Below are 40,812 nucleotides of genomic sequence, written 5' to 3'. Positions count from 1 at the left end.
TCGCGACGAGCTGCGCCGCCTTGCCTCGCTCGCGGTGCAGCAGTACGCAGGCATGGAGCCCGGTCGCCCCGTCGGCGGCACGTACTACCTGTACCGCACGCTGCGGATGCTCGACCTCGACGATCTCGCCATGCGGATGATGGGCATGGCGCGCGACCAGGGGGACGCGCCGGAAACGCCGCTCGACGAGCGTCTCGCGCGCGAGGAGGTCGACACCCGGCTGAAGGAGCTGCGCGAGCTCGTCGAGGAGGAGATCCGTCGCCGGCTCGTGGCCGACCGCGGCGTGGAGGCGATGGCCCGCACGCTGCGGAAGCCGTTGCCGGAAGACATCGAGTTCATGCACGCGTCGCGCGACGAGATGCTCGCGCTCCAGCACTCGGTGTACCCGCTCACGCGCGCGCTCGCAGCACGGCTCGCGCAACGGCGCCGGCGTCGCAACCGCGGCCACCTCGACTTCCGCAAGACCGTGCGCGCGTCGCTGTCCTACGGCGGCGTGCCCGCGGAGCCGAAGTTCCGCAATCCGCACCCGTCGAAGCCCGAGGTGATGGTGGTCGCCGACATCTCGGGGTCGGTCGCCAGCTTCGCCCGGTTCACGCTGATGTTCGTGTACGCGATGGCCAGCCAGTTCTCCAAAGTGCGGTCGTGGGTGTTCATCGACGGCATCGACGAGGTCACCCGCTTCTTCAGCGAGTCCGACGACGTGCTCGAAGCCGTCCACCGCGTCAACACCGAAGCCGACGTGGTGTGGGTCGACGGCCACTCCGACTACGGCCACGCCTTCGAGGAGTTCTGGAACCGGTGGGGCCGGGAGATCGGGCCCAAGACCACCGTGATCCTCCTGGGTGACGCCCGGAACAACTACCACGCCTCCCAGTCCTGGGTGGTCAAGGAGATGCAGCACCGGGCCCGCCACGTCTACTGGCTGAACCCCGAGCCCCGGAACTACTGGGACACCGGCGACTCCATCGTGGGGGAGTACTCCACCCACTGCGACGGCGTGTTCGAGTGCCGGAACCTCCGCCAGCTCGAGCGCTTCATCGACCACCTGGCCTGACCGTCTCGTCGGTGCCGGGGACGAGGGCCCAGCCGCGGTGGGTGTGGAGGTCGTGATGGGTGTGGCAGAGCCGGTCGAGCTCGTCGAGACGGGTGTGGCGAGTGTCCTTGTACTCGGCTCCGTAGGGGTGGTCGTGCTCGAGGACGGTGCGGCGGGCCATGGTGACGGCGGCGTCGAAGGCCATGGTGTCGCGGGACTCGGTGGGACGCCCGGGGGGGAGGGCGCGGATGTGGTGGGTGAGGCAGCGGTCGAGCTCGGCCTTGATGACGGAGACGGCGTCGACGGGCCCTTGGAGGTGGAGGTGGCGAGCGCCGTCGCTGGCGGTGTGGCGGGTGAGGCGGCAGGCCCGATGCAGGCGCCGGTGGGTGGCGTCCGGGTCGGCGGCGGCGGCGGCCTTCACCCGGCCGGCCTCGGCCCGGAGCTGGATCATGTTGGCCGTCTTGGCCTTAGCGATCAGCCCCTCGGTGGCCGACGGGTCGAGCCGGGACGCATCGGCGATGACCGCGCCCTGGTCGGCTGAGAGGCGGCCCGTGGCCATAGCCGAGCGCAGCGTGGGGTTGTCGGCCGGGCCTGTCCCGTGGCCAGGGCGCCTTGGCCGCGGACAACGACGTGCCGGCCCGGGCGGCCAGGGCCTCTTCGGCGGACCGGTGCCCGCCTTGCTGCCACTCCCGCGACGCGGCCACCCGCGGGGCCAGCAGGGTCTTGGCCGACGGCCAGGGCCCGCACGGCCCGGTCGAGCCGGTCGTGGAGACGCCCGGCTTCGGAGAGGGGCACAGCATCGGGGTTGAGTTCGGAAGCCAGCTCGACGGGCCGCCGTTCGATCTCGGCCACGGCCCCGATGAGCCCGGAAGGGATCATGCGATCACCATGCGGAGGAGGTGAGACAGTGAGCCTGGCAGGCCAGGTCGGTCGGGTTGGCCACCAGATCGACCGGGCGGTAGTGGGTCAGTTTCAAACTGACCCACTACCGACCGGGCGGTCGATCCTCGATCACCAGTAGCCTGGCGGTCGGAGGAAGGAACGGCGATGACCGACAGCGGTGACGTCGCCGGCCGACGACCGGTGGTGCTGGGACCGGGTGAGGGCAGGGCATACCCCATGGGTCCCCTCTCGGCGGTCTTCAAGGCCGACGGCGCGGAGACCGGGGGCCGGTACTCGATCTCGGAGTGGTGGCTGGATCCGCGCACCAAGGGACCGGGCCCGCACTCGCACCCCGAGGACGACGTGTTCTACGTCCTGGCCGGCACCATGAGCGTGCTGGTGGGGACCGAGTGGGTCGAGGCGAGCGCCGGGTCCTTCGTGCTGGTGCCGGGCAACGTGACCCACGACTTCGAGAACCGCGGCTCGGAGCGGGCCGGCATGCTCAACGTCTCCGTCCCCGGCGACTTCGAGCCCCACATGACGAGCATCGCCCGGTGGTTCTTCGAGCGATCTGCCGAGGACTCCCGCACCTGATCTCGTCAGTGGCGACGCCGGGCCCCGCCCTGCTGTGAGAGCAGGAGGGCCGACTCCACCAGCCCGGTGTGGGAGAAGGCCTGGGGGAAGTTGCCCAGCATCCGGCCGGCGGTCGGGTCCCACTCCTCGGCCAGCAGGCCCACGTCGTTGCGCAGGCCGACCAGGCGGGTGAACAGGGCCTCGGCCTCGGCGGCGCGGCCCATCAGGTGCAGGGCATCGACCATCCAGAACGAGCACAGCAGGAACACCCCCTCGCCCCCGGGCAGGCCGTCGTCGGTGTGCTCGGGCCGGTAGCGCCGGACGAAGCCGTCCTCGGTGAGCTCCCGCTGGATGGCCTCCACGGTGGCCACCACCCGGGGGTCGGTGGGGGGCAGGAAGCCGACCAGGGGCACGATGAGCAGGCTGGCGTCCAGGGCCGTGGACCCGTAGGCCTGGACCAGCACGCCCCGGTCGTCGACCCCGTGGCGGAGCACGTCGGCCTGGATGTGGTCGCGCAGGCCCCGCCACCGGCCCTCGGGGGCGGCCAGGCCGTCGCGCCGGGCCCACCGCAGGGCCCGGTCCAGGGCCACCCAGGCCATCACCTTGGAGTGGGTGAAGTGCCGGCGGCCGCCCCGCACCTCCCAGATGCCGTCGTCGGGCTGGTCCCACACGCCGGCCAGGTGCTCGACCAGGGCGGTGGCCAAGGCCCAGGTGTCCCCGTCGGCATCGCCCACGCCGGCCATCGAGGCCTGGTCCAGGGAGTCGAGCACCTCCCCGAACACGTCCAGCTGGAGCTGGGCGTGGGCCGCGTTGCCCACCCGCACCGGGGAGGAGCCCTCGTACCCCGGCAGCCACGGCACCTCCCACTCCGGCAGCCGGCGCTCGCCCCGGGCGCCGTACATGATCTGCACCTGGTCGGGCCGACCGGCCACGGCGCGCAGCAGCCAGTCCCGCCAGGCCGCGGCCTCCTCGGTGAAGCCGGCCTCCAGCAGGGCCAGCAGCGTGTAGGTGGCGTCGCGCAGCCAGCAGAAGCGGTAGTCCCAGTTGCGCTGGCCGCCGACCAGCTCGGGCAGCGACGTGGTGGCCGCGGCCACCATGCCCCCGGTCGGGGCGTAGGTCAGGCCCTTCAGCACGGTGAGGGACGAGACCACGACGTCGGCCCACCGATCGGGGCGGCGGCAGCGCCCGCTCCAGGCCTCCCACCACTCCGTGGTGCGCTCGATGCTGCCGGCCACGTCCTGGGGCCGCGGCGACGGCGACGACGACGGGTGCCAGGCCAGCTCGAAGCCGTAGGAGCGGTCGGCGTCCACCGCGAAGTCGGCCACGTGGCGCCAGCCGTCGGCCACCACCTCCACCGGGGCGGAGAGCACCAGGGCGTCGGGGCCGGCCACGAAGCGCACCACGCCGTCGCCCCGCCGGACCCAGGGCACGATCGAGCCGTAGTCCAGCCGCACCACCAGCTCCATACGCATCGGCACGCGCCCGCTGACGCCCTCCACCAGGCGGGCCACCTGCAGCGTCCGGTCCCGCACGGGCATGGCATCCACCACCCGGACGGTGCCCTCGGCGGTGTGGAAGGTGGTCTCCAGCACCAGCGTCCCGGGCCGGTAGCGCCGCTCCACCCGCCGCACCTCGGTGGCCGGGGCCAGCAGCCAGCGGCCGTGCTCGGGCGAGCCCAGGAGGGCGGCGAAGCAGGCCGGGGAGTCGAAGCGGGGGAAGGTCAGCCAGTCGATGGAGCCGTCCCGGGCCACCAGGGCCGCCGACTCCGTGTCGGAGAGCAGGGCGTAGTCCTCGATGGGCGACGGCACCGCCCCTTCGTAGCCCCTTCCCGGCGGCGGCGCCGGTCGTCCCCGGCGGGCCCGCGTCTGGCAGGCTGGATCGGTGCTGACCCCCGGGCGCGCCGCCCGCCCGTCCCGCCACCCCCTGGGCCTGGTCCTGCTGGTGGTGGCCACCGCCCTGGCCGGCCTGGCCGTCCCCGCCGGCGCCGGGGCCGCGGCCGAGCCCCCGCCCCCCACCCCCGAGCCGACGCCCCGCGTCGTCGGGGGCTCCGTCGCCCCCCCCGGGGCCTGGCCGTCGCACGCCGGGGTGTACTCCAACGGCGGCTACCGGTGCGGGGCCACGGTCATCGACGCCTCGTGGGCCCTCACCGCCGCCCACTGCGTCTCGGGCCGGTCGGCCAGCACCATCCAGGTCCTCACCGGCACCCAGACCCGCAGTTCCGGCGGCACCCGGTACCAGGCCCAGGCCATTCGCATCGTCCCCGGCTACGACCCCAAGCCCGACCCCCACCGCGACATCGCGGTGATCCAGCTCCGGGACCCCACCAGCGCGCCGCACCAGTTCGTGGTCCCGCCCGGCGTGGAGGTGCCGGCGGGCACCCCGGCCACCCTCACCGGCTGGGGGTCGGTCAGCCCCGGGGGGCCCACCGTCGACACCCTGCGGGAGGTCACCGTCCCGGTCATCAGCGACCAGGAGTGCCGCGACGCCGGCTACGGCGACGACATCATCTCCTCGTCGATGCTGTGCGCCGGCGAGCGCTTCGGCGGCGAGGACACCTGCCAGGGCGACAGTGGCGGCCCGCTGGTGATCGACGCGGGCGGCTTCTTCGTCCAGGTCGGGGTGACCAGCTTCGGCATCGGCTGCGGCGAGTACCCCGGCGTGTACGCCAAGGTCTCGGCCTTCTCGTCGTGGATCTACCAGCAGGTCGTCGACGGCCCCCACCTCACCGACACCGCCCTGGTGAACGCCACCTACCGCGACCTGTACAACCGGGCCCCGACCAGCTCGGAGCGGTCGGCCGCCCTGTTCGCCCTGTCCGGCGGCCAGCTCCCGCCCGACTACGTGGCCGAGCGGCTCGGCGGTTCCTCCTACCAGTCCCGGGCCGGGGGCGTCGCCCGCCTGTACCGGGCCTTCTTCCTCCGCGACCCGGACACCCCGGGCATGCAGTACTGGTGGAGCAAGATCTACGGCGGCCGCCCCCTGAGCTGGGTGGCCGACTACATGGCCACCTCGCCGGAGTTCGTCGCCCGCTACGGCTCGCTGGACGACGCCGGGTTCGTCGACCGGGTGTACGAGAACGTGCTGGGCCGCCCGGCCGACCCCTCGGGCGCCGCGTACTGGACCAACGAGCTGGCCACCGGCCACCGGAGCCGGGGCCAGGTGATGATCGGCTTCTCGGAGTCGGCCGAGAACCGGGCCGCCACCCAGGACGAGGTGGACGTGATCATCACCACCTTCGCCCTGCTCCGCCGGGTGCCGTGCAGCTGCGAGGTCGATCTCTGGGCCGGGGCCCCGGTGAGCTTCCTGGTGGGGGCCCTGGTGGCCACGCCCGAGTACGCCGGGCGGTACTGACCCCGTTCAGGAGCGCGACCGGCTGCCGCCGAAGATGCTGCGGCTCCGGCGGGGCCCGTCGTCGCCGGCCGGTGGCGGGGCGCCGGTCCCCGTGCTCACCGGGGTGGGCGGGACCTCGGGCAGGCGGAGGGGCACGCCGGCCAGGGCGTCCAGCACCAGGTTCAGGGAGATGAACGGGTCGCGGGCCAGCTCGGCGGCGTCCACGGGGTCGGGATCGCTGACCCGGCCGGTGGCGTCGAAGGACACCGCCTCCCCGGCCCGGGCGGTGCGGGCCAGCTCGCCGTGGACGCTGATGTCCACCTCGCCCCGCAGGACGATCACCAGGCCGGCGCCGCCCTGGGCGTCGAAGAGCACCGTCCCCTCCCGCACCACGGCGTTGACGCTCCCGTGGCCCAGGTCGACGCCGGCCGAGCCGACCTCGGCCCGGGCCCACAGGGCGCCGTCGCCCGCCCCCACCAGGGGGGGACCGCCGTCGGCCCCGGGCCGGGCCGGCGCCTCGGTGGTCGGGGCCCGCCGGACCACGACGTCGGGGGCGAGGACGTCCTCGGACAGGTCGGGCATGGTGGTCTCCTGCGCGGTGCGAGGCCGGGCGGCGGTGGCGCCGGTGCGGGGTGCGCCCCGGAACCTATCGGCCGCCAGCGGCGGGGATGGACCCCCGGGACCGTCGGCCGGCCGGGTCGTCCCGGGTCAGACCTGCATGGCGGCCGGGATGCGGTAGTCGCCGCCCGGCTCCCGGGCCGGCGACCGGCGGGCCAGGGCGGCCTCGACGGCGGGGGCCAGCCGGTCCCGCTTGGCCGCCTCGGCCGCGTCGGCCCGCTCGGCGAAGCCGGGCAGGACCTCGGCCGCGAACAGCTCCAGGCTCTCGCAGATGTGCTCGTGGCGGTTGCGGCCGGCCTGGGCCACGAAGATGACCTGGTCGACGCCCACGTCCTCGTAGGCCCGGAGCAGGTCCCGGACCTGGTCCGGGGTGCCGATGGCCCCCCGCAGGGAGCCGATGCCGTTCTGCTCGATGGTGGCCCCCAGGTGCCCGCCGGTGCCCGAGGCGATGGTGCGGTCGAAGCCGAAGGCGGACCGCTTCTCCTGGAACTCGTCCCAGATGTTGGTGACCCCGGGTTGGTGCTGCCCGAAGGCGTAGTGGAGCAGGGAGAAGCCGAAGAAGTGGCCGCCGTCGAGGCCCCGGTCGATGGCGGTCTGCTCGTCGTCGTGGCACATGAAGGGCAGCACCACGGCCAGGTTGGCGTTGACGTCGAACCCGGCCGGCACGCAGGCCTCGGAGGCCAGGGTCGTGTAGTAGTCGTCGACCCAGTGCTTGGCCTCGTCGGGGTTGACGAAGCTGAACGACAGGGCGCCGATGCCCTTCTCGGCCGCCAGGTGGATGGTCTCCTTGCGGCTGCAGGCCACCCACAGCGGGGGGTGCGGCTTCTGCCGGGGCTTGGGCACCACGTTGCGGGGCGGCATCTGCAGGTAGGGGCCGTCGGCGCCCTGGAACGGCTCCTCGACCATCATCCGGGTCAGGGCGTCGAGGGCCTCGGCCCACTGGTCGCGCTTGGTGGCCCGGTCGACGCCGAAGCCGCCCAGCTCGGCCTCCGACGATGCCTCGCCCGTGCCCAGCTCGACCCGGCCGTTGGACAGCAGGTCGAGGGTGGCGGCCCGCTCGGCCACCCGGGCGGTGTGGTTGAAGGCCAGGGGCAGCTGGACGATGCCGTGGCCCAGGCGGATGCGTTGGGTCCGCTGGCTGGCCGCGGCCAGGAACACCTCGGGGGCGGAGGAGTGGCTGTACTCCTCCAGGAAGTGGTGCTCGACCTCCCACACGTGGTCGATGCCCAGCCGATCGGCCAGCTCGACCTGGTCGAGGGCGTCCTGCAGGAGCTGGTACTCGTCGTCGGGCCCCCAGGGCCGGGGCAGCTGGTGTTCGTAGAAGATGCCGAAGCGCATGGTCGCATTCTTGCACTCCCACTGCACACACCGTTCCGGCCCGCCTGGGCCGGGTCGGCGTATATCTTCCACCAGCTTTCGCATATATACTCGCCTGCGTGGGCAAGAGACTCGTCGACATCGACGACGACCTCCTCGCCGAGGCGTCGTCCATCCTGGGAACCTCGACCATGAAGGACGCCGTGAACCGCTCCCTCGCTTCCGTCATCGACGCCGACCGCCGCCGGCGCCACGCCGAGCGCCTGGCCACCATGGAGGGCCTGGACCTCGACGACCCCGACGTCATGTCGGGCGCGTGGCGCTGACCGCCGCCTACCTGGCCGACAAGAGCGCCCTCGCCCGCTTCCGCCTCCCCGCCGTCGCCCGGCGGCTCCGGCCCCTCCTGGAGGAGGGGTTGGTGGCGACGTGCGCCGTCGTCGACCTCGAGGTGCTCTACAGCAGCCGCTCCCTGGCCGACTACGAGACCGTGCGGGAGGAGCGCCGCAGCCTGGAGGTCGCCCCCGTCACCGCCGAGGTGGTGGAGCGGGCCGTCGACCTGCAGCACGCCCTGGCCCGCCGGGGCCAGCACCGCGTCCCGATCCCGGACCTGATGATCTCGGCCGCGGCCCAGGGGGCGGGCCTGACCGTGCTCCACTACGACGCAGACTTCGAGCGCATCGCTGCCGCCGGAGGCGCCCCCCACCAATGGGTGGTTCCCCGGGGCTCGCTCCCGAGCTGAGCCGCCGGCGGCATGGGAGCATGGCGTCATGAGCCCCCGGTCGTTCCTGCTCACCGACGCGCTGGCCGCCTACGTGGAGGGCCACAGCGCGCCCTTGGACCCGGTGGCCCGCCGGTTGGTGGAGCGGACCCGGGCCCTGGGCGACGCCGCCGGCATGCAGATCGCCGCCGATCAGTCGGCCCTCCTGGGCGTGCTGGCCCGGATCACCGGGGCCCGGCGGGCCGTCGAGGTCGGCACCTTCACCGGGCTCTCGGCCCTGGCCGTGGCCCGCAACCTGGCCCCCGGCGGGCGGATGGTGTGCTGCGACGTCAGCGAGGAGTGGACCACCATCGCCCGGGAGACGTGGGCCGAGGCCGGCGTGGCCGACCGCATCGACCTGCGCATCGCCCCGGCGGCCGAGACCCTGGCCGGCGACCTGTTCGGCGACGACGAGCCGATCGACCTGGCCTTCATCGATGCCGACAAGGGCGGCTACGTCGCCTACCACGACGCCCTGGTGCCCCGCCTCCGCCCCGGCGGCGTGCTGGCCGTCGACAACACCCTGTGGAGCGGTGACGTGCTGGAGCCCGACGGGGCCGATGCGAACCGCACCGCCATCCGGGCTTACAACGACCACGCCGCCGCCGACGCCCGGGTCATGACCGTCCTGCTCACCGTCGGAGACGGCCTCACCCTCAACGTGAAGCTCTGATCCGGGTAGCACCCCCGCCGGGACTCGAACCCGGGGCAACGGTTTTGGAGACCGCTATGTTAGCCACTACACCACAGGGGTGAGGGCAGCGTAGCGGGCCCTCCCGGGTGGTCCGAACCCGGTTCCCGGGCCTCCCACCAGGGCTCCGTCACATGACGTGGAGGCCGCACTCCGTCTTCTCGCTGCCCCGCCAGCGCCCGGCCCGGACGTCCTCGCCCTCGCCCACCGGCGAGGTGCAGGGCATGCAGCCGATGGACGGGTAGCCCCGCTGGGTCAGCGGGTTGACGGGCACGTCGTGGTCGTCGATGTAGCCCTGCACGTCGGCATCGGACCAGGTGGCGATGGGGTTCACCTTGACCAGGCCCCGCAGGTCCCGCACCACGATGGGAGCGGTGGCCCGCACGTCGGCCTCGGCCCGGCGCAGGCCGCTCATCCACGCCCCCTTGCCGGCCAGGGCCCGGTCGAGCTGGCCCACCTTCACCGCCGAGCAGCAGTTCTCGGGATCGGCGGCCCACAGCTCCTCCTCCTGGCGGGCCACGGTCATCATCCGCAGGTTGAGCCCGTAGCGGCGCCGCACCTGCTCCACCGTCTCCAGGGTCTCGGGGAAGTGGTAGCCGGTGTCGATGAACACCACCTCGATGCCGGGGTCGATGCGCACGGCCAGGTCGATGAGCACGGCGTCGGTGAACGACGCGGTCATGCACAGGTGGGGCGAGAACGTGTCCACCGCCCACTGGATGACCTTGGCCGCCGGCAGGTGCTCGAACTCGCGGTTCAGCTCGGCCAGCTCGGCGTCGGTGAAGTCGGGGATGGTCAGTGGCCCGATGCCGGGCCCGGTGATGGCGCTCATGGTGGAGCCTCAGGGGTTCGCGATGGGTGGGACGGAGGTCAGGAGGCGGCGCACTCGCCTTCGCCGACCTCGGCGACGTACGGGCCGGTCTCCCCGTAGTCGACGTAGAACTCGGGGGCGTCCTCCGGCGTGGGGAACACCCCGTACTCCTTCAGGCCCTCGGCCACGCCCTTGGCGCCGCCGGAGCGGTCGAGCCAGCTGCGGAAGCTCTCGCCCGCGGTCCGCTCGTCGTTGAAGCGGCGCACCACCGCGGTGGCGGCGGCCGGGGCGGCCTTGGCCGGGAGGCGCAGGGCCCGGGCCCCGAACTCGGCCCGCTCCTCGCCGACGTAGCCGCCCAGGAGCATCTGGTAGCCGGGAGCGGCGGTGCCGTGGGCCCGGCGCTCGGCCCCGTAGAAGCCGATGTCGGCGGTGTGGTGCTGGCCGCAGGAGTTGGTGCAGCCCGAGATGTTGATGCGCAGGCCGCCCACCGTGGCCAGGCCCTCCTCCTCCAGGGTCTCGCCGATGGCCGAGGCCAGGCCCCGGCTCTGGGTGACGGCCAGGTTGCAGGTGTCGGCCCCGGGGCAGGCCACCACGTCGCGCACCAGCTCGGCGCCGGGCTGGGCCATGCCGATGGCGGTGAGGCGCTCGAACAGGACCGGCAGCTGGGCCTCGGTCAGGCCCCGGTACACCAGGTTCTGGCGGTTGGTGAGGCGCACGTCGGCCCCCAGCTCCCGCTGGATGGCGGCCAGGGCCCGCCACTGCTCCGAGGTGACGTCGCCCAGGCGGCTCCAGGCGTAGGCCGAGACGGTGCCCTTGGCCTCGCCCCGGACCACGTTGGCGCTCTCCCAGGCCTCGTAGGCCCCGGAGCGGATGGCCACCGCCGTGCCGTGGCCCATGGGGGTCGGCTCGATGGTGGCCGAACGGCCGGCGGGGGCGTCGCCCGCCTTCTGCACGTGCTCGGGGATGCCGCCGGGCCAGGTGGCCGAGGCCACCAGCAGGTTGCGCTCCTTGAGCACCCGGGCCTGGAGCTCCTCCCAGCCCATGGTGTCGACCAGCCACTTCATGCGGGCCCGGATCTTGTTGTCCCGGTTGCCGTGGTTGTTGAACACCCGGAGGATGGCCTCCAGGGTGGCCATCAGCTCCTCACGGGGGGTGAAGGGCTCCAGGGCCAGGGCCGGGTGGGGGTTGGCGCCCAGGCCGCCGGCCACGAACACCCGGAAGCCGGCCTCGGTGGTGCCGTCGTCGCGGGTGCGGGTGACGCCGATGACCCCGGCGTCGTTGAACATGGCCTGGCCGCAGTCGGTGGAGCAGCCCGAGAAGTTGATCTTGAACTTGCGGGGCAGGCGCTGGCTGAGCGGGTTGCGGATGAAGTGCTCGGTGGCGGCCTCGGCCCAGGGGCTGATGTCGATGTGCTCGAACGGGCAGGCGCCGGCCAGGTGGCAGCCCTGCACGGTGCGGACGGTGTCGCCGCACGCCTCCCGGGTGGTCATGCCCACCGAGGCCAGCTTGCGCAGGACGGTGGGGATCTCCTCCAGGGCCACGAAGTGGAACTGCACGTTCTGGCGGGTGGTGATGTGGCCCCAGCCCCGGGAGTGCTCATCCGCGATCTCGGCCATCATCTCCAACTGGTGGGGGAGGATCGACCCGTAGGGGATCTTCACCCGCACCATCTGGTTGTGGCCGCCCTGGCGCTGGCCGTAGATGCCGTTGTTCAGGCGGAAGACCCGGAAGGCGTCCTCGTCGATGGTCCCCTCGAGGTGCTGGGCCAGCAGGGCCTCGAACTTCTCGATGTCGGCGAGCTGATCGGGGTCGATCTCGGTGGTGGGCATGACGGGCCTCTCGGAGACGTGGATCCGGGACCGAGGAGGGCCGGTCCGTCCTCAAAGAGTGACAAACCTGATCGTCTAGGTCAACATTCCCGAAACCGAGGAGGATCAGGCCCGGGCCCGCAGCTCCTCGGACACCCGGAAGGCCAGGTCCAGCGACTGGCGGCCGTTGAGGCGCGGATCGCACACCGTCTCGTACTTGAGGGACAGGTCGCTGTCGAGGATCTCCTGCGATCCGCCCAGGCACTCGGTCACGTCGTCGCTGGTCAGCTCCACGTGCACGCCCCCCGCCCAGGTGCCCTCGGCGGCGTGGGCCCGGAAGAAGCCGGCGATCTCGTCGAGGATGTCGTCCACTCGGCGGGTCTTGTGGCCGCTGTCGGAGGTGAAGGTGTTGCCGTGCATGGGGTCGCAGGCCCACACCACCGGGTGGCCGGCGTCGCGCACCGCGGCCAGGAGGGGCCGCAGCCCGTCCTCGATGGCCCCCGCCCCCATGCGGGTGATGAGGGTGAGGCGGCCCGGCACCCGCTCGGGGTTCAGCACCTCGCACAGGCCCAGCACCTCCTCCGGCGTGGCCGTGGGCCCGATCTTGCAGCCGATGGGGTTGGCCAGGTGGGCGAAGTACGACACGTGGGCCCCGTCGAGCTGCCGGGTGCGCTCGCCGATCCAGATGGTGTGGGCCGAGGTGGCGTACAGGTCGCCGGTCTGGGGGTCGCGCCGGGTCAGGGCCTCCTCGTAGGGGAGGAGCAGGGCCTCGTGGCTGGTGTAGAAGTCGGTCTGGTGCAGGGTGGGCAGCGCCGCCGTGTCGACCCCGCAGGCCGTCATGAACTTCAGCGCCCCGCTGATCTCGTCGGCCAGGGCCTGGTAGTGCTGGCCCTGCGGGGTGGCCTCCACGAAGCTCTGGGTCCAGGAGTGGACCTTGGCCAGGTCGGAGAAGCCGCCCCGGGTCAGGGACCGGAGCAGGTTCAGGGTCGAGGCCGCCTGGTGGTAGGCCCGGACCATCCGGCCCGGGTCGGGCATCCGGGCCTCGGCGGTGAACTCGTCGCCGTTGACGATGTGGCCCCGGAACGACGGCAGGGTCACGCCGTCGACCGTCTCGGTGCCCGAGGAGCGGGGCTTGGCGAACTGGCCGGCGATGCGGCCGATCTTCACCGTGGGCACGCCCGAGGAGTAGGTGAGCACGACCGCCATCTGCAGGATGACCTGGAGGCGCTGGCGCACCGACTCGGCCGAGAAGCTGGTCATGGACTCGGCGCAGTCGCCGGCCTGGAGCAGGAAGGCCCGCCCCTCGGCCACCCGACCCAGGGCCGCGGTCAGCTCGCGGCTCTCGGCCGGGAACACCAGGGGGGGCAGGCCGGCCAGCTCGGCCGACGCCGAAGCCACCGCCTCGAGGTCGGGCCAGTCGGGCTGCTGGGCCGCCGTCCGGTCCCGCCAGGGGGCGGAGGCGTCATCGAGAGGGCGCTCGGTGGTGAGCATGCCCCCAGCGTGCCCGCTCTTCGCCTCGGATGCAAAGCGCGTTTCGCCTAATCGGCCCGGCCCATGCGCGGCCCGCTCTGGTCAAGAACGGCCGCAATCGATGTTCGACTAGACGATGTGCTCAGTCTAGGCCGCGGAGATCCGGGCCTCGGCCTCGGACCGCACGGTGTGGACCGCTCGCTTGACCAGCCGGCGGGCCGCCTCGGCGGTGACGCCCAGCTCGTCGCCCACCTCGCGGTAGGACCGCTTGCGCCCGTCGTTGATGCCGAAGCGCTGCTCGACGGCGTAGCGGGCCCGGGGCTCCAGCACCTCCAGGAGGCTGGTGGCGTAGTCCTCCTCGGCCCGGGCCATCACGATGGTCTCCGGGCCGGCCTTGTCGTCGGCCAGGAGGTCGATCAGCTCGTTGCCGTCGTCGTCGCCCACGGTGCGGTCGAGCGAGGTCGGCGTGGTGAGCCGGTGGAGCGTGGCGTGCTCGACGTCGAGCTCGTCGCCGTCGCCGGAGACCTGCCGGAGAGCCGCCCGCAGGCTGGCCGAGCGATCGCCCGGCAGCCGGATCAGGCTGGCCTTCTGGTCCAGGGCCCGGCCGATGGCCTGGCGGATCCAGAACGTGGCGTAGGTGGAGAACTTGAAGCCCTTGCGCCAGTCGAACTTGTCGACCGCGTGCTCCAGGCCGATGTTGCCCTCCTGGACCAGGTCCAGGAGCTCCATGCCCGGCGGCAGGGGGTAGCGGCGGGCCACGCTCACCACCAGGCGCAGGTTGGCCCGGATGAACCGGTCCTTGGCCCGCTCGGCGGCCCGGTCGGCCCGCCGCAGCTCGGCGCCGTCCTCGCCGTCGGCGAGGCGCTGGCGAGCGGCCACGCCCGCCTCGATGACCTGGGCAAGCTCCCGCTCCTCATCGGCGGTGAGCAGGGGGACCAGGCCGATCTCGTTGAGGTACTGTCCGACTGAATCGCTCATTGCCGTCTCTCCAACTTGATACCCCCTCCCAGTATTCCGAAAGGGGGCCCCACCAAGGGTCCCGAGGGGGGGTGGCTACGGTGCAACCGTGACCCTGCCCAGCGGCTTCCGGATCGCACGGTGACGTCGGTCACCGGGGAGGGCGGAAACCGCGGGATCGGGGTCCTGGGCGGCACGTTCGACCCTCCCCACATCGGCCACCTGCGGGCCGCTGTGATGGTGCGCCACGCCCTCGAGCTCGACGTCGTGCTGCTCGTCCCCAACGGCGACCCGTGGCAGAAGCGGGTCCGGGCCGTGACCCCGGCCCCGATCCGCCTGGAGATGGCCCGGGCCGCGGCGCTCGGCGTGCCGGGCCTGGAGGTCAGCGATGCCGAGGTGCGGCGGGAGGGGCCCTCCTACACCGTCGACACGGTGGCCGAGCTGCGGGCCGAGCGACCCGATCGGCCCGTCACCGTCATCCTGGGCACCGACGCCGCCGCCCTGGTGCCCACCTGGGAGCGCCCCGACGAGCTCCTGGCCCAGGCCCGGCTGGCGGTGGTGGCCCGGCCCGGTGCCCCCGGCCCCGTGGTCCTGCCCGGCGCCGACCTGGTCCACGTGGACCTGGAGCAGCTCGACGTGTCCAGCTCCCGCCTGCGGGCCGACGTGGCCGCCGGTCACCCGATCGACGTCCTGGTGGCCCCCGGCGTGATCGACGTCATCGGTCGTCGTCGGCTCTACCGGCCGTGACTCGGGCGGGACGCCGGCGGGAGCCGGCGGGGCGGCTCTTCGGCTCGGCCGGCCGGCCTCTATCGTGGGCCCGGTGAGCGATCCGCCATCCCCGGATGGCAGGAGGACCCGTTCGGACGCGGCGGCACGGCTGGCAGCTCTGCTGGCCGACGTGGACGACGGCCCCACCCCTGCACCCCTCGACCCGGCCCCACCCCGGCCGCGGCGCGAGCGGGGGGGACCCGGGCCGGCTCCAAAGGAGCCCGCGGACCCGCCTCCCCCCTCGGGCGGGTCGCCGGAGGTCGGGGCCGAGAGCGCACCGACCCCTCCGCCCCGGCCCGGGGAGGACCCGAGCGACCTGTCGACGGTGGCCTACGACCTCCGCTCCCTCGACCGGCTCCTGGCCGGGCCGGGCGACGAGCCCCTGGCCCGCCCGGAGGGCCCGCCCCCGACGCCGCCGGCCCCGGGCGACCGCCGGGCCGGCGCGAACCCCACCCCAGCGCCGCCGGCCCCGCCGGCGGCTCCCGGCCCCACCGGGCCCCAGGCGTCGCCCCCGCCGCCCCCCGCCCCGCCACCACCACCGCCTGAGCGGCCGGCGTCGCCGGTCCCGGCCGGCGGGCCCATCCCGGCCGGCGGCCCCGTCCTGGCCGCCGAGCCCAAGCCCGACCCCGGCCCCGAACCGGAGCCGGCCGCGGGTGGGCGGCGGCGCCTCACCGCCCGCTCGGCCGCCTTCGGGGCCGCCCTGGTGTTGCTCATCGCCGCCATCCCGGTGCTCGGCCTGGTGGGGGCCGACCGCATCAGCGACAGCCGGGGCGGGCGACTGGTCGAGGGCACCAACGACCCGTCCGAGCCCGGCTACCGGGCCCTGGTCGAGCCGACCCGCACGGCGCTGGTGGTGCACCGCGACGCCGACGGGGAGCTGGCCTCGGCCACCCTCCTGGCCCTCGGCGCCGGCGCCACCGGGGGCACCGTCCTCCAGCTCCCGCTCTACACCCAGGTCCGCGAGGTGAAGTACCTCATCGGGTGGCTGGGGCAGGCCTACGAAGAAGGCCTGGGCGGGTCCCTGGAGACGTTCCGTCGCGAGGTCGAGGACCGCCTCGGGGTGGCCATCCAGGAGCTCATCGACCTCACCGACGGCCAGCTCGCCGAGCTGGTGCGCTCCGCCGCGCCGCTGACCGTCGACAACCCGGACGACGTCACCCTGGACGACGGTCGCACCCTGGAGGCCGGCGAGCTGGTGCTGGAGGCCGGCGACGTCGGGCCGTTCCTGCGGGCCACCAGCGGCCCCGCCGTGTCGGAGACGGCGTCCGAGGCCAGCCTGTCCGAGGCCGAGCTGGCCCGCCTGGCCCGCAACGAGGTGGTGTGGTCGACGTGGCTGTCGGCCCTGGGGGCGGCCGGCGACGGCGCGGTCGGCTCGGCCACCACCGCCACCGGGCTGGGTCCGTTCCTGCGGGTCCTGGCCGCGGGGGCCACCGACGAGGCGGGCACCACCCGGGTCGAGACCCTGGACGTGGGCCGGGCCGCCGACGCCGCCGAGGACACGCCGGTGTTGGTCCCCGAGGACGGGCTCGAGAGCCAGATCACCGATGCCGTGCCGTACCCGCAGTCGCCCGGCCCCGGCCGGCGCTACGCCCTGAAGCTCCTCAACGGCGCCGAGGGGGCGCCGCTGCCGCGGGCGCTCCTGCACGCCCTGATCGACAACGGGGCCTCGCTGGCCCAGCTGGGCAACGCCGAGAGCTTCGGGCAGGAGGAGACCACCATCGAGATCGCCGACAGTGCCTGGCGCCCGGCCGCGGACGCCGCCCAGCTGGTCCTGGGAGGGGAGCCCCGGATCTCGACCATGGCCGCCTCCCGGGCCGAGACCGAGGGAGCGGACATCGTGATCACCGTCGGGCAGGACGTGCTGGACCAGTTCGAGGAGGGCGACGGTGGCTGACGAGGCGACCACGCCCGTGGACCTCGACACCGGTGACCTGGCCGTCCTGGCGGCGCGGGCCGCGGACGACAAGCAGGGTGAGCGCACGGTCATCCTCCAGGTCGGCGACCTGCTCGGCATCACCGAGATGTTCGTGATCAGCAGCGCCTCGAACGTCCGCCTGGTGCGGGCCGTGGTCCAGGAGGTCGAGCACCGCCTCACCATCGAGGCCGGGCGCAAGCCGCAGCGCGTCGAGGGCCTCGACGACGCCCGCTGGGTCCTCATGGACTACGGCGACTGGGTGGTGCACGTGTTCCTGGAGGAGGCCCGGGCCTTCTACGACCTGGAACGCCTCTGGGCCGACGTCCCCCGCCTCCCCTGGTCCCCCGACGCCTGAGCCGTCGCCGGTCGTTGCCGCAGCTGACGCCCGGCGGTAGCGTGCCCGCCAGCCGCCGCCGGAGGGGCGATGGCATCGAGCAGGGGAGGGGTGCCCATGTCGTCACTGCGGCGCGTGCGGGTCCGGGCCAAGGTCGCCGCGGCGGTGGCCGTGGTGGCGGTGACCCTGGCCGGGGTGGCGGTGGCCGCAGCCGGCCAGGTCGGCGGGCCGCCGGTCATCGAGGCTTGTGCCAACCGCATCAACGGTTCGCTCCGCCTCGAGGGTGACCGGCCCTGCAACCGGCTGGAGACGGCCCTGCAGTGGAACGTCACCGGTCCTACCGGACCGCCTGGCCCCTCGGGACCTCAGGGCGAACAGGGCCCCGCGGGGCCGCAGGGCGAGCAGGGACCTCCCGGCCCGGCTGGCCCTGAGCCCTTCGACGCGCAGGTCACCACGCTCAACGGCACCACCGACCAACTGGTCGCCTCGGTGCCCGCCCTGTTCGACCTGCGAGCCGACTGCGTGTTCCCGACCGGCGTCGAGGTTCGGTTGGTCAACACATCGGGCCAGGACCTGCAGGTGGGCAGTGGCGTCGCCGGCCCCGGCGAAAGCCTGTCCTTCCTGCACCCGCCCAGCAGCTTCGAGCGCACCACCCTGGTCTGGACAGGTGAGGAGGCCACCATCGACATCGGTGAGCTGACCGTGGTCTTCGGCTTCGGACCGGAGCTCAACTGCACCTGGACGACCCGCTACGTCCCCTGAGGCGACGCGAACCACGCAGGATGGGGTTCCGTGGAGACTTGAAACTGCTCGCGAACGGTTCCTACCCGGCCAAGAAACCGCGGGCGCTGCTCGCCCTCCCCGCCGTGACGCGACCTCCTGGAAGGGCGGCGGTGAGGAACCTGCAACGTCGCCTGTCGGCCGCAGAACAGCGGGAAGCCGCTGAACTGTACCGGGCGGGTACCACTGCCGTTGAGCTGGGCAAGCGCTACACCGTGTGCCGAGAGACGATCTTAAAGGTGCTCGAACGTCAAGGTGTTGAGCGTCGCTACAACCTGATCGACGATGCCCAGGCCACCCTGCTGCGTCAGCGCTACGAGGCAGGGGCCTCGAGGACGCTGGGTGGCGAGTGCGGCGTCGACGCCGGGACGGTGAGGAGCAGGTGCGGGCCGAGGCGGACAGCCTCAACAAGCTCAAGCTCCTGGCCGAGCTGGAGCGCGAGGAGCCTGGTCGGGTGCCCGACTTCTCGGGCGAGCGGGTCGTCTTCGTCGCCGAGGCGAAGGGTTGGGCCGACAGCGAGGGCGTTCCGGCGACGGCCTTCCAGGCCCTCGGCGTGCCAGATGACGTACTCAAGGAAGCTGGCTTCGAATTGCCCGCCGGCGGGCGTGCCTCAAGCGGCGCTGGCCGGACGCGCCGCAGCTCCGGCACCCGGGCGCCCCGTCTCCCCCTTGAGGACGTCCTAGCAGTCGCTCAGGCTTTGCCGGCCGATTGGAAGTTGGCCGACCTAGCCGAGAAGCTGGAGCGAGACATCACCACGACTAGGAACTACGTAAGGAAGCTGACCGATGAGGGCTCAGTGGTCGAGGTCGGCGACGATCCCGAGCACGACGGGCGGGGCCGAGCGGCGAAGGTGTATCGGATCAACACTACGGGATAGCGGCCAGGACTGCATACAGATGCGGTTCAGAAGTGCTGCCTCTTCGAATGTTGACCCGTTTAATTAGCCAGTTCCAGAGTGAGGTTGAGCGACGAAAGTCGACAGTTCCTACACTCACCGGGCGGAAACCGTATTTCTCCGCCACGTCGATGAGCAATTCTACAGTTACAGAACGTACATGCTGCCACCTGTGAAAGGTATGGCCGCAACCCGGGCAGTAGACGCTTTTTTTCTCAAGGTTCTCAGCATTTGGCGTAGTAATGAACAGCGTGCCCGATGCTCGCAGCAGGCTATGAGCCGTCAACCAAAATTCGTCGAATGCCGCATCGGTTAAATGCTCGATGATTTCAACCGCCACGATGCAGTCGAAGTATCCCTCATGCTTTTGTAAAGACGATGGCGGGAGGCAGCCCATGAAGCCATGAACATCAATATTCCTTGCACAGGTTGCCGAGCGAGCTTCCTCAAGCACATCAGTAGCCCAGACGCGGCAGCCGCGTCTGGCAAGTAAAGTGGTCAGATAACCTGGGCCAGATCCGAAATCGAGGACGCGTGACCCCTTTGCCAGGTAAGCGCTAAAATGTGAAATAATGGCCGAACCGTACTTCGAGGAAAACGAGTGCTCAGGAAAGTGCTGTTCATGACGCCAGAATCGAGCGATAGTCGAATCGGTCCACTCAAGAGCATGAGCCTCGTTTTCCATCGAGTTTTCCTTTAGCCAGCGACTTCTTTTCCGACTGTTAGACCTTCGACTTCAACTCAAACAGCGCCTTGCACTCGGCGGACATCACGCCACCGTGCACCTCTACATGTGGGTTACCAGCAGCTGCAACGACCTCGGCTGGTATCAGGATTTGCCGCCACGTATAGACAGGGTCGGGATGGGCCAGCGCCCACTCCAAAGCCTCACCTTGACTCGCCCCGAACACTATCCTGCTCATCTTGGCCCATATAGCAGCTGAGGTGCACATCGGGCAGGGCTCTAGCGTGCTGTAAAGGACGCAATCGTTGAGGTATCTAGAATCAAGTTTTTCGGCTGCCTCCCGAATAGCAACTAGCTCTGGGTGAGCGCTCGGGTCAGGCGTGTGTATCAGCGCGCTTTGGGAGCGAGCGATCTCGATGCCCTCGCGAACCACCACTGCACCTAGAGCATAATTGCCCGAGTCCGCGGCAGCATGCGCTAGTTCGACGCACCTAGCCATCCATTGCTGGTCACTCAACGCAGTACTCCTTCCGTATAGGCGATAGCTTCCTCTAGCCAGTCCTTAAGACCTAGGTTATCACAAAGCTGACTATCTTGTGCATGGGTTGCCCGCTCTACCCACATTGAGCCGTCATTTTCGATTATCCAGTAGTCCTTTTGTCTGATGTCAATGCAACGCACGACGGGGGGTGCTGAGCCAGCGAGCCTCCCTATCTCGTCCCGAATCTCGCCGACAGCACTAGGAGTCAGATGATACTCACTCATCATGAGCGCTAGGCCACGGGGGACGACCGGGATAAAACTTACCTTCCACACGTCATGGTCCTTGGCGAACTGCACCATACCCTCGACCACTGACATGTTCGCTGGGGTAAGCACAGTGTTGATAGCAACCTCTATTCCTGCCTCTCGGAGCCTCGAAACCGAACCGACTACTGATTCGAAGCACGGCCTCCCAAGGATGGTGTCATTCAACTCGTTTGGGTAGTGAATACTCAGCTTCACAGTGGCAGAGACCTCTCCCAATGCCTTGATGGTGGCAGCAGAGATATGGATGCCGTTAGAGATCAGGGTCACGCTCAGGCCGGACAGGCTCACGCGACGAATTACCTCCGGAAGATCCCTTCGGGTAGTTGGCTCACCGCCCGACAATTTGAGGGAGCGGACGCCCGCCGCATATAACAAGTCACTGATCGCACCCAGTTCTGCCACCGACAACCTTCCAGAGTCAGTATCAGGAGCTTGGCAAAACCCGCAGTGAGCGTTGCACTTTCGAGTAACACGTACGCATATCGAACGCGGCATCTGTTCAAACATCGCTTCCACCCTTACGAGGAATGCTCCACTGAAGAGCCATAATGTGCGATAGGTGCTCGCTAACTAGTTGCGCATCATGCAACGCTCGCCGAATTCGATTCCTTCGTCTGTACCGAAGGGGGACGCGCTCAGTGCTATAGAAGACCGCTACACCAAATGGCGGACGCTCTCTTCTATGAATGTCGTCTCTAGGATCGATTTGTAGTACAGGACAGGCGAGTACCCATTTTTGTTCTGGGTCCACGTTTGGGCGGACGAGCTCGCTATAGCGTTCAGTGTGACTCGATTTAAGGTTCTCAAATATCGGTGCTCGGTGCTGATAGGCTCTGGCAGATACAAAGGATCTATCAGTGACGCTGACCGAAGTGAACCCGTACTCGGCAGGCATCGGGACGGCTTCATAAACCAACGAGCGGTCTTGGTAAAGACGTACTTCCCCGTCCTCGTCAATCGCGTTAAAATAGCGTGCGTTGCACGCGGTACCTAATGATCGACCTATCTGTTCGGCGAAACTGCGAAGTAGAAGATGTGCGAGCCGCCTCTCTTGATCGAGCAGGCCCCCCGCGTAGTCGGCTAGCTCTGCCGCTCGGCGCTGATCGAGTTTTTCGTGAGCAAACTCACTGCCGACCACGCATCCGAGCCCCAAACAGAGCCAGACGTTCTGAAACCCAAGTTGCCTGATAGCCTTAAAGAGGTCGTTGCCACCCTGCAGTTTGGTCGATAACGCGTTCACCCACAGACCAATGAGTATTGCCACCGCTAGTGGCGTAGCCACTCGGAGGACCCGAGCAAGATGGTGCATAAGGTTCGCGCCGGAACGTCCGGACAAGAGATCCATAGCTCACCTGAGCCTTCAGCCTGCGCTCATCGCAAGATTGCGCTAGGCTACAGCTATGGCGGCACGCTGACACCATGTTAGCCTGGTGTTGGGATCGACCGTGCAGAGTGCCCGAACAGGCACTCATCGTGCCGGTATCGTTATAACGACGGAGGCCGACTGTGGGCGACATCGCTCGGCCCTACTCCTGATTTGTTCGATGGTCGTCGTACAGCGGCTGTCCCGATGGGTCCGGCCGTCCCCATCGGCAACCGGTACCAGTCGGCCACCCGTCGCCAGTCGTCGTCGATCAGCGCGCAGTCTTCGCCGGCGGCGGCCACCATGGCGTGCAGCTGGCAGCGCGGTTCGATGCCCTGATGAGGGCCGTGGGTCGTGTAGTGCTCCTGCTCCAACTGCTCGGCGTCGTCCCACCTGCAGCGGCACTGCGCTGCCCACTTGTGCCACTCGACTTTGGTAACTCGGCGATCCGGTACATCGCGTCTGCCAGTTCCTGCTCCGCCGGGCGTCGGACAACAACCACATACCGCCGTAGCGGTCGACCTGCCGCTTCATTCCCACCAGGTAGCTAGTGAAATGGCACAACGCCGAGGTCAGGTAACCGGCCGCTTGGATCTCTTGGGTGTAGCCGGGATCATCGGCCCCGTCAGTACCTGGCAGCCGGTCCTAGGCCAGTCGGCCTCGGCAGCGTCGACCGGTAGGCGTCAGGTCACCGCCGATGCCAGAGACCGGCGCCCAGACCCGGTAGTAGGCCTCGAAGCGCTCCAGCCAGGCAACGGCAGGCGGCTGGACCAGAGCCGGTAGATCGAGGTCCCTCAGCCGGGTAATGCCCTCCCGGCGCACCAGGTTCAGCTCGCCAGCAGCACATCGTGGTGCGGCGCTGCGACCGCTCTGCCTCCCACCGACACAGCATGACCGGGGCGTCGGTCTACGCGGGGGCGAAAGCGAGTGGTATCGGTAACCGGGCTAGGCAGACCACCATGACGATGAGCACGACAACGGCGGGTATGGTCAGGCCCCCGCCATCCAGGCCGGCATTTCTGCGAACCAACCAACCAGCGCGGATTCGGCGACTTCCGGCAGAGCCCAGTCCGTCTCGGTTGCGGAGACGTAGCCAGCCTTCGCCACGGTCGCTGATCTCCCGGGAGCTGTTCGAACAGGTGCAGCTTGTCCAGGAGGGCCGGCGGGGGTCCGGAGTGAAGGAACGCAAGCACCACCACTACCTCAAGGGCAGCATCTGGTGTGGGGCCTGCCACAAAGCGAGGCGTGGAATCCCGATTGCTGCTCACCATGGGCAAGGGTCGAGGCGGCACCTACTGGTACTTCTACTGCGTCGCCCGAAACCGGGGCGAGTGCGACGCTCCCTACATGCACACCGACATGGTGGAGGCGGCCATCGCCGAGCACTACGGCACCGTCACCCTGGATCCGACCTCGTGGCCGAGGTTCGCCAGCGGGTGCAGGAGGCCCTGGCCGACCAGGGGACTGCCGCGCGTTGAGGTGACAGTTGGTTATCAGGCGGCGGTCGCCGTCTGAAGGGTCATGATCATCTCGTATTCGAGCGGGGTGAGCCGGCCGAGGCGGGCTTGGCGTCGGCGGTGGTGGTAGGTGCGTTCGATCCAGGTCACGATCGCGATGCGCAGCTCGTTGCGGGTGGTCCAGGTGCGACGGTCCAGCACGTTGCGCTGGAGGAGCGCGAAGAACGACTCCATTGCGGCGTTGTCGCCGGCGGAGCCGACCTGGCCCATCGAGCCGACCATGCGATGCCGGGTCAGGGCCCGGTGCACCTTCCTGGCGCGAAATTGCGAGCCCCTGTCCGAGTGAACGATGCAGCCGGCGACGTCACCGTCGCGGCGGGCGACGGCCATCTCGATCGGTGCGACCACGAGCCGGGCCTTCATGCGCTCGTCGATGGCCCAGCCGACGATCCGGTTCGAGAACACGTCCTTGATCGCGCACAGGTAGAGCTTGCCTTCGTGGGTGCGGTGCTCGGTGATGTCGGTGAGCCACAGCTCGTTGGGCGCTGCGGCGGTGAAGTCCCGGCGGACCAGGTCCTCATGAGCCGGCCTGCCGGGCCTCAAGCCCTTGCGCGCCTTGGGCTTGCCGAACACTGACCACCAGCCGTGGTCCCGGCAGATCCGCCATACGACCCGATCGGACACGTCGTGTGCGACTTGGCGGACCTCATCGGCGAGGAACCGGTAACCGAACTCAGGATCGTCGCGGTGAGCGTCGAAGATCGCGTTGGCCAGGTGGGCCTCGGCGAGTTGACCGTCGGTGAACGGCGATCGGAGCCACCGGTAGAAGGGCTGGCGAGCAAGACCGAGTACCCGACACGACACCACGACAGGGACACCGTCGGCGGCGAGCTCACGAACGAGCGGGTACATCAGCCTTTTGGGAGGTTCGCCTGCCCCAGATAGGCAGCTGCTCGGCGGAGCACCTCGTTCTCCTGCTCAAGCAGCCGGACGCGGCGCTTCGCAGCTCGCAGCTCGGCGGACTCCGCGACGGTCACGCCTGGGCGATCGCCGTCCTCGATCGCGGCCTGACGCAACCACTTCGACAACGTCATCGGATGGACCCCGAAGTCCGCCGCGATCTGCTCCAAGGTCACGCCGTCATCGCGGTCGCGGGCCACACGGACCACGTCATCGCGGAACTCGCGGGGATAAGGCTGGGGCATAGCGACATCCTCTCTGGGCCTGCCTCAGCAAGCCAGCTCAGATGTCACCCCTCCGCGCGGCAGTCCCCAGCAGACCGCCGCTGCCTTGCTCGTGCAGCAGTCCAAGCGACAGTTGGCTCGGCTCGACGCCCAAGAGGAGAACCTGCTGGACCTGGCGGCCGACGGCGACATCGCTAGCGGCAAGGTGCGGCAGCGGCTGCGAGATATCGCTCGCCAGAAAGAAGCGCTGCAAGCCGAGCTGGATGAAGGAGTCACGGACCTGCGGGCCGGCGCCGAGACCTTGGAAGCACACCTCGGTCTGCTGGAGAGCGCGCAGACCCTGTACCGGCAGGTCGAGGACGACCACCGCCGGCTGGTCGACCTGGCCATCTTCGACAAGCTCTACATCGAGGGCTACTACGTCACTGACGATGCGCTCCGAGAGCCCTACCGGGTGTTGGTGCAGCTTCGGCGGGAGCGAGGGGCCCTGCGGGCCTCCGCCGAAGCGGGGCACGGAAACGAAACGGCCCCCCGGATGGGGGGCCGTGGGACCTTGGCGGGCTCTCTCGCCCTAGCCATGGCAGATGGCAGGAGTTCGCGAGAGACCGCCATGGTGGAGCTAAGGGGAATCGAACCCCTGACCTCTTCCATGCCATGGAAGCGCTCTACCAACTGAGCTATAGCCCCGTGGGAGCGATCACCGTAGCACCGGCGGTGGGCGGGCCCGAAACCGATCGCGGCACGGTTCCGGCCCTGGTCGGCGGGTCGGGCCGGCGGCCGGCCGGGCCGGCTGGGCCCGTCACTCCTACTGTTCTGCGGTAGTAAGTAGCTACTGCTCTGCGGTAGGGTGCGGGGGTGGACGTCTCGCCCTTCCCGTACCAGGGGCCTCTCGACCCGGGCCAGGTCCGGGGGCGGGTGGACCTGGTGGCCGACCTCACCGAGCGGGTCACCGAGCACCGCGTCACGGCGCTCCTGGGACCTCGTCGCTACGGCAAGACCAGCGTCCTCCGACGGGTGGCCCACGACGTCATCCACGCCGGGGTGGCCGTGGTGTGGGTGGACCTCTACGAGGTGGCCTCCATGGCCGACGTGGCCACCCGGCTCGACGAGGCCCTGGCCCGGGTCACCGGGAGGTTCGCCGAGCGGGCCACGCAGGTGGCCGCCGGGCTCTCCCTCAACCTGGGCCTGGTGCGGGTCGAGCTGCGCCAGGTGGGACGGTCCCGACCCGACCCGGTGCTGGCCACCCACGCCCTCCTCGACGTGCTCACCCGCACCGCGGCCGAGACGCCCACCCTGGTGGTGATGGACGAGTTCTCCGGGATCACCCACGTGGAGGGCGCCGCCGGCCTGCTCCGCACCCGGCTCCAGCACCACTACCAGGAGATCGGCCTGGTGTTCGCCGGGTCGGAGCCCTCGATGATGCGGATGCTCTTCACCGACCAGGCCGAGCCGTTCTACGCCCAGGCCGACCTGCTCCCCATCGGGCCCCTCAGCCAGGCCGAGGTGGTCGAGGCCGTGGTCGAGGGCTTCTCCGCCACCGGACGCGACGCCGGGCCGGTGGCCGGCCGGGTGGCGGCCGTGGCCCAGGGCCACCCCCAGCGCTCGATGCAGCTGGCCGATGCCGCCTGGCGGCTGGTGGCCGCGGGCGGGACGGCCACCGAGGCCACTTGCGACGAGGCGCTGGCCGCGATCCGGGCCGCGACCGCGGATGGCCACGAGCGGCTGTACTCCGGGCTCCAGGAGGGCGAGAAGTCCGTCCTCCGCATCCTGGCCTCGGGGGGCAGCCTCTTCGGCGCCGCCGGCAAGATCCTCGACCTCCCCACCGGCACCGCCCAGCACGCGCGCCGGCGTCTCGTGGACCGGGGCCACGTCATCGAGGACGAGGGGCGCTACGTGGTCGTCGATCCGCTGTTCGCCGATTGGATCCGCAACCGGCTGCCGCTCTGAGGCGTCGTTGGCCAGGACCGGCGGCGCCCACCGGGGCGGGGGGCCGGTAGCGTCGGGGCCCCGACGAGAGGAGAGCCCCATGCCCATCGACGCGCCGTACGAGCCCAGCCCCTGGGAGCCGGTCGCCACCCAGGTCGAGCAGTACGAGGCCACCGGGGGCCGGGAGGGGGGCGTCATGCAGGGAGCGCCGTGCGTGATCCTCTCGACGCTGGGGGCCAAGAGCGGCAAGCAGCGCAAGACCCCCCTGATCCGGGTGGAGAAGGACGGCCGCTACGCGGTGGTGGCCTCCATGGGCGGCGCTCCCCAGAACCCGGTCTGGTACCACAACCTCAAGGCCCATCCCGAGGTGGTGGCCCTCCAGGACGGCGAGACGGTGGTCGACGCCACCGCCCGGGAGGTCACCGGGGACGAGAAGGCCGAGTGGTGGGCGGTGGCCACCGAGGTGTGGCCCGGCTACGACGAGTACCAGGCCCAGACCGACCGGGACATCCCCGTGTTGGTCATCGAGCCCAAGGGCTGACCCTCACCCCAGAACCACGTTGACCAGCCGGCCGGGCACCACCACCACCTTGCGGACGGTGGCCCCGCCGATCAGGGCCGCCACCCGCTCGTCGGCCCGGGCCGCGGCCTCCAGGGCGTCGCCGTCGGCATCGGCCGGGACCGTCACCCGGCCCCGGACCTTGCCGTTGACCTGCACCGGGATCTCCACCGTGTCGGCCACCAGCCAGCCCGGGTCGGCCTCGGGGTAGGGGACGTGGGCCAGGGAGCCGTCGTGGCCCAGCCGCTGCCACAGCTCCTCGGCCACGTGGGGGGCCAGCGGGCCCAGCAGGAGGACCAGGGCCTCGGCCACCTCCCGGGGCGCGGGCCCACCCCGGCCGGTCAGGTGGTTGGTCAGCTCGGTGATGCGAGCGATGGAGGTGTTGAACCGGAGGCTCTCCATGCCCTCCCGCACGGCGGCGACGGCGTGGTGCAGGGCCCGGGACGTGGTCTCGTCGGGCGGGTCGTCGGTGACCCGGACCGCGCCCGTCTCCTCGTCCACCACCACCCGCCAGATGCGCTGCAGCAGGCGGTACATGCCCACCACCGCGGTGGTGTCCCAGGGCCGGCTCTGGTCCAGGGGTCCGCCGAACATCTCGTAGAGCCGCAGCGTGTCGGCGCCGTAGCGCTCGCACATCTCGTCGGGGGCGACCGAGTTCTTCAGGGACTTGCCCATCTTGCCCAGCTCCCGGCGCACCTCCGACCCGTCGTGCAGGTACCGCCCGCCCTCCTCGACCACCTCGGCGGCCTCGACGTGGAAGCCCCGCTCGTCGATGTAGGCGTGGGCCTGGATCATCCCCTGGTTGAACAGGCGCCGGAAGGGCTCCGACGACGACACGTGGCCCAGGTCGAAGAGGACCTTGTGCCAGAAGCGGGCGTAGAGCAGGTGGAGCACGGCGTGCTCCACCCCCCCGACGTACAGGTCGACACCCCCGCAGTCGCCGTCGGCGACGGGGCCCGTCCAGTAGCGCTCGTTCTCGGGGTCGACGAAGGCCCGGTCGTTGGCGGGGTCCAGGTAGCGCAGCTCGTACCAGCACGACCCCGCCCAGTTGGGCATGGTGTTCAGCTCCCGGCGGTACTCCCGGGGCCCCTCGCCGTCGCCCAGGTCGAGCGTCACCGTGCTCCACCCCTCGACCCGGCCCAGGGGTGGCTCGGGCTCGGAGTCCTCGCGGTCCGAGGTGGTGGGGGTGAAGTCCTCCATGGGGGGCAGCTCGACGGGCAGGGCCGAGGCGGGCAGGGCCCGGGGCTCCCCGTCGGTGCCGTAGACGATGGGGAACGGCTCGCCCCAGTAGCGCTGGCGGCTGAACAGCCAGTCCCGCAGCTTGTACTGCACGGTGCCCCGGCCCCGGCCCCGGTCCTCCAGCCACGTGGTGATGGTCGCCTTGGCCTCGGCCACCGGCAGGCCGTCCAGGGACACCTCGGCGTTGGCCGAGGCCACCGCCTCACCGTCGCCAGTGAAGGCCTGGGGCCACCCCTCGGCCGGGGCGCCCTCGTCCACCCCGTGCTCGGCCCGCCACCCCTCGGGGGGCCGGACGACCTCGACGATGGGCAGGGAGAAGGCCCGGGCGAAGGCGAAGTCCCGCTCGTCGTGGGCGGGCACGGACATGATCGCCCCGGTGCCGTAGCCCATCAGCACGTAGTCGGCCACGAACACCGGGACGGGCTGCCCGGTGGCCGGGTTGGTGGCGTGGGTGCCGGTGAACACGCCGGTCTTGGCCCGGTCGCCGGCCTGGCGGTCGAGCTCGGAGCGGCGGGCGGTGGCGGCCACGTAGGCCCCCACCGCGGTGGCCGGGTCCGGGGCGCCGCCGGTCCACGCCTCCGGGGTGCCCTCGGGCCACGCCGCCGCCGTCAGGTCGCCCACCAGGGGGTGCTCGGGGGCGACCACCATGTAGGTGGCCCCGAACAGGGTGTCGGGCCGGGTGGTGAACACCACCAGGTCGCCGGCGGGGGTGGCGAAGCGCGCCTCGGCGCCGGTGGAGCGACCGATCCAGTTGCGCTGCATGGACTTGATGGCCTCGGGCCAATCCAACCGGTCGAGGTCGTCCAGCAGGCGGTCGGCGTAGGCGGTGATGCGCAGCATCCACTGCCTCATGGGCCGGCGGAACACCGGGAAGTTGCCCCGCTCGGAGCGCCCGTCGACGGTGACCTCCTCGTTGGCCAGCACCGTGCCCAGGCCCGGGCACCAGTTGACCGGGACCTCCGCCACACGGGCCAGGCGGTGGGCGTTGACCACGGCCCGGCGGGCGGGGGCGTCCAGCTCGGCCCAGGGCCGGCCCGACGGGTTGGTGCCCTCGGCCGGCGCCCGGGTGCCGGCGTCCAGCTCGGCCTCCAGCTCGGTCACCGGGCGGGCCCGGCCGGCGTCCGGGTCGTACCAGCTCCCGAAGAGCTGCAGGAAGATCCACTGGGTCCAGCGGTAGAAGCCGGGATCGGTGGTGGAGACCGACCGGCGGGGGTCGTGGCCCAGGCCCAGGCGCCGGAGCTGGCGGCGCATGGTGGCGATGTTGGCCTCGGTGGTGACCCGGGGGTGGGTGCCGGTCTGCAGGGCGTACTGCTCGGCCGGCAGGCCGAAGGAGTCGTAGCCCATGGCGTGGAGCACGTTGTGCCCGTTCATGCGCAGGTAGCGGGCGTAGACGTCGGTGCCGATGTAGCCCAGCGGGTGCCCCACGTGCAGCCCGACACCGGAGGGGTACGGGAACATGTCCAGCACGTAGCGCTTGGGACGGTCCGCCACCGCCGCGAAGCCGGCCGACAGCTCGCCCACCGGGTTGGGGGTGTGGAACGTCCCCTCCTGCTCCCACCGGTCCTGCCAGGCGGCCTCCAGCTCCTGGGCGAGGGCGGCCGAGTAGCGGTGGGCGGGCTGGTCGTCGGGGGCGGGGGCGGTCTCGGCCATGGCCGGAACGTACTCGGGCTCCCCGCCGGCCCCGTAGGCGGTCGGCCCGGGCCCGGTGACGGCATCGTCACCGGCCGAGCGCCTGGCGGTAGGCCCCGGCAGGCACCAGGACGTACCGGCCCCGCACCGCCACCGCAGCGGCCCGCAGGGCAGGGTCGAGCGGCCCCTCGGCCCGGAAGAACAGCAGGCGGTCGGCGGGCAGGGCCGCCAGCTCGGCCCGGGTGGGGCGCAGGGCCTCGCCGTGGGTGGCCCAGTTGGCCCACGGGGCGCCGGTCCGGTCCGCGTCCCGGACCGCCACGGTGGCGGCATCCGGCTCGGGGGCCCGGGGGGCGGCGGCCAGCACCGGCACTGCGTCGAGGCCCTCCTGGATGGCCCGGTCGGCGTCGCTCCGCCGCCCGGCCCCGGCGGCGGCCACGCCCAGCACCACCAGGGCGACCACCGCGGCCACCACTGGGCCGGCCCGGTCGGGCAGCCGGCGGCGCAGGCCCAGCACGGCGCGGGCGCCGGCCGCGCCGGCCCCGGCCACCAGGGCGACACCCCAGTAGGTCCAGTAGTCGTGGATCCCGGCGGCCTGGCGGAAGGCCACCACGTACAGCACCACCACCGTCACCAGCACCGCCAGCAGGGGCCGGGCGCCGCCCCACCACCCGGTCCGCCCGCCGGCGCGGTCGTCGGCGCCGTCGCCGCGGGCCAGGCCCACGAGCAGCCCGGCGGCCAGGACGGCCAGCAGGGCGGGGCCGTACAGGTCGAGCAGGAACCGGCCCTGGCGGTCGAGCCAGCTCTCGCCGGCCCCGCTGCGCAGCGAGGCCTGGTCGGCCAACTCCAGGAGGGTGCCCTCCACCCAGGCGATCCAGCCCAGGGTCAGGGCCAGGCCGGCGGCCGCCCCGGCCAGCAGCACCCGGGCCGAGCGCGGCCCGGGCCCGCGACCGGACAGCAGGGCCAGCCCGCCGGCCAGCCCGGCGGCCAGGAGGGCCTGCCAGCCGGCCAGGCCGGCCAGGGCGCCGACGGCCAGCACCAGGACGTCCGGCGCCGGCCGGCCCTGCCAGGCCCGTTGGGCGGCGGCCACCGCGGCCAGCCCGAAGGGCAGGGCGACGACGGGGGTGTCGAGCATGGCCCCGTAGGTGAGGAACATGGCCGAGGTGCCGGCCAGCACCACCCCGGCCACGGCCTCCGGCGGCGAGAAGCCGGCGTCGCGCAGCAGCAGGGCCAGCACGGCCAGGGCGGCCAGGCTGGCCAGGGCGGCGGGCGCCCGCACCGCGGCCGGGCGCTCCCCCCCGAGCGCGGTGGTGGCGGTGGCGGCCCACACGGTCAGCGGCGGGTGGTTGGCGTAGCGGTAGCCCTGGGGCTGCACCCCGCCCAGGCGGTGCCCCAGCGGGTCGTCGCGGGCGGCCCGGGCCCCCAGGCCCCACATGGCGCCGTTGTAGCCGTCGTGGGAGACGCCGAAGCCCTTGGTGGCCCACGGGCTGACGTGGACGGCGAGGGTCACGGCCAGGGCCAGGACGGCCAGCGCCACCCCCCACCGGGACCAGGGCGCGGGCGACGGGGGCACGCCGCCATCATGTCGTCCCGCCCGTGGGGCGACCGGTATCGGGCCGCGGGGTAACGGGGCGGACCGCCGAGAGGTCGGACCGGTCGTGCTCACCCTCACCGCGCGCATCGAGGCCGCGGCCCGCTCGGGCCGGGGCGCCATCACCTTCCTGGACGGCGACGACGCCCAGCGGGTGCCCTGGTCGGAGCTCCACGACGGGGCCCGGGGCATGGCCGCCGCCCTCCAGGCCCGGGGTGTCGGCCCCGGCGACCACGTCGCCCTGCTCGGCCCCACCAGCCGCCCCCTGGTCACCGCCATCCAGGCCACGTGGCTGGCCGGGGCCGCGGCCATGGTCCTGCCCCTCCCCATGCGGATGAGCTCGGTGGAGGAGTTCGTGGAGCAGACCCGGGCCCGTCTCACCCACGGCGACGCCGCCCTCCTCCTGATCGACGAGCAGCTGGCCCCCTTCGTGGAGGCCCGGCCCGGCGACCCGCCGCTGGTGGCCCTGGACGACCTGGGGGGCGACCCCGCTGCCTTCGTGGCCCCACAGGTCGACCCCAACCGCCTGGCCATCCTCCAGTTCACCAGCGGCTCGACGGCCGAGCCGAAGGGGGTGATGCTCCCGCACCGCACGGTGTGCGCCAACCTCGACGCCATCATCGAGGTCACCGGCTTCACGGCCGACGGTGACCGGCTGCTGTCGTGGCTGCCGCTGTACCACGACATGGGCCTGGTGGGGATGCTGACCCTCCCCATGTCGACCGGGGGCGACCTGTTCCTGGCCGGGCCCCAGGACTTCATGGCCTCGCCGTCGCGGTGGGTCCAGTGGCTGTCCGACCACGCGGCCACGGCCACCGCCGGACCCAACTTCGCCTGGGTGCTGGCCACACGGGCCCTGCAGCGCCTCGACGGCCTCGACCTCTCCGCCCTGCGGGTGGCCCTCAACGGGGCCGAGCCCGTCGACGTCGAGGCCATGGAGGCCCTGGTGGCCGCGGGGGCCCGCCACGGCCTCCGCCCCGGGGCCCTGTTCCCGGCCTTCGGCATGGCCGAGGTGTGCATCGCCGGCTCGTTCCCCGTGCCGGGCCAGGGGCTGCGCACCGACACCGTCGACAGGAGGGTGCTGGAGACCGAGCGCTACGCCGCCCCGGTGGCCGACCCGGCCGCCACCGGCACCCGGCGCCTGGCCCGCCTGGGCCGGCCGGTGCCGGGCCTGGAGATGCGCATCGTCGACCCGGAGACCGGCGTGGTGCGGACCGAGCGGGAGGTGGGCGAGCTGGAGATCCGGGGGACGTCGGTGACCAGCGGCTACTACCGGCGCCCGGACCTGACCGAGCAGGCCTCCCACGACGACTGGCTGCGCACCGGTGACCTGGCCTACCTGGTCGACGGCGAGCTGGTCCTGTGCGGCCGGATCAAGGACGTGATCATCGTGGGCGGCCGCAACGTCTTCCCCCAGGACGTGGAGCGGGCCGTGGGCGCGGTCGAGGGCGTGCGGGCCGGCAACGTGGTGGCCATCGGCGTGGAGGGCCGCCACGGCCAGGAGGAGGTGGTGGTGGTGGCCGAGGTCAGGCCGGCCGAGGGCGAGCCGGTCAGCGCCACCGTGCGGGACCAGGTGGCCGAGAGGGTGCGGTCCTCGGCCGGCGTCGCCCCCCGCGAGGTGGTGCTGGTGGCCGCCGGCACGCTGCCCAAGACCAGCTCCGGCAAGCTCCAGCGCTCGCTGTGCCGGGACCGCTACCTGAGCGAGGAGCTGGTGCCCGCCTAGGGCCGGACGGAACGGACCCCCAACCCTCCAAGGACGGCCCGTTCGTCCGATGGGGACAGAGCAAGCACCCCGGGCCCACGGTTCGGGGGGAACCCGCGGAGGCCGTGTGCCCGGTCCTTCCGCTCACCGGAGCCCGACAACGACGTCGGGCTCCGGCGCGTCGGGGCTCAGGTGGCCTGGAGCTGGCTGCGGACCTGGGTCCAGAGATCGGGCGGGGCCTGGTAGGGGGCGTAGAAGCTGAGGCGGTCGACCACGTCCCCGAAGCGGGCCAGGAGGCCCTCGGCCACCGTGTCGGGCTCGGCCACCACCGCGAAGGCCGACAGCACGTCGTCGTCGACGAGCTGGCCCATCTCGGCCCACCGCTTCTCCTTGGACAGGCGGTTCAGGTCGCCGTGGAGGTCGCCCCAGCCGTGGTGGTCGAGGACGCCCTGGTAGGCCGGGGTCGAGCCGTAGAAGGCGATCTGGCCCCGCACCGCGGTGGCGGCCGCCTCGGTGGCCTGGTCGTCGGCCCCGGTGACCACGAAGGCCGGCAGCGAGATGGTGACCGCCTCCCGGGTGCGGGGCACCTCGGCCGCCGCCGCTCCCACCTCCAGGGCCGGGAGGGTGACGTCGCGCAGGTACTCGGCGGTGGTGAAGCCGTGGGCCAGCAGGCCGTCGGCCACCTCGCCGGCCACCGCCGTCATCTTGGGCCCCACCGCGGCCAGGTACACCGGGGGCGGGCCGTGGGGCGACGGCGGAGGGGTGAAGAACGGGGTCATCAGGGTGTGGGTGTACATCTCGCCCCGGAAGTCCAGCTCGGCCCCGTCGTTCCACGTGGCCCAGATGGCCCGCAGGGCCAGGACCATCTCCCGCATGCGGGCCGCCGGCCGGCTCCACTCCATGGAGAAGCGCCGGGTGATGTGGGGCTTGATCTGGCTGCCCAGCCCCAGCAGGAAGCGCCCCTGGGAGAAGCGCTGCAGGTCGTGCGCGCTCTGGGCCAGGGTCATGGGGTTGCGGGCGAAGGCCACGGCGATGCCGGTGCCCAGCTCCATGCGCTCGGTGTGCTCGGCCGCCAGCAGCAGGGTCAGGAACGGGTCCTGGTTGGTCTCGGCGGCCCAGATGCCGTCGTAGCCCTCGGCCTCGGCCGCCGCGGCGGCCGCCCCCACCCCGGCGAGGTCGCCGCCCACCCCTCCGTCGACCCTCATGGCTGCTCCTCCTCGTCGTCGGTGGCCGCGTCGGCCGCCTCATCGGCCACTTCGACGGCCAGCTTGGCCACCCGGAGCCGCAGGTCGCCCAGGTCGTCGGCCAGGCGCTCCTCGGCGTCGGCCACGATGCCGGCGGTGATGCGGTCCTGCTCCAGGGCGCCGTCCAGGTCGCCCCGGGCCGTGGCCAGGCCCGACTCCACGTCGCCCAGGCGCCGGCCCAGCTCCTCGGCCTCGGTCCGGAGGGCTCCGTCGGCGGCGGCCAGCTCGTCGCTGCGGCCCTCGTGCTCGTGGAGGGTGTCGCGGGCGCGGTCCACCCGGTCGGAGAGGTCGGCCAGCCGGCGGGCCAGCTCACCCACCGCGTCGGCCAGGGCCGCGGTGGCCTCGGCGCTGCGGGCGTCCCGGCCGGCCAGCAAGCGGTCGACCACCTTGCCCACCGTGCCCGGGGCCGAGCGGGCCGGCTGGTCGTGGGCGGCCCGGGCCCGGTCCAGGTCGTCCAGCGGGAGCTGGGCGTCGGCCGCCGGGCGGGGGGGCCGGCGGGCCGGCGGGGGTGGGGCGGCGGCGCCGGGCACGTCGAGCTCCTCGGGTCGGGGGCGGAAGGGGTCGGGGACGGCGGCCTCGTCCGCGGCCCGGCTGTCCAGCCAGGCCAGGTAGCGGCCCCGGTCGGCGCCGGGCACGTCGGGGAAGAGCTGCTGGAGGAAGGGGGCGTCGCGCCAGAGCTGCTGGAGGTAGCGACCCACCTCGCCGGGGGCCTCGGGGCGGCGCATCCACTCCTCCCAGGCCTGGCCGCCGTCGGGGGCGAAGGGCGACGGGGGCACGGGGGTGGCCCCGGTGGGGTCGCCCTCGGCGGCCAGCAGGGCGGCCCGGAACAGCATCCGGGACCGGGGATCGACGGGGACCCCCCGGCCGGTGCGGGCCCAGTGGTAGCCCAGGGCCCGGTCGGCGTCGGCCCCCACGGCCCGGCGCCGGTCGAGCCAGCCCCGGCACTGGCGGGCCACGGCCGGCAGGCCGGCCAGGGTGACCCGGGGCCGGTCGCCGGCGAAGCCGCTCAACATCCACGGCCGGGCATCGGTGAGGCCGGAGTAGTGGAAGCACCGGACCGGCCGGTCGACCACGCAGAGCTGGCCGTCGACCCAGGCCGTGGGCCGCTCGTGCAGGTTCCAGTAGGCGACGTCGTAGGCCGGGTCCCGCAGGATCTTGTGGTCGAACAGGGCGGGCACGAAGTCCAACCACCGCTGGTCGCCGTGGAGCATCAGGGACGGCTGGTTGAGGCACTCCCGCCGCAGGCGCACGTCCCACCAGTCCAGGAAGCGCTCGGACCCCGGCCCGCAGGCCAGGATGCCGGCGTTGTACATGCCGGCCCCGAGCAGGCCGGGCTCGTCCGGCAGGCGGCCGTCGCGGGGGACGGGCTCGAGCACGTGGGGGACCAGGACCACCTCGTGGTGGCGGGCGGCGTCGATCAGCTCGGGCATGGGGGCCAGGACCTCGACGTCGCCGTCGACGTACACGGCCACCTCGGCGTGGGCCAGGGCCCGGCGCAGGGCCCACGGCTTGAGGGCGCAGGCCAGCTCGGCCGGGTCGTAGATGGCGGCCATGGTGAGGAGCTCGGCCGGCTCCAGGCCCAGCTCGGTGGGGGTCACCAGCTCGACGGCCCGGTGCGACCAGCCGGCCGGGGCGGTGTGGTCGCCGTCGACCACGACGATGGTGAAGCGGGCGCTGGGGTGGTGGTCGAGGAACGACCGGGCGGCCAGGCGGGCGTCGGCCAGGTAGTTGCGGGTGGCCACCGCGCACCCGGCGACCTCGGGGGCGGGGCTCACGTGCCGCCCTGGTCCCGCAGGAAGCGCTCCAGCTCGGCCGCCAGCTCGTCCCCGGAGGGGATCTCGCCCTCGGCCGGGGTGTCGTCGGCGTCGGCCTCCAGGGCCCGGAGCATGGCCGAGTGCTCGTCGTTGCGGGCGATGGCGCTGTCCAGGCGGGCCACGGTGTCGGTGGCCTCCTGCTCCAGCTCCCCCCGGGGCAGCGACAGCCCGGCCACCGCCTCCAGGTGCTCCAGCAGGGCGGCGCTGCCCGCCGGGTAGGCCACGCCGGAGGCGTAGTGGGGGATCTGGGCCCACAGGGTCAGGGCGTCGAGGCCACGGTCGGCGGCGAAGCGCTCGATCACGGCCTGGGCCCCGGCCGGCACGTCCAGGGTGCCCCGCAGGAAGGGCCAGCGGGCGGCCAGCTCCTCGGTGCCGGCGGTGACCGACAGGCGCACCGGTCGGGTGTGGGGGACGGTGGCCGGGTACGCGCCCAGGCCCACCACCATGCGGGTGCCCAGCTCGGCGGCCAGGCCCAGCACGGCGTGGCCGAAGGCCTTCCACGAGTGGTCGGGCTCGGGCCCGGCCAGGATCAGCAGGTCGCGGCCCTTGCCGTCGCGGGCGGCCAGCACCTCGATGCCGGGCCACGACAGGTTCTGGGACACGCCGGCCACCAGGTGCAGCACCGGCCGGCGGGCCCGGTGGTCGAGCAGCTCGTCGGCGTCGAAGGCGGCCACCGGCTCGGTGTCCAGCTCGCCCAGCAGGGTGCCGACGGCGCCGGTGGCGGCCATGCCGGCGTCGATCCAGCCCTCCAGGGCCATGACCAGCACCGGCTCGACCAGCGGCCGGTGGGGGAACGTCTCGTAGGTGGCGGTCATCGCTCGGTCGCCACCCCCATGCGGGCCACGGTGGCCTCGGCCGCCCGGGCCAGCAGCTCGACCTGCACGTCGAACATCTCGGCCACCTCGGCCCCCTCGCCCATGGAGCCGCCCCGGTACCGGGTGGCCACGCCCTCGAGGATGCAGGCCAGCTTCCAGTAGCCGAAGGCGATGTAGAAGTCGACGTCCGCCACGCTGCGGCCCGAGGCCCTCGTATAGCGGGCCAGCAGCTCCGAGGCCCGGGGGAAGCCCTCGGCCGCGGTGGCGGCCCCCGGGAGGGCGGTGAAGGCGGTGCCGTCCTCGCCCCAGTACACGACGAGCAGGCCCACGTCGGCCAGCGGGTCGCCCAGGGTGCAGATCTCCCAGTCGAGCACGGCGGCCACCTCGCCGGCGTCGGTGAGGAGGCAGTTGTCGAGCCGGTAGTCGCCGTGGACGATGGTGGCCGGGCCCTGCTCCGGCACGTGGGCCAGCAGGGTGTCGTGCACGGTGTCGACGGCGGGCAGGTCGCGGCTCTTGGACTTCTGCCACTGGCCGTACCAGCGCTTCAGCTGGCGGGGGATGTAGCCCTCGGTGCGGCCCAGGTCGCCGAGGCCGACGGCCCCCGGGTCGACGTCGTGGATGCGGGCCAGCACGTCGACCAGGGCCTCACCGGCCCGGGCCCGGGCCGCGGGGGGGAGGGGAGCGGCGTCGGCCTCGCTGCGCACGACGTGGCCCTCGACGAAGTCCATGACGTAGAAGGGGGCGCCGTTGACCGAGTCGTCGGGGCTGAGGCCGACCACCGGGGCCACCGGCACGTCGGTGGGGGCCAGGGCGGTGATGATGCGGTGCTCGCGTTCCATGTCGTGGGCGGTGGCCAGCACCTGGCCCAGGGGCGGGCGGCGCAGCACCCAGGCCCGGCCCTGCGTGTCGGTGACCCGGTAGGTCAGGTTGGAGTGCCCGCCGGTGATGAGGTGGAACGACAGGGGGGGCGCCACGGTGACCCGCGCCGCCAGCCAGGAGGTGACGGCGGCCGGGTCGATGCCGGGGGGGAGGTCGTCGCTCATCGCTCCGAAAGGTACCGGGCGCGGCGGGCGATGATCCGCCCCCCGGCGCGGGACACGTCCAGGTCCAGGCCGAAGCAGGCCGACAACGGCCCCGAGGCCAGCACCTCGTCGGCCGGCCCGGCGGCCACCACCCGTCCGGCCCGGAGCAGGAGGGCGTGGGTGGCGCCGGGCGGGATCTCCTCCGGGTGGTGGGTGACCAGCACCAGGGGGGCGGTGGCGGGATCGGCGGCCAGGGCGGCCAGGCAGTCGACCAGGTCCTCCCGCCCACCCAGGTCCAGCCCGGCCGCCGGCTCGTCCAGCAGGAGGAGGGCCGGGTCGCCGGCCCGGGCCCGGGCCAGCAGCACCCGCTGCCGCTCGCCGGAGGACAGGGTGCCGAAGCGGCGCCCGGCCAGGGGGGCGGCCCCCACCCGCTCCAGCTCGCCCAGGGCCGCGGCCCGGTCCTCGTCGGTCCAGTCGTGCCACCACGCCTCCAGGGCCGCCCGCCGGCCGGTCATGACCACGTCCAGGGCGTCCACGTCGGCTCGCAGGGAGTCGGCCAGGGCGGCGCTGGTGAAGCCCACCCGGGCCCGCAGGCTCCGCACGTCGGTGCGGCCCGAGAGCTCGCCGGCCACCCGCACCTGGCCGGCGGTGGGCCGCAGCCACAGGCCGGCCACCCGGACCAGGGTGGTCTTGCCGCTGCCGTTGGGGCCCAGCAGGGCCCACCGCTCCCCGGGCCGGACGGTCCAGCTGACCCGGTCGAGCAGGGCCCGCCCGCCCCGCACCACGGAGACGTCGCGCAGGTCGAGGGCGGGTGGGGCGTCGGGGGCGGGCACCGGCCGGCTCAGTCGAAGGGGGCCGAGGCCACCTCGGGGCGGCCGGCCACCGGGGTCAGCACCAGGCGGTGGCGGCGGCCGGCCCGCAGGTCGGGCAGGTACCAGCGGGCGGCGTAGCGGTGCCCGGGCCCGTCGGGGTCGGGGCCCAGGTGGTGGACGGCCACGTCCCAGCCGGTGTCGTCCACCGGCCGGTCGCCGGGCCCCACGGCCGGGCGCCATCGGGGGTCGGGGCCGGTGTCGTCGGTGGCCTCGACCCGCACCAGCGACTCGTGCCACGGCAGGTCGCCGGGGGCCACGTCGACCCAGCGCAGCTCCCAGCAGGCGTCGGAGGTGGCGGTGGTGTCGGTGAAGGCGGGGCCCCCCACGAAGCCCCGGTCCACGGCCGGCGCCCCGGCCGGTGAGGGGGCGGGCAGGTAGCGGTGGACCCGGAGCGAGAAGCGGCGCTCGGGGACCACGTCGGCCACCACCGCCGGGCCGTCACCCGCCGCGGCCCGGGCCAGATCCGCGGCCAGGCGTCGGGAGGCGCCGGCCAGGGCGGCCAGGGTGGCCGGCCCGTAGAGGGTGTGGCCCCCCTCGTAGTGCTGGAGCTCGTACTCCTGGGGCGAGGCCACGTAGCCCGAGTACTCGTTCGCCACCGAGGACACCACCACCCGGTCCACCCCCAGGGCCGCCACCTCGGGGGCCACGGCGGCGGCGATGTGGCGGCCGGAGGCCACCGTGACCTCGAAGGGCAGGCCCACCAGGGCGGTGTCGCCCAGGCGCAGGACCTGGACCGGCAGCACCCGGGGGAACGAGCGCTTGGGGATGACGGCGGGCTGGAGCCAGCGGCTGCCCAGCACCCACTTGGTGCCCTGCGGGCCCTCGGCGCCCCAGCGCTTGGGGGTGCCGGCCCGGAAGGGCGGGATGCGCCAGATGACGGGCGTGGTGTTCTCGAAGGCCCCGGCCACCAGGGAGGCACCCACCGCGGGCCGGTCGGGCAGGGTGACGTCCTCGACGGTGCGGTCCCGGTCGAGGTCCAGCTCCCGCAGGGCCGCGCCCAGGCGGGTGTCGGGGGACAGGGCGCCGGCCAGGGAGGCGTGCAGGTCGGCGGCGGCGGCGCCCAGGTCCCGGCCCACCCGGCGGGCCTCCACGTGGCCGGCCTGGCCGGGCCGCAGGGCGGGGGCCACATCGGCGTGGGTGCCCTCCACCGCGCCCACCACGGGCCGGGTGCCGGTGGCCGCGGCGATGCGGTCCGACGCCTCGCCCACCAGGTAGGCCCACAGGTCGGCGTTGTACTCGGGGGCGTGCTGGGGGATGCCGGTGCCGTGCACCGAGAACACGACGAGGGCGGCCAGCGGGTCCGGGGCTCCGCCCGCCCCCCGGTCGACCCGGACCACGTGCATCTGGGGGTTGACGTTGGCGTAGCGGCGGTGGGGGTCGGTGCGCCGGTCGGCCACCTCGGGGTTGCGCACGTGGGGCTCGATGGAGCGGTTGCGGGTCAGGCCCCACACGTCCGCCGTGCCCACGGCCAGGCGGGCCGGGGCCCGCTGGGCCACGGCCGAGCGCACCGCGCCGGCGATGCGCTCGACCAGGAACGCCGTCCACGCCGGGTCGAAGCCGCTGCGGTTGGAGGCGAAGCGGTTGTAGAAGTCGGTGCCCAGGAACTGGCCCGGCCCGGCGTGGGTGTGGGTGGCCCCGATCATCAGGCCGGCCAGGGGGACGTCGGTGTCGGTGGCCACGGCCCTGGCCACCAGGTGCTGGACCACGGCCGAGCCGCCCAGCAGGTCGCAGGCCACCAGGGCCAGCGAGGCGTCGGTGGTCCGCAGGTGCAGGACCCGGGCCCGGAGGCGGGTGCGGAAGCCGATGCCGTCGTGGGCGTTGGCCGAGTAGCCGGCCTTGGGCAGGCCGGGGGGCGGGGTGATGTCCACCTCGGCCGCCCCGGCCAGGAGGCCCTCGACCGGGGCCAGGGCGGCCACCGGCCGGGGCCGCACCGAGAACCGGGCCCGGCGGGCCGATCCGTCCAG

Annotated in this window: 36 protein-coding genes and 2 tRNA genes (1 of these 38 running past the window's edge); 15 read left to right on the top strand and 23 right to left on the bottom strand. The window is 72.6% G+C overall.

The features are described 5' to 3' along the window. On the top strand, nt 1–1,054 hold a 1,054-nt coding region (locus VEW93_03830; protein HYI60917.1), incomplete at its 5' end, for a VWA domain-containing protein. Here VEW93_03830 and VEW93_03825 read toward each other — a convergent pair. Beyond that, nucleotides 1,035–1,592: a hypothetical protein gene (locus VEW93_03825; GenBank protein HYI60916.1), complete on the bottom strand. Its 558-nt coding sequence runs from the start codon at nt 1,590–1,592 to the stop codon at nt 1,035–1,037. The genes VEW93_03830 and VEW93_03825 overlap by 20 nt on opposite strands. A 560-nt stretch (nt 1,593–2,152) precedes the next feature. Between VEW93_03825 and VEW93_03820 the strand changes: the two genes are divergently transcribed. Beyond that, a complete protein-coding gene (locus tag VEW93_03820) occupies nt 2,153–2,509 on the top strand; it encodes a cupin domain-containing protein (protein HYI60915.1) in 357 nt (118 codons plus the stop codon). A gap of 5 nt (nt 2,510–2,514) precedes the next feature. Here the strand turns inward: VEW93_03820 and VEW93_03815 are convergent, their stop codons facing one another. After that, nucleotides 2,515–4,296, bottom strand: coding sequence for a glycoside hydrolase family 15 protein (locus VEW93_03815; GenBank protein HYI60914.1), 1,782 nt, complete (start codon nt 4,294–4,296; stop codon nt 2,515–2,517). A gap of 73 nt (nt 4,297–4,369) precedes the next feature. Here VEW93_03815 and VEW93_03810 point away from each other — a divergent pair, with 73 nt between their 5' ends. Beyond that, nucleotides 4,370–5,839: a trypsin-like serine protease gene (locus VEW93_03810; GenBank protein HYI60913.1), complete on the top strand. Its 1,470-nt coding sequence runs from the start codon at nt 4,370–4,372 to the stop codon at nt 5,837–5,839. 6 nt (nt 5,840–5,845) lie between these two features. Here the strand turns inward: VEW93_03810 and VEW93_03805 are convergent, their stop codons facing one another. Together VEW93_03805 and VEW93_03800 are read right to left on the bottom strand one after the other, a co-directional pair. Next, a complete protein-coding gene (locus VEW93_03805) occupies nt 5,846–6,400 on the bottom strand; it encodes a hypothetical protein (protein HYI60912.1) in 555 nt (184 codons plus the stop codon). Between the two features lie 126 nt (nt 6,401–6,526). Further along, complete coding sequence (locus tag VEW93_03800; protein ID HYI60911.1) at nt 6,527–7,774, bottom strand: LLM class flavin-dependent oxidoreductase; 1,248 nt, start codon at nt 7,772–7,774, stop codon at nt 6,527–6,529. Nucleotides 7,775–7,872: 98 nt separating this feature from the next. Here VEW93_03800 and VEW93_03795 point away from each other — a divergent pair, with 98 nt between their 5' ends. The 3 genes from VEW93_03795 to VEW93_03785 are packed head-to-tail and all read left to right on the top strand — an operon-like array spanning nt 7,873 to nt 9,183. Then, nucleotides 7,873–8,079 carry a type II toxin-antitoxin system VapB family antitoxin gene (locus tag VEW93_03795; protein ID HYI60910.1) on the top strand — a complete coding sequence of 69 codons (207 nt, stop codon included), beginning with the start codon at nt 7,873–7,875 and terminating at the stop codon, nt 8,077–8,079. Continuing rightward, complete coding sequence (locus tag VEW93_03790) at nt 8,070–8,492, top strand: PIN domain nuclease (GenBank protein ID HYI60909.1); 423 nt, start codon at nt 8,070–8,072, stop codon at nt 8,490–8,492. The genes VEW93_03795 and VEW93_03790 overlap by 10 nt, the downstream gene beginning before the upstream one ends. Before the next feature lie 28 nt (nt 8,493–8,520). Then, complete coding sequence (locus tag VEW93_03785; GenBank protein HYI60908.1) at nt 8,521–9,183, top strand: class I SAM-dependent methyltransferase; 663 nt, start codon at nt 8,521–8,523, stop codon at nt 9,181–9,183. Nucleotides 9,184–9,192: 9 nt separating this feature from the next. On the opposite strand, the gene VEW93_03780 is transcribed toward VEW93_03785, so the two are convergent. From VEW93_03780 to VEW93_03760, 5 genes are all read right to left on the bottom strand, one after another. After that, a tRNA-Trp gene (locus VEW93_03780) sits at nt 9,193–9,264 on the bottom strand. A 67-nt stretch (nt 9,265–9,331) separates the two neighbouring features. Beyond that, entirely contained in the window at nt 9,332–10,033 is a 702-nt protein-coding gene (locus tag VEW93_03775; GenBank protein HYI60907.1) for a phosphoadenylyl-sulfate reductase, read from the bottom strand. A gap of 38 nt (nt 10,034–10,071) precedes the next feature. After that, entirely contained in the window at nt 10,072–11,841 is a 1,770-nt protein-coding gene (locus VEW93_03770) for a nitrite/sulfite reductase (GenBank protein ID HYI60906.1), read from the bottom strand. A 105-nt stretch (nt 11,842–11,946) separates the two neighbouring features. Beyond that, a complete protein-coding gene (locus VEW93_03765; protein HYI60905.1) occupies nt 11,947–13,311 on the bottom strand; it encodes a 3-deoxy-7-phosphoheptulonate synthase class II in 1,365 nt (454 codons plus the stop codon). A 126-nt stretch (nt 13,312–13,437) separates the two neighbouring features. Continuing rightward, entirely contained in the window at nt 13,438–14,268 is an 831-nt protein-coding gene (locus VEW93_03760) for a sigma-70 family RNA polymerase sigma factor (GenBank protein HYI60904.1), read from the bottom strand. 120 nt (nt 14,269–14,388) lie between these two features. Between VEW93_03760 and nadD the strand changes: the two genes are divergently transcribed. The 5 genes from nadD to VEW93_03735 all read left to right on the top strand — a co-directional run bounded on the left by nadD (nt 14,389) and on the right by VEW93_03735 (nt 18,921). Continuing rightward, nucleotides 14,389–14,994: a nicotinate-nucleotide adenylyltransferase gene (gene nadD, locus VEW93_03755; protein HYI60903.1), complete on the top strand. Its 606-nt coding sequence runs from the start codon at nt 14,389–14,391 to the stop codon at nt 14,992–14,994. A gap of 346 nt (nt 14,995–15,340) precedes the next feature. Continuing rightward, entirely contained in the window at nt 15,341–16,909 is a 1,569-nt protein-coding gene (locus tag VEW93_03750; protein HYI60902.1) for a hypothetical protein, read from the top strand. Beyond that, the gene (rsfS, locus tag VEW93_03745) at nt 16,902–17,285 is read left to right on the top strand and encodes a ribosome silencing factor (protein HYI60901.1); all 384 of its coding nucleotides are present in this window, start codon (nt 16,902–16,904) and stop codon (nt 17,283–17,285) included. Before VEW93_03750 ends, rsfS begins: the two co-directional genes overlap by 8 nt. A 90-nt stretch (nt 17,286–17,375) precedes the next feature. Next, nucleotides 17,376–18,026 carry a hypothetical protein gene (locus VEW93_03740; GenBank protein ID HYI60900.1) on the top strand — a complete coding sequence of 217 codons (651 nt, stop codon included), beginning with the start codon at nt 17,376–17,378 and terminating at the stop codon, nt 18,024–18,026. Between the two features lie 400 nt (nt 18,027–18,426). Then, the gene (locus tag VEW93_03735) at nt 18,427–18,921 is read left to right on the top strand and encodes a hypothetical protein (GenBank protein ID HYI60899.1); all 495 of its coding nucleotides are present in this window, start codon (nt 18,427–18,429) and stop codon (nt 18,919–18,921) included. Here VEW93_03735 and VEW93_03730 read toward each other — a convergent pair. From VEW93_03730 to VEW93_03720, 3 genes are read right to left on the bottom strand one after another with little or no spacing between them, the layout of a single operon-like run. After that, a complete protein-coding gene (locus VEW93_03730; GenBank protein HYI60898.1) occupies nt 18,911–19,624 on the bottom strand; it encodes a class I SAM-dependent methyltransferase in 714 nt (237 codons plus the stop codon). The genes VEW93_03735 and VEW93_03730 overlap by 11 nt on opposite strands. A 37-nt stretch (nt 19,625–19,661) precedes the next feature. Next, entirely contained in the window at nt 19,662–20,141 is a 480-nt protein-coding gene (locus VEW93_03725; GenBank protein HYI60897.1) for a nucleoside deaminase, read from the bottom strand. Next, complete coding sequence (locus tag VEW93_03720; protein HYI60896.1) at nt 20,138–20,929, bottom strand: radical SAM protein; 792 nt, start codon at nt 20,927–20,929, stop codon at nt 20,138–20,140. The genes VEW93_03725 and VEW93_03720 overlap by 4 nt, the downstream gene beginning before the upstream one ends. A gap of 2,125 nt (nt 20,930–23,054) precedes the next feature. On the opposite strand from VEW93_03720, the gene VEW93_03715 reads away from it, so the two are divergent. Beyond that, entirely contained in the window at nt 23,055–23,312 is a 258-nt protein-coding gene (locus VEW93_03715) for a hypothetical protein (GenBank protein ID HYI60895.1), read from the top strand. Here the strand turns inward: VEW93_03715 and VEW93_03710 are convergent. From VEW93_03710 to VEW93_03700, 3 genes are all read right to left on the bottom strand, one after another. Next, nucleotides 23,291–24,459 (bottom strand): IS3 family transposase gene (locus VEW93_03710; GenBank protein ID HYI60894.1). Its coding sequence is split into 2 segments (ribosomal slippage): nt 23,291–24,169 and nt 24,172–24,459, totalling 1,167 coding nucleotides; the frame shifts between segments, so codons are not numbered across the junction. The genes VEW93_03715 and VEW93_03710 overlap by 22 nt on opposite strands. Before the next feature lie 37 nt (nt 24,460–24,496). After that, nucleotides 24,497–24,805, bottom strand: a complete 309-nt coding sequence (locus tag VEW93_03705) for a hypothetical protein (GenBank protein HYI60893.1) — start codon at nt 24,803–24,805, stop codon at nt 24,497–24,499. A 244-nt stretch (nt 24,806–25,049) separates the two neighbouring features. Further along, nucleotides 25,050–25,125 (bottom strand) — tRNA-Ala (locus VEW93_03700). A 168-nt stretch (nt 25,126–25,293) separates the two neighbouring features. Here VEW93_03700 and VEW93_03695 point away from each other — a divergent pair. Together VEW93_03695 and VEW93_03690 are read left to right on the top strand one after the other, a co-directional pair. Further along, complete coding sequence (locus VEW93_03695) at nt 25,294–26,385, top strand: hypothetical protein (GenBank protein ID HYI60892.1); 1,092 nt, start codon at nt 25,294–25,296, stop codon at nt 26,383–26,385. A gap of 79 nt (nt 26,386–26,464) precedes the next feature. Next, nucleotides 26,465–26,905, top strand: a complete 441-nt coding sequence (locus VEW93_03690; protein HYI60891.1) for a nitroreductase family deazaflavin-dependent oxidoreductase — start codon at nt 26,465–26,467, stop codon at nt 26,903–26,905. 3 nt (nt 26,906–26,908) lie between these two features. Here the strand turns inward: VEW93_03690 and leuS are convergent, their stop codons facing one another. Both leuS and VEW93_03680 read right to left on the bottom strand, forming a co-directional pair. Next, nucleotides 26,909–29,812, bottom strand: coding sequence for a leucine--tRNA ligase (leuS, locus tag VEW93_03685; protein ID HYI60890.1), 2,904 nt, complete (start codon nt 29,810–29,812; stop codon nt 26,909–26,911). A gap of 67 nt (nt 29,813–29,879) precedes the next feature. Further along, on the bottom strand, nt 29,880–31,361 hold the full coding sequence (locus tag VEW93_03680) for a glycosyltransferase family 39 protein (GenBank protein ID HYI60889.1): 1,482 nt from the start codon (nt 31,359–31,361) through the stop codon (nt 29,880–29,882). An 85-nt stretch (nt 31,362–31,446) separates the two neighbouring features. On the opposite strand from VEW93_03680, the gene VEW93_03675 reads away from it, so the two are divergent. Next, nucleotides 31,447–33,102, top strand: a complete 1,656-nt coding sequence (locus VEW93_03675; protein ID HYI60888.1) for an AMP-binding protein — start codon at nt 31,447–31,449, stop codon at nt 33,100–33,102. Nucleotides 33,103–33,269: 167 nt separating this feature from the next. Here VEW93_03675 and VEW93_03670 read toward each other — a convergent pair whose 3' ends face one another. The 6 genes in view from VEW93_03670 to VEW93_03645 are tightly spaced (at most 8 nt apart) and all read right to left on the bottom strand, a layout consistent with a single transcriptional unit that may run on beyond the window. Continuing rightward, complete coding sequence (locus VEW93_03670) at nt 33,270–34,286, bottom strand: TIGR03617 family F420-dependent LLM class oxidoreductase (GenBank protein HYI60887.1); 1,017 nt, start codon at nt 34,284–34,286, stop codon at nt 33,270–33,272. Continuing rightward, nucleotides 34,283–36,100, bottom strand: a complete 1,818-nt coding sequence (locus VEW93_03665) for a hypothetical protein (protein ID HYI60886.1) — start codon at nt 36,098–36,100, stop codon at nt 34,283–34,285. The genes VEW93_03670 and VEW93_03665 overlap by 4 nt, the downstream gene beginning before the upstream one ends. Continuing rightward, entirely contained in the window at nt 36,097–36,954 is an 858-nt protein-coding gene (locus VEW93_03660; GenBank protein HYI60885.1) for a PAC2 family protein, read from the bottom strand. Before VEW93_03660 ends, VEW93_03665 begins: the two co-directional genes overlap by 4 nt. Further along, nucleotides 36,951–37,997, bottom strand: coding sequence for a phosphotransferase family protein (locus VEW93_03655; GenBank protein ID HYI60884.1), 1,047 nt, complete (start codon nt 37,995–37,997; stop codon nt 36,951–36,953). The genes VEW93_03660 and VEW93_03655 overlap by 4 nt, the downstream gene beginning before the upstream one ends. Beyond that, on the bottom strand, nt 37,994–38,809 hold the full coding sequence (locus VEW93_03650; protein HYI60883.1) for an ATP-binding cassette domain-containing protein: 816 nt from the start codon (nt 38,807–38,809) through the stop codon (nt 37,994–37,996). The genes VEW93_03655 and VEW93_03650 overlap by 4 nt, the downstream gene beginning before the upstream one ends. Before the next feature lie 8 nt (nt 38,810–38,817). Beyond that, a protein-coding gene (locus VEW93_03645; protein HYI60882.1) for a neutral/alkaline non-lysosomal ceramidase N-terminal domain-containing protein crosses the window boundary here: on the bottom strand, nt 38,818–40,812 show its 3' portion. It continues 27 nt past the right edge of the window; only the last 1,995 of its 2,022 coding nucleotides appear in the window; its start codon lies beyond the right edge, outside the window; the stop codon is at nt 38,818–38,820.

The organism is Acidimicrobiales bacterium (assembly GCA_035630295.1).
Lineage (GTDB): Bacteria > Actinomycetota > Acidimicrobiia > Acidimicrobiales > Iamiaceae > Iamia.
Note: the sequence above shows the minus strand (reverse complement) of the source record. Positions and strands in the feature narration are given on the sequence as shown.

Excerpts from the sequence above, each read along its gene's own strand:
- VEW93_03825 (HYI60916.1), bottom strand. The coding sequence starts at position 1,592 with ATGGCCACGGGCCGCCTCTCAGCCGACCAGGGCGCGGTCATCGCCGAT.
- VEW93_03820 (HYI60915.1), top strand. The coding sequence starts at position 2,153 with ATGGGTCCCCTCTCGGCGGTCTTCAAGGCCGACGGCGCGGAGACCGGG.
- VEW93_03805 (HYI60912.1), bottom strand. The coding sequence starts at position 6,400 with ATGCCCGACCTGTCCGAGGACGTCCTCGCCCCCGACGTCGTGGTCCGG.
- VEW93_03800 (HYI60911.1), bottom strand. The coding sequence starts at position 7,774 with ATGCGCTTCGGCATCTTCTACGAACACCAGCTGCCCCGGCCCTGGGGG.
- VEW93_03785 (HYI60908.1), top strand. The coding sequence starts at position 8,521 with ATGAGCCCCCGGTCGTTCCTGCTCACCGACGCGCTGGCCGCCTACGTG.
- VEW93_03775 (HYI60907.1), bottom strand. The coding sequence starts at position 10,033 with ATGAGCGCCATCACCGGGCCCGGCATCGGGCCACTGACCATCCCCGAC.
- VEW93_03770 (HYI60906.1), bottom strand. The coding sequence starts at position 11,841 with ATGCCCACCACCGAGATCGACCCCGATCAGCTCGCCGACATCGAGAAG.
- VEW93_03765 (HYI60905.1), bottom strand. The coding sequence starts at position 13,311 with ATGCTCACCACCGAGCGCCCTCTCGATGACGCCTCCGCCCCCTGGCGG.
- VEW93_03760 (HYI60904.1), bottom strand. The coding sequence starts at position 14,268 with ATGAGCGATTCAGTCGGACAGTACCTCAACGAGATCGGCCTGGTCCCC.
- VEW93_03730 (HYI60898.1), bottom strand. The coding sequence starts at position 19,624 with ATGGAAAACGAGGCTCATGCTCTTGAGTGGACCGATTCGACTATCGCT.
- VEW93_03720 (HYI60896.1), bottom strand. The coding sequence starts at position 20,929 with ATGCCGCGTTCGATATGCGTACGTGTTACTCGAAAGTGCAACGCTCAC.
- VEW93_03690 (HYI60891.1), top strand. The coding sequence starts at position 26,465 with ATGCCCATCGACGCGCCGTACGAGCCCAGCCCCTGGGAGCCGGTCGCC.
- leuS (HYI60890.1), bottom strand. The coding sequence starts at position 29,812 with ATGGCCGAGACCGCCCCCGCCCCCGACGACCAGCCCGCCCACCGCTAC.
- VEW93_03670 (HYI60887.1), bottom strand. The coding sequence starts at position 34,286 with ATGAGGGTCGACGGAGGGGTGGGCGGCGACCTCGCCGGGGTGGGGGCG.
- VEW93_03660 (HYI60885.1), bottom strand. The coding sequence starts at position 36,954 with ATGACCGCCACCTACGAGACGTTCCCCCACCGGCCGCTGGTCGAGCCG.
- VEW93_03655 (HYI60884.1), bottom strand. The coding sequence starts at position 37,997 with ATGAGCGACGACCTCCCCCCCGGCATCGACCCGGCCGCCGTCACCTCC.